This window comes from Alloyangia pacifica (assembly GCF_900116195.1).
GTDB classification, from domain to species: domain Bacteria; phylum Pseudomonadota; class Alphaproteobacteria; order Rhodobacterales; family Rhodobacteraceae; genus Salipiger; species Salipiger pacificus.
Genome location: NZ_FOZW01000025.1, coordinates 1 through 45,976 on the forward strand (window position 1 = coordinate 1; position 45,976 = coordinate 45,976).

The 45,976-nt window shown below is 61.7% G+C and carries 48 protein-coding genes and 1 pseudogene; 27 read left to right on the plus strand and 22 right to left on the minus strand.

Annotated features, from left to right (window positions below; genetic code table 11):
* A partial coding sequence (locus BM397_RS27875; protein WP_143015457.1) for an IS110 family RNA-guided transposase occupies window positions 1-424 on the minus strand: 424 nt, incomplete at its 3' end.
* An 89-nt stretch (window positions 425-513) separates the two neighbouring features.
* Here BM397_RS27875 and BM397_RS30115 point away from each other — a divergent pair.
* From BM397_RS30115 to BM397_RS27890, 5 genes are all read left to right on the plus strand, one after another.
* Entirely contained in the window at window positions 514-828 is a 315-nt protein-coding gene (locus BM397_RS30115; RefSeq protein ID WP_439895881.1) for an AAA family ATPase, read from the plus strand.
* 271 nt (window positions 829-1,099) lie between these two features.
* Window positions 1,100-1,993: a DMT family transporter gene (locus tag BM397_RS27880; RefSeq protein ID WP_092431240.1), complete on the plus strand. Its 894-nt coding sequence runs from the start codon at window positions 1,100-1,102 to the stop codon at window positions 1,991-1,993.
* An 85-nt stretch (window positions 1,994-2,078) separates the two neighbouring features.
* Window positions 2,079-2,204 carry a hypothetical protein gene (locus BM397_RS29860; protein ID WP_256218787.1) on the plus strand — a complete coding sequence of 42 codons (126 nt, stop codon included), beginning with the start codon at window positions 2,079-2,081 and terminating at the stop codon, window positions 2,202-2,204.
* On the plus strand, window positions 2,205-2,438 hold the full coding sequence (locus BM397_RS29865; protein WP_245696273.1) for a type II toxin-antitoxin system RelE/ParE family toxin: 234 nt from the start codon (window positions 2,205-2,207) through the stop codon (window positions 2,436-2,438).
* Entirely contained in the window at window positions 2,417-2,710 is a 294-nt protein-coding gene (locus BM397_RS27890; RefSeq protein ID WP_092431238.1) for a helix-turn-helix domain-containing protein, read from the plus strand. The genes BM397_RS29865 and BM397_RS27890 overlap by 22 nt, the downstream gene beginning before the upstream one ends.
* A gap of 251 nt (window positions 2,711-2,961) precedes the next feature.
* Here the strand turns inward: BM397_RS27890 and BM397_RS27895 are convergent, their stop codons facing one another.
* Window positions 2,962-3,156, minus strand: coding sequence for a hypothetical protein (locus tag BM397_RS27895; RefSeq protein WP_092431237.1), 195 nt, complete (start codon window positions 3,154-3,156; stop codon window positions 2,962-2,964).
* 282 nt (window positions 3,157-3,438) lie between these two features.
* On the opposite strand from BM397_RS27895, the gene BM397_RS27900 reads away from it, so the two are divergent.
* On the plus strand, window positions 3,439-4,044 hold the full coding sequence (locus BM397_RS27900; protein ID WP_092567480.1) for a hypothetical protein: 606 nt from the start codon (window positions 3,439-3,441) through the stop codon (window positions 4,042-4,044).
* A gap of 80 nt (window positions 4,045-4,124) precedes the next feature.
* Here BM397_RS27900 and BM397_RS27905 read toward each other — a convergent pair whose 3' ends face one another.
* Both BM397_RS27905 and BM397_RS27910 read right to left on the minus strand, forming a co-directional pair.
* Window positions 4,125-5,270 (minus strand): HPP family protein, encoded by a 1,146-nt coding sequence (locus BM397_RS27905; protein WP_092431235.1) that lies wholly within the window; start codon window positions 5,268-5,270, stop codon window positions 4,125-4,127.
* A 53-nt stretch (window positions 5,271-5,323) separates the two neighbouring features.
* On the minus strand, window positions 5,324-6,079 hold the full coding sequence (locus BM397_RS27910; protein WP_092567491.1) for a sulfite exporter TauE/SafE family protein: 756 nt from the start codon (window positions 6,077-6,079) through the stop codon (window positions 5,324-5,326).
* A gap of 90 nt (window positions 6,080-6,169) precedes the next feature.
* Here BM397_RS27910 and BM397_RS27915 point away from each other — a divergent pair, with 90 nt between their 5' ends.
* Window positions 6,170-6,874 (plus strand): FadR/GntR family transcriptional regulator, encoded by a 705-nt coding sequence (locus BM397_RS27915; protein WP_092431232.1) that lies wholly within the window; start codon window positions 6,170-6,172, stop codon window positions 6,872-6,874.
* 84 nt (window positions 6,875-6,958) lie between these two features.
* Here BM397_RS27915 and BM397_RS27920 read toward each other — a convergent pair whose 3' ends face one another.
* Window positions 6,959-7,390, minus strand: coding sequence for an RrF2 family transcriptional regulator (locus tag BM397_RS27920; protein ID WP_092431231.1), 432 nt, complete (start codon window positions 7,388-7,390; stop codon window positions 6,959-6,961).
* A 147-nt stretch (window positions 7,391-7,537) separates the two neighbouring features.
* On the opposite strand from BM397_RS27920, the gene hmpA reads away from it, so the two are divergent.
* From hmpA to BM397_RS27935, 3 genes are all read left to right on the plus strand, one after another.
* Window positions 7,538-8,719 (plus strand): NO-inducible flavohemoprotein, encoded by a 1,182-nt coding sequence (gene hmpA / locus BM397_RS27925; RefSeq protein ID WP_092431230.1) that lies wholly within the window; start codon window positions 7,538-7,540, stop codon window positions 8,717-8,719.
* Between the two features lie 399 nt (window positions 8,720-9,118).
* Window positions 9,119-10,267 (plus strand): copper-containing nitrite reductase, encoded by a 1,149-nt coding sequence (gene nirK, locus BM397_RS27930; protein WP_092431228.1) that lies wholly within the window; start codon window positions 9,119-9,121, stop codon window positions 10,265-10,267.
* A 96-nt stretch (window positions 10,268-10,363) separates the two neighbouring features.
* Window positions 10,364-11,167 (plus strand): formylglycine-generating enzyme family protein, encoded by an 804-nt coding sequence (locus BM397_RS27935; RefSeq protein WP_092567504.1) that lies wholly within the window; start codon window positions 10,364-10,366, stop codon window positions 11,165-11,167.
* Between the two features lie 69 nt (window positions 11,168-11,236).
* On the opposite strand, the gene hemN is transcribed toward BM397_RS27935, so the two are convergent.
* Genes hemN through BM397_RS27970 form a run of 8 tightly spaced genes read right to left on the minus strand, consistent with a single transcriptional unit; the run spans window position 11,237 to window position 18,231 of the window.
* A complete protein-coding gene (gene hemN / locus BM397_RS27940) occupies window positions 11,237-12,592 on the minus strand; it encodes an oxygen-independent coproporphyrinogen III oxidase (RefSeq protein WP_092431226.1) in 1,356 nt (451 codons plus the stop codon).
* A gap of 50 nt (window positions 12,593-12,642) precedes the next feature.
* Window positions 12,643-13,335: an NnrU family protein gene (locus BM397_RS27945; RefSeq protein ID WP_092431225.1), complete on the minus strand. Its 693-nt coding sequence runs from the start codon at window positions 13,333-13,335 to the stop codon at window positions 12,643-12,645.
* Window positions 13,332-13,562 (minus strand): NnrT protein, encoded by a 231-nt coding sequence (locus BM397_RS27950; protein WP_092431223.1) that lies wholly within the window; start codon window positions 13,560-13,562, stop codon window positions 13,332-13,334. The genes BM397_RS27945 and BM397_RS27950 overlap by 4 nt, the downstream gene beginning before the upstream one ends.
* The gene (locus BM397_RS29475) at window positions 13,559-13,732 is read right to left on the minus strand and encodes a hypothetical protein (RefSeq protein WP_176806976.1); all 174 of its coding nucleotides are present in this window, start codon (window positions 13,730-13,732) and stop codon (window positions 13,559-13,561) included. Before BM397_RS29475 ends, BM397_RS27950 begins: the two co-directional genes overlap by 4 nt.
* Before the next feature lies 1 nt (window position 13,733).
* Window positions 13,734-15,611, minus strand: a complete 1,878-nt coding sequence (locus BM397_RS27955) for a nitric oxide reductase activation protein NorD (RefSeq protein WP_092431222.1) — start codon at window positions 15,609-15,611, stop codon at window positions 13,734-13,736.
* A gap of 4 nt (window positions 15,612-15,615) precedes the next feature.
* On the minus strand, window positions 15,616-16,410 hold the full coding sequence (locus BM397_RS27960) for a CbbQ/NirQ/NorQ/GpvN family protein (RefSeq protein WP_092431221.1): 795 nt from the start codon (window positions 16,408-16,410) through the stop codon (window positions 15,616-15,618).
* A gap of 3 nt (window positions 16,411-16,413) precedes the next feature.
* On the minus strand, window positions 16,414-17,757 hold the full coding sequence (locus BM397_RS27965) for a cbb3-type cytochrome c oxidase subunit I (RefSeq protein WP_092431220.1): 1,344 nt from the start codon (window positions 17,755-17,757) through the stop codon (window positions 16,414-16,416).
* 21 nt (window positions 17,758-17,778) lie between these two features.
* Window positions 17,779-18,231 (minus strand): c-type cytochrome, encoded by a 453-nt coding sequence (locus BM397_RS27970; protein ID WP_092431218.1) that lies wholly within the window; start codon window positions 18,229-18,231, stop codon window positions 17,779-17,781.
* Between the two features lie 125 nt (window positions 18,232-18,356).
* Between BM397_RS27970 and BM397_RS27975 the strand changes: the two genes are divergently transcribed.
* On the plus strand, window positions 18,357-18,575 hold the full coding sequence (locus BM397_RS27975) for a DUF1858 domain-containing protein (RefSeq protein ID WP_092431217.1): 219 nt from the start codon (window positions 18,357-18,359) through the stop codon (window positions 18,573-18,575).
* Between the two features lie 28 nt (window positions 18,576-18,603).
* Here BM397_RS27975 and BM397_RS27980 read toward each other — a convergent pair whose 3' ends face one another.
* The gene (locus tag BM397_RS27980; RefSeq protein ID WP_092431243.1) at window positions 18,604-19,299 is read right to left on the minus strand and encodes a Crp/Fnr family transcriptional regulator; all 696 of its coding nucleotides are present in this window, start codon (window positions 19,297-19,299) and stop codon (window positions 18,604-18,606) included.
* A gap of 101 nt (window positions 19,300-19,400) precedes the next feature.
* Here BM397_RS27980 and BM397_RS27985 point away from each other — a divergent pair, with 101 nt between their 5' ends.
* Together BM397_RS27985 and BM397_RS27990 are read left to right on the plus strand one after the other, a co-directional pair.
* Window positions 19,401-19,829, plus strand: a complete 429-nt coding sequence (locus tag BM397_RS27985; protein WP_092431216.1) for a pseudoazurin — start codon at window positions 19,401-19,403, stop codon at window positions 19,827-19,829.
* Between the two features lie 80 nt (window positions 19,830-19,909).
* Window positions 19,910-21,145 carry an NnrS family protein gene (locus BM397_RS27990; protein ID WP_092431214.1) on the plus strand — a complete coding sequence of 412 codons (1,236 nt, stop codon included), beginning with the start codon at window positions 19,910-19,912 and terminating at the stop codon, window positions 21,143-21,145.
* 597 nt (window positions 21,146-21,742) lie between these two features.
* Here BM397_RS27990 and BM397_RS27995 read toward each other — a convergent pair.
* From BM397_RS27995 to napF, 6 genes are all read right to left on the minus strand, one after another.
* Entirely contained in the window at window positions 21,743-22,015 is a 273-nt protein-coding gene (locus BM397_RS27995; protein ID WP_235940200.1) for a hypothetical protein, read from the minus strand.
* A gap of 73 nt (window positions 22,016-22,088) precedes the next feature.
* Window positions 22,089-22,790 (minus strand): NapC/NirT family cytochrome c, encoded by a 702-nt coding sequence (locus tag BM397_RS28000; protein WP_092431212.1) that lies wholly within the window; start codon window positions 22,788-22,790, stop codon window positions 22,089-22,091.
* A gap of 26 nt (window positions 22,791-22,816) precedes the next feature.
* On the minus strand, window positions 22,817-23,260 hold the full coding sequence (locus BM397_RS28005) for a nitrate reductase cytochrome c-type subunit (RefSeq protein ID WP_092431210.1): 444 nt from the start codon (window positions 23,258-23,260) through the stop codon (window positions 22,817-22,819).
* A 330-nt stretch (window positions 23,261-23,590) separates the two neighbouring features.
* Complete coding sequence (napA, locus tag BM397_RS28010) at window positions 23,591-26,083, minus strand: nitrate reductase catalytic subunit NapA (protein WP_092431208.1); 2,493 nt, start codon at window positions 26,081-26,083, stop codon at window positions 23,591-23,593.
* Window positions 26,084-26,086: 3 nt separating this feature from the next.
* Window positions 26,087-26,359, minus strand: a complete 273-nt coding sequence (locus tag BM397_RS28015) for a chaperone NapD (RefSeq protein ID WP_092431207.1) — start codon at window positions 26,357-26,359, stop codon at window positions 26,087-26,089.
* The gene (gene napF, locus BM397_RS28020) at window positions 26,356-26,874 is read right to left on the minus strand and encodes a ferredoxin-type protein NapF (RefSeq protein WP_092431205.1); all 519 of its coding nucleotides are present in this window, start codon (window positions 26,872-26,874) and stop codon (window positions 26,356-26,358) included. Before napF ends, BM397_RS28015 begins: the two co-directional genes overlap by 4 nt.
* Before the next feature lie 526 nt (window positions 26,875-27,400).
* Here napF and BM397_RS28025 point away from each other — a divergent pair.
* From BM397_RS28025 to BM397_RS28035, 3 genes are all read left to right on the plus strand, one after another.
* On the plus strand, window positions 27,401-28,300 hold the full coding sequence (locus tag BM397_RS28025; protein WP_245696271.1) for a DMT family transporter: 900 nt from the start codon (window positions 27,401-27,403) through the stop codon (window positions 28,298-28,300).
* Window positions 28,301-29,114: 814 nt separating this feature from the next.
* Complete coding sequence (locus tag BM397_RS28030; RefSeq protein ID WP_176806974.1) at window positions 29,115-30,782, plus strand: RNA-directed DNA polymerase; 1,668 nt, start codon at window positions 29,115-29,117, stop codon at window positions 30,780-30,782.
* A gap of 592 nt (window positions 30,783-31,374) precedes the next feature.
* Window positions 31,375-33,468 (plus strand): ATP-binding protein, encoded by a 2,094-nt coding sequence (locus BM397_RS28035; RefSeq protein ID WP_143015463.1) that lies wholly within the window; start codon window positions 31,375-31,377, stop codon window positions 33,466-33,468.
* 511 nt (window positions 33,469-33,979) lie between these two features.
* Here the strand turns inward: BM397_RS28035 and BM397_RS28040 are convergent.
* A complete protein-coding gene (locus BM397_RS28040) occupies window positions 33,980-35,008 on the minus strand; it encodes a LacI family DNA-binding transcriptional regulator (RefSeq protein WP_092431197.1) in 1,029 nt (342 codons plus the stop codon).
* Between the two features lie 221 nt (window positions 35,009-35,229).
* On the opposite strand from BM397_RS28040, the gene BM397_RS28045 reads away from it, so the two are divergent.
* The 11 genes and pseudogenes from BM397_RS28045 to BM397_RS28095 all read left to right on the plus strand — a co-directional run.
* Window positions 35,230-36,144 carry a LysR family transcriptional regulator gene (locus BM397_RS28045; RefSeq protein ID WP_092431195.1) on the plus strand — a complete coding sequence of 305 codons (915 nt, stop codon included), beginning with the start codon at window positions 35,230-35,232 and terminating at the stop codon, window positions 36,142-36,144.
* A 160-nt stretch (window positions 36,145-36,304) separates the two neighbouring features.
* Entirely contained in the window at window positions 36,305-37,372 is a 1,068-nt protein-coding gene (locus BM397_RS28050) for an ABC transporter substrate-binding protein (protein ID WP_245696270.1), read from the plus strand.
* Window positions 37,373-37,431: 59 nt separating this feature from the next.
* Window positions 37,432-38,241, plus strand: coding sequence for an ATP-binding cassette domain-containing protein (locus BM397_RS28055; protein WP_245696269.1), 810 nt, complete (start codon window positions 37,432-37,434; stop codon window positions 38,239-38,241).
* Between the two features lie 27 nt (window positions 38,242-38,268).
* A complete protein-coding gene (locus tag BM397_RS28060) occupies window positions 38,269-39,474 on the plus strand; it encodes a sugar ABC transporter permease (RefSeq protein ID WP_092431191.1) in 1,206 nt (401 codons plus the stop codon).
* A 91-nt stretch (window positions 39,475-39,565) separates the two neighbouring features.
* Window positions 39,566-40,474, plus strand: a complete 909-nt coding sequence (locus BM397_RS28065; protein ID WP_092431189.1) for an intradiol ring-cleavage dioxygenase — start codon at window positions 39,566-39,568, stop codon at window positions 40,472-40,474.
* 5 nt (window positions 40,475-40,479) lie between these two features.
* Window positions 40,480-41,358: a sugar phosphate isomerase/epimerase family protein gene (locus BM397_RS28070; protein ID WP_092431187.1), complete on the plus strand. Its 879-nt coding sequence runs from the start codon at window positions 40,480-40,482 to the stop codon at window positions 41,356-41,358.
* A 23-nt stretch (window positions 41,359-41,381) separates the two neighbouring features.
* Window positions 41,382-42,377, plus strand: coding sequence for an inositol 2-dehydrogenase (gene iolG / locus BM397_RS28075; RefSeq protein ID WP_092431185.1), 996 nt, complete (start codon window positions 41,382-41,384; stop codon window positions 42,375-42,377).
* 19 nt (window positions 42,378-42,396) lie between these two features.
* Complete coding sequence (locus BM397_RS28080; RefSeq protein WP_092431183.1) at window positions 42,397-43,482, plus strand: Gfo/Idh/MocA family protein; 1,086 nt, start codon at window positions 42,397-42,399, stop codon at window positions 43,480-43,482.
* A gap of 74 nt (window positions 43,483-43,556) precedes the next feature.
* Entirely contained in the window at window positions 43,557-43,856 is a 300-nt protein-coding gene (locus BM397_RS28085) for a Dabb family protein (protein ID WP_092431181.1), read from the plus strand.
* Between the two features lie 23 nt (window positions 43,857-43,879).
* Complete coding sequence (locus BM397_RS28090; protein ID WP_092431179.1) at window positions 43,880-44,941, plus strand: maleylacetate reductase; 1,062 nt, start codon at window positions 43,880-43,882, stop codon at window positions 44,939-44,941.
* A 184-nt stretch (window positions 44,942-45,125) separates the two neighbouring features.
* Window positions 45,126-45,668, plus strand: a pseudogene (locus BM397_RS28095) (IS110 family RNA-guided transposase); the annotation flags it as partial.
* Window positions 45,669-45,747: 79 nt separating this feature from the next.
* Here the strand turns inward: BM397_RS28095 and BM397_RS28100 are convergent.
* Window positions 45,748-45,976: ATP-binding protein (locus tag BM397_RS28100; RefSeq protein WP_256218788.1), on the minus strand; the 229-nt coding region annotated here is incomplete at its 5' end.

The following is a 45,976-nucleotide window of genomic DNA, read 5'->3' on the forward strand; positions in this document are numbered from 1 at the left end:
CCCGTAGCGCATTGATGGTCTGTGTCCTCTGGCGGACAAACAGATCGCGGGTTCGAAAGACCATGGCGCGTGCTTGCTGTCGGGATGACTTCGGCTCGACGAACCTCATGGTCGGCCGGCTGGCTGCTTCAGCTATGGCCTCCGCGTCAGCCGCATCGTTCTTTTGACGCTTGACGAATGGCTTGACGTAGGCAGGCGGCACCAATCTGACGGTATGTCCCAGAGCACCGATCTCACGTGCCCAGTAGTGGGCCGTGGCGCAGGCCTCCATAGCAACCACGCAGGGCGGCAAATCTGCGAAAAATGCCAACACCTGACCCCGTGACAGCTTCTTGCGAATAGCAACGCCGCCATCGGCCGTCGCACCATGAACCTGGAAAACCCGCTTTGCCAAATCCAGCCCAACAATGGTAATTTCTGTCATGGATACTTCCTCCCTCTTGTGATGTGACCCACATCACCTTGGCACATTGCGATGCCGTCGGGAGGGGGTATCCACCCCATCAGTTCTGGGTGGAAATCAACAGGGTCTTCTTTGATCGCAGGCTGCTGGATGCGGCCATCGCGCTGGAACATGCAACCGGATTGGCGGCCATTGTCACCTTGTCGGGACACGCCCGCTTCCATCACCAGGTGTTTCTGACCCCACCTTGGCCAGAAATCCACCACAGGGACAGTGAACGCGGAAAAAGACCTCAAGGGAGGTATCGACGAATATCATCGGCTGATCGAGACTTTCGCCTGGCTCGGATACGATCCGGTTATTCTGTCAAAGCTCGACGTGAAAGCGCGAGCCGATTTCATTCTGAGCGCTCGTGCTTGGCGTGACGGGTCTTGCCAAGCAATTGGGTCAGAGATCGGCCTGCTCCCCGGATTGGACAACTCCTTCGAAGACCCCTATATGCGCGTTGCAAGGCAGCATGCGATGGCGTCGCGCGTCCGCTGCCCAGCCCCGATATTTTCAACCGATGTCCTGAACGCCCGGACTTGCTCCCGCACATATCGTGCGGAGCCTGAAGTTATGAGGTGTCCTATGACTCTTCCTTTGTTCGACAGGTCGCGGACCATGTGGACTGGTTCTTGCGCAGGAATGACCTGCATGGCCGCGGCAATGCTACTGCTGCCACTGGGCGACACTTTGTCGAAGCTTCTGACAGAGAAACTGAACCCGGTCGACGTCGCGACCGCGCGCGTTGTTGCCCAAGCAGCCTTCCTCCTGCCGGCGGCGGCGTTGTTGCCCGGCCGCCTCCGTGGCGCAATGCTCTCTCCGATCGTTGCGCTGTCCGGTCTGCTGGTGATGATCACCCTCATCGGCCTGATAGGCGCCTTCGCGGTCATGCCGATTGCCACCGCGATCGCCATATTTTTCGTTGAGCCTTTGATCCTGACGTTGCTGGCAGGCCCACTCCTGGGCGAGACAGTCGGAGCGCGGCGCCTCGCAGCAGTCGGCACAGGACTCGTCGGTGCGCTTATCGTGATCCGGCCGGGACCGGAGTTCGAGATCGCCGCGCTACTGCCGCTCCTCGCGGCCGCCTCCTATGCGCTCAACATGATCGTCCTCCGCCGTGCCACGCGCACACGCTCTGGGCTGACCATTCAGTGCGGCGCCACAATCTATGCCTGCCTCGGAATGGTAGCGCTTTCGTTCGCGCTTCACGCATCGGGGCTTTCCACCCCAGACCCTGGCGCCCTTGCGACTTCGGCCTGGGCCTTGATCTTGGGAAGCGGCCTCCTCGCCGCTGCAAGCTATGTCCTGATCGCCGAAGCCTTTCGCCACGCTGAAGCCGGTCTCCTGGCACCATTCCAGTATCTCGAGATCATCGGCGCCACTGCCGCCGGCTTTCTGGTTTTCGGAGACTTTCCTGATCGGATGACCTGGCTCGGGATAGCAGTCATCCTCGCCTCGGGCCTTTACGTCGCCTACCGGGAGAGATCGCCTGCGCCGGCCGCCATGCTGGATGACGTCCCAGGGCTGTGCTCCTCTGTAGATTGAGAACCAGGCTGGAGACTCGCTAAGGGCGGACTCCGAGAGTCCGCCGTTGACTTATATGTCAATGACGCATATGTGGTGGCAGAAGATGACACGATTGCAGACAGTGGTCGAGCTTCCCGAATTCCAGAAGCGCGCAAAGGCGATCATGTCGGACGAGGAGCGGGCGGCGGCAATCACTTTCATTGCCGCGAACCCGGAAACTGGTGTGTAGGTGGGCGGCGGTTTGCGCAAGGTTCGCATCCCGCGGGAAGGCGGCGTCAAGAGCGGTAGGTTCAGGATGATCTACGTGTTCGGAGGCAGCCACATGCCGATTTTCCTGGTCACGGTGTTCGCCAAGAACGAGAAGGCCAACCTCCCGACGTCGGAGCAAACCGCGGCCGTCGAGATGAGCAAGGCGATCATCGCCAAGTATGAGGATAACAGATGTACGCATTTGAATCTGTAGCCAAGGGGCTCGAAGAGGCTCTGGCTTTCGCGGCGGGCCAGCAGGCTGGCGCCAAGGTGCATGACATCGCGGTCGCCAGCGTCGATGTTGCAAAAGTCCGGCAGAAAACCGGGCTGTCGCAAAGCGAGTTCGCCAAGAGCATTGGCGTCGCGAAGGGCACCTTGCTGAATTGGGAGCAGGGGCGCCGGCAGCCTACCGGGCCGGCACAGGTGTTGCTGGCGCTCATCGCCAAGCAGCCCTCGGTCGTTCAGGATCTCCTGCGCGGTAGGTGAGCAGCCAGGAAAGGCGTTAACGGCCGTCTTCGGCAATTTCCCCTGCGGCACCCTGAAGATCGGCGCCACGGTGCTTCGAGACCGTAGGTGCCGGCGGCATCGATGCAGGACCGCACTCTCGGTTCCCTTGTCTGAAATATGTAGCGAATTTCGGACATGAAGGTCGCTGGTTCAGCTGAGGCCTTGCAGGGTAGGTTTCGGTCCAAGTCAAAACGCTTTGCCCCATCCCACGTATCTGACTGGCACCATGGTCAAGTCTGCTCCGCTTCCGGGTCCTTCTCAAGGTGGAAGGCAGGGTCTGTCTCGAGGCGGAGTGTGCCGTAGCGGTCGCGTCTGAAGGTGCCCAGACTTGTCACGACATGGTTCTCGGCCCGTTCTGTTACCAGGATGTGAGCACCATGCCAGACATGCCCTTTCGGGCCGCAGACAATGACAAAATCACGCATTGGGCCGTGTCCTCAAGTCGTTCCGCGAGAATCTGCAGGCTGCAAAGGGATGGCTTCACCGTCGCGGCCGCCATTCATCATGACGCTGGACTTCGCCAAAGCGATGGTGCGACAGTAATGGTCCCGCGGCAATTGGCTGGATCCTTATCGGCGCTGCTGTTGCGGTCGGTCTTTCTATAATCTTTGCGCTGCACCGCATCAATTAAACGAAAAATGCTTCTCAGATACGTATTCGATATCCTCCGAAAGGCGCTTGCCTGGTTGCGAAGATATCCAGCTTCCATGGGCGCGGAAACTTCGGAGCTCGTTGCGACGGGCCGCCTTGCGGATGCGAACTCAGCTCAATTGCGCGCCGCTCACACGCACCCGGACGTGGTTTCCGAACAGATTGCTGCGCAGGTGACTGAGCCTCAGGGCGAGGAAGGCGCCTCCCGAGTTGGTCTGGCCGTCGGCGACCCCGATCGCGCCCATCCCAGAGTGGAGTCGCCAAGTCAGGAGGCGTCCGAGTCCTCCTTGAATGACCTTGAAGCGACGCCGCAGGCTTGGCGCCGGGACCTCGCTATCGTCGATGGCATGGATGTGATGGGCTGGGAGGGAAGGGTCGCAAATCTGGAGGCCCTGCGCGCCGTGATCGATATGCTGCAGGCCCGGCGGGTCACGCCGCATATCGTTCTGGCCCATGACGCCTGCCGGACATCGTTGGGCGAAGAGGGTGATCTCCGCGGCTTCCGTCGGCTTCTGGACCGGGACGTGAATATCGACATCTGCCCGTCGGAGAAGTCGGTCGCGGCGTGGGTGATCGAGCTGGCGGGCGAATTGGAGGCGCCAATCGTGTCGAACAATCCTTACCACGCTTGGCCAAACGCTCGCAAAGTTCCACGGCTATAGGCCTTCCCTACCTCCCTGTTGGACTTCGGCCGAGCTTGTCTCGGACATTTTTGGTCTGCAGGCTTTTTCCTGCGGCGATCTCAGCGGTGCCGCAGCGCCTGGCGCGCCAGCGCGGCGATCATGTCTGTCCGCGTGACGATGCCGACGATGCGTCCGCGCTCGAGCACCGGGATGGCATCGACATCCCCATCCGCCATCATCGGCAGCAGCGCGGCGACCGGCGAGGCGCGCGTCGCGCGCGGGCCGGCGACATTCATGATGTCCGAGGCGGTCACCGGGGTTTCTCGCCCGAGATCGACGAGCCGCCGGAAGGCGGGCAGGAAGCCCCGCTCAAGCCGCTGCGCATCCTCGCGGGCGCGGGTGATCAGATGGATCTGGAAGATCACCCCGAGAAACCTCTGCTCGGGCCCGACCACTGGCAGCGAGGCGAACCGATGCCGCCGGAACAGCTCGGCGACCTCGGCAAGGGAGGTGCCGCCACCAACAGTGACCAGATCGCGTGACATGATGTCCTCGGCATTGAGCGGGCCGGCATGATGGCTCGCGGCTTGCATCTCGGCGGCGCCGATGAGCCGCGCCAGATCCTCGACCCCGAGGTTGAACGACTGCCGGTAACGCTCCAGTAGCCCGGAGAGCTCGGCTTCGGAGAGCCCGAGGCGCTCGGAGGGGGCACGGTCCTCGGTGCCGTGCTGGCCGGGGGCGTCGAACTGCCGGAACGGGTAGTGCCGCCCAGTGAGCTTTGCGTAGAGCGCGGCGAGGATGACCAGCGCAGTGGTGCCCGCGGCGATGGGGGTCAGAGCGAACCAGAAGCCGAGATGGTCGATGGCGTCGGGGCTCATGGCGGCGGTCATTGCCACCGCCCCCGCCGGTGGATGCACCGCGCGGCAGAGGATCGTCGCGGTGATCGCGAGGCCCACGGCGAGCGCGATGCGCAGCGCCGGGTCGGCGATCAGCAGGCAGGTCGCAACGCCCACGAGCGCCGCCACGGTGTTTCCGACAATGGCGGACCAGGGCTGGGCGAGAGGGCTGTTGGGGACCGCGAAAAGCAGCACCGAGGTCGCGCCGAAGGGCGCGACGAGATAGAGCCCAAGGCTCAGGTTGACCTGCGGCGAGAGCAGGACCAGCCCGGTGACGCCAAGCCCGAGCAGCGCGCCGACGCCAGCGCGGAGCGCCTCGCGGAGGGAAACGCGCGCCACGGCGGGACCGAGGGAACGGAGAATGTGCATGGAGGATTGCCTTCTTTGCCTGCCGCGCAAAAATTCAGCATTTCGTAAAAAATTCAACCATTGGCTTGAGTGAAGAAGACGATGGTGGTGACCAGCCCAACGGTGACGATGAAGGTCCGCAGCAGCGCGGTGTCCTGCACCTTGCGTGCCATATGCGCCCCGACGTATCCGCCCGCAGTGCAGCCAAGGCCGGTGACGACCAGCGCGGTCCAGTCGATCAGCCCGGCAAGGCTGTAGGTGACGACCGAGGCAGCCGACAGCACCAGCGAGGCCAGCGTCTTCAGCCCATTCATCCGATGCAGGTCGCTCATGCCGATGAGCCCGAAGGCGGCCAGCAGCAGGATCCCGAGCCCGCCGTTGAAATAGCCGCCGTAGATCGAGACGAGCAGCAGCAGCGTCAGCGAGACGGCATCGGGCAGGTGGCGCCCCGAGGCGAGCAGCCCGCGCAGCAGCGCGGGACCGGCGGCAAAAGCCAGCGTGGCCATCAGCAGCAGCCAGGGAATGACGCCGGAAAACAGGTCCTCGGGGGTGACCAGCAGCAGCAGCGCGCCAAGGATCCCGCCAAGCATGGCGGTGACGACGAGCGCGGTCAGGCTTGGCCCTTCGCCTGCCTGGATGTCGCGGCGATAGGCCCAGCTGCTTCCGGCATAGCCGGGCAGGGCGGCGAAAGTGGCGGTGGCATTGGCCATGATCGGCGACACGCCGAGCCAGACCAGCGCGGGAAAGGTCAGGAATGTGCCTCCGCCCGCGATGGCGTTGAGCGCCCCTGCGCCGAAACCGGCAAGGGCAAGGATGGTCGTGGTCAGCATATGAGTCCTCCTCGAGAGAAGCGCGGTGTTGCATAGCATGGCATTGGTCTGCAAATTGGTCTGGGTTTGGCCCGGAGCGGGAGGCGCGGCATGACTTCGAAGCGGGGGCAGGTGGTCCTGTCGGAACTCCGCAGGCTGGTGGCCGATCTGGCCACCGAGGTTGGCGCGCGGCTGCCGCCCGAGCGCGAGCTTGCCCGCCTGCTCGGCTGCAGCCGCGAGACGCTGCGCGGCGCGTTGCAGGTGCTCGAGCGCGAGGGCGAGCTCTGGCGGCATGTTGGGCAGGGCACCTTCTGCGGCCCGCGGCCGCTCGGCCATCCGATCCGCGAGCAGATCCTCGTGCAGGGTGCGTCGCCGATGCAGCTCATGCAGGCGAGGCAGACCATCGAGCCCTCGGTGGCCGCCGAGGCGGCGCGGCTCGCCACCCCGGAGCAGGCGGCCTATCTGGCGGAGCTGGCGCAGCGCGGCCGCAGGGCGCGCACGCGGCCCGAAAGCGAGCAGCTCGACGCGGCCTTTCACCGCGGCATCGCCGAGGTGACCGGCAACCCGATCCTGCTGGGGCTTCTCGACTATCTTGCAGGGGTGCGGCGTCACGCGGCCTGGCAGCGAGAGTGGGAGCTGACCTACCTCAGGCTTGGCGTCACCGAGTTCACCGAGCGCCATAGCGTCCAGCACGAGGCCATTGCGGCGGCGATCTCGGAGCGTGACCCGGACCGCGCGGCAGCCGCGATGCGGGCGCATCTCGAGACCATATCGGACGCAATGCGTGGGGCCGGGCTGCCGGGCCTCGGAGCGTAGGTCTGGGCGTGAAAGTCCCAAGAAGGCAGGAACTTTGGCGGAACGCTGGCGCCTCGGAGCGGCGCGCTTAGGGTCAAAAAGGCTTCAGGTATCGGTCGCAGTCAGCCCGAACTCGGCAGGTTCGAGGGCAATGTCGGCGACGGAATACCGCGCGAGCGCGGCAAGGAAGGCGCGGCGTGCCTCCTCAAGGGGGGAGATCAGGCGGCAGCGCCGCGTGATTGTGCACGCGTTGCCCGGGCGCATGCATTCCGCCAGGGCGAAATCGGTCTCCATATGCTCGACGAGGGCGCTCACGGGGATGTCGCCCGCGTCCCGTGCCAGCGTCAGTCCGCCTGAGCGGCCCCGCTGCGCGCTGAGAAACCCCCCCTGTGTCAGCGCATTGACCACCTTCATGACCGTGCTGCGCGGCAGGTGGTAGTGGGCGACGATCTGGTCGATCGTGATGCGCTGGCCGCCGGTCGAAGCGGCGTGGATCATGATCCGCAGCGCAATGTCGGTGCTGTCGTTGAGCCGCATGTTCCGGTCCTTTCCGTCGCGCCAGCAGCCCGCACCGGTCCGCGCGGACCGGGACGCAATGACGCAGGGCTTTAAGATACCAACGGGTGGCATGTTTTTGAAGAGCGTGTATAGATGCCGATTATCGGAATCTTTTAGGAGGGCACCATGTCGAGCCCGCTCAGCGAAGCAACCCTGCAGATCATCGAAGCGACCGCACCGGTCGTGGCACAGCATGTCGATCAGATCGTACCTGCGATGTACCGGCGCCTGCTTGCGGACGAAGAAATCCGCGCGCTCTTCAATATGTCCAATCAGGAGGGCCAGGCGCCACAGCACAAGGCCCTCGCGAATGCGCTGGTGGCCTATGCAACCCATATCCGCACGCCGAACGTATTGGCCGAGGCCGTCGAACGGATCGCACAGAAGCACGCGGGCTTGCAGATTCTCCCGGAGCATTATCCGCATGTCGCAGATGCGCTTCTGGGAGCGATCTCGGAGGTGCTGGGTGAGGCTGCAACGCCGGAGATCCTGAGTGCCTGGGGCGAGGCCTATTGGCAGCTCGCGCACATCTTGATCGGACGCGAAGAGGACATCTACCAGGGCACGGCAGAGGCGTCCGGTGGCTGGCGCGGCTGGCGCTCCTTCGAAATCGCGGAGAAGCGGCGCGAAGCGACGGATATCGTCTCCTTCGTTCTGCGTCCCGTGGACGGCGGCGCAGTCGTCCAGCACCTACCTGGCCAGTATCTCAGCTTCCGCTTCCATCTTGCCGATGGCGAGGAGCAGCGGCGGAACTATTCGATCTCCTCGGCGCCAAACGGTCAGACCTACCGCATCACCGTGAAGCGGGAGCCGCACGGGCGCGTGTCGAACTGGCTGCACGAGGTGGCCGAGGTGGGCCAGCGGATCGAAGTCGCGCCGCCGGCGGGTGACTTCTTCCTCGACCCCCGTGACAAGCGGGAAGTGGTGCTGCTCTCGGGCGGTGTCGGACTGACGCCGATGATCTCGATGCTCGAAGCCTGTGGCGGGAAAGGTCTGCGCATGATCCATGTCCACGCGGCGCAGGATCCGGAGCGCCACGCCATGACCGGGATCTCTGGTAGGCTCGCCGACGCGACCTTTGCGTTTTATGAGGATCTTGGCGGGCGGGAGCGCAAGGAGGGGGTCTTGGAGGGACGCATCGACCCTGCCTGGCTGACCGAGAACACCGACATCGAGCAGGCCGACTATTTCATCTGCGGCCCGGTTGGTTTCATGCAGGCGATGGTGCGTGGGCTTAAGGCGGCGAATGTGCCCAATGCGCGCATTCACCATGAGTTCTTCGGACCAGCAGCGGAGGTATTGGGCTGAACGCTGCGGGCACCCGCCGCAGCAGACCATCGCGAGGAGAAAGGCCAATGGACCACGACTTCGGATTGCATGCGGGCACGGTCCAGCCCTGCGCTGTCATGCTACGGTGTCCGAACGTTCATCCAGGGGGGCGGGTCTCGCGTCGTCTGTGGACCAATTCGTCCCCCTGATTCCAAAGCTACTAAGGTTGCGCGGAGTTGCGCCCGGAGCTTTTTCTACCCAAGCGAGAACGCTCCGCTCTGCATTCTTTCTTTTGGCTGCGCTTTGCTCCGCGTTGAGGCTGAAAGATGCGAGTTCTCGGCTGAATCGAACCTGAACCTTGTGCTTGCGCAAAGTGACAAGGGTCCAATCGCAGTGTCCTCCTTCCGAACAACAATCATACCGGAAAGGAGACAAGAAATGCTGACGCGAAGAGCCGCCCTGATGGGCGCCGCAGGGATCGCCGCGACCCCCGTTCTGGCGAAGGCCGCCAAGGCCGAGGAAATCATGGATACGTCGATGGCGGAGCCTGTCGACCTCTCCAGCCTTCAGCGTATCAAGCGCCGGCTGGTCCGTCCGCCGATGGTGCACGAACACGAGCAGACCGCCCCAGGAGGGCCGCGTATCGTGGAATTCGAGATGCAGATCATCGAAAAGGAGGTCGAGGTCGACAGTGGCGCCTACCTGCAGGCGATGACCTTCAATGGCTCGATCCCTGGCCCGCTCATGGTGGTGCATGAGGGCGATTACGTCGAGCTGACGCTCTACAATTCGCCCGAAAACCTGATGCAGCACAATATTGACTTCCACTCCTCCACTGGGGCTCTGGGCGGCGGGTCACTGACCCTGGTGAACCCGGGTGAGAAGACCACGCTGCGGTGGAAGGCGACGCGCCCAGGCACCTTCGTTTATCACTGTGCTCCAGGCGGTCCCATGATCCCGTGGCACGTCGTCAGCGGCATGTCCGGTGCCATCATGGTTCTGCCGCGAGCCGGTCTGACGGATCACAAGGGCGATCCGGTGAAATATGACCGTGTATTTTACATCGGCGAGAACGATTTCTACATTCCGAAGGACGAGAAGGGCGAATACAAGCGCTTCGAGGATGTGGGCGAAAGCTATCCCGATACGCTCGAAGTCATGAACGGCTTGATCCCGACCCACGTCGTGTTCAACGGCAAGGTTGGTGCGTTGACGGGCGACAACGCGCTGCATGCGCGCCAGGGCGAGAAGGTTTTGTTCGTGCACAGCCAGGCCAACCGCGACACCCGTCCGCACCTGATTGGCGGTCACGGCGACCTTGTCTGGGAGACTGGTAAGTTCAACAACCCGCCAGAGCGGGATCTTGAAACTTGGTTCATCCGCGGCGGCTCTGCCGGGGCGATGCTCTACGAATTCCTGCAGCCAGGGGTCTACGCCTACGTGAACCATAATCTGATCGAGGCGGTGAACCTGGGCGCGACGGCCCACGTGGTCGTCGAGGGCGACTGGGACAATGACCTGATGGAACAAGTGCAGGCTCCGATCGAGTACGACGCGGTCTACGAGGGCAAGACCGCTCTGCCGTAAGCTCCGGTCGCGGCCCGGCAGAGGGCTGCCCAAACCGAGAGAAAAGTGGGGCGGAGGGGTCAGGCCGGCCGCCCCTTCTGGCTCAGGAGCCTCGCCATGAAACCTTCCCGCCTTGTTGCAGGTGTCGCCGCACTGACTTTTGCAACCGTTCCCTTGTTGCTGACCAAGCGTGACACGCCGAACGCGCCGTTCGACCCGGCCGCACTTGTCGAAGTGCCGGGTGGCACGGTTGAATACCGTCCGTTCGGAAGTTTTTCCCGAGGCGGCAGGGTTGGTGCTCCCGACCCGGTCTCGCTCGAGGTCCGGGCGTTCGAGATCATGAAGTACCAGGTCAGTCGGGAACAATACGGGGCCTGCGTCTCAGCCTCAGCCTGCTCGGAGGTTCCGGCGGCCGGCACTGGGGTGCCTCAGACCCAGGTAAACTGGCAGGATGCCACGGACTTCGCGCTTTGGTATTCCGGGGTCACCGGGCAGACTTGGCGCCTGCCGACAGCGATGGAATGGCAGCACGCCGCGGCCGAACGCTATGCCGATGCAAACGTCGATCCGGGCGACCTTGATCCTGGCGAGCGGATGCTGGCCAATTACAAAGCTGGTGTCCTGCTGCGTGGAACCGCCAGCCCGACCCTTCGACCAACGGGCAGTTTCGGCGTCAATTCCCGGGGGGTGGTCGACATGGCAGGCAATGTCTGGGAATGGACGGACAGTTGCATGGAACGCGGCTCGTTGAACGACGACGGCTCGATTGCCGAAAGCGAACCCTATTGCTGGGTGCGGATCGCTGGCGGGATGCACCGGGCCGCAATCGTGGACATTGTGCGTGACGCCAGTGTCGGCGGCTGCGCTGTCGGACTGCCGCCTGACCATCTAGGCTTCCGGCTGGTACGTTCCCTGGACTAGCAGTTCGGCGCTGACAGCGCCGGAATGGCCAACCCCGGGATGTGCACCAGCTCGGCACCCGCGTATGTGTCACGATGCCTGGCTGTAGCGCGCAGCTTCGGGCACGTGGGCATCAAAATGGCTGGCGATGATGCGGGTCAGGGCCCGCGCCTCGGGCCGGATCGACATTGTCGCGCCGCGGCCCTCGACCATCTCGCCGAAGCGGTCGCGCAGCAGGGCAATTTCGGAGCGCAGCTGGTCCACCGCGTCTCCATGGGCGTCCCGCAGGGTTTCCAGGTCCAATTTGAACGTGCACATGATCATCTCGATCGCGCGGGCGCGCATGAGGTCGTCATCGCTCATCATATGGCCCCGCGCGCCGGCCAGATGGCCGGCCTCGATCCGCTGGACGTAGGCAGGCGTGACGGCGGCGTTCTGGATGTAGCCCGTGGGAAGGCGTGAGATCGACGAGGCGCCAAGGCCGATGAGCGTTGCGCAGGCGTCATCAACATAGCCTTGGAAATTGCGGCGCAGGCGGCCGCTCCTCGCGGCCAGAGCGAGCGCGTCGCCGGGGCGGGCGAAATGGTCGATGCCGATGCTTTCCAGCCCCGCTTCACCGAAGCGACGCGCTGCCAACTCGGACAACTGGTAGCGTTCCAACTCTTTCGGCAGCGCGTCCTCGTCGATCAGCTGCTGCCGCTTCGACATCCACGGCACATGGGCGTAGCCGAACAGGGCGATGCGGTCGGGCTTCAGGTCCAGCACCTTGCTCACGGTGTCATCCAGCCGCGCGAGGTCCTGATGCGGCAGGCCGTAGACGAGGTCCGCGTTTAGTGAACGGATGCCAGCGGCTCTAAGACCCTCAACGCAGGCGCGCGTGACGCCGAAGGGCTGCAGGCGGCCGATGGCCTTTTGCACGACGGGGTCGAAATCCTGGATGCCGATGCTAGCACGGTTCAAGCCTTCGTCGGCCAGAGCGGCGATCTTGTCGCGGTCCACCATGGTCGGGTCGATCTCGACCGAAAATTCCCAGTCGTCAGTATGCGGGATGACCGCCTTCACCGCCCGTGCCAGCCGGCGGATCAGTGCAGGCGGCAGGATTGTCGGTGTGCCGCCACCCCAGTGCATCCGGCCCATGCGCAGCCCCTCGGGAAGCGTGTCTGCGAGCAGGGCGAGTTCCTGTTCCAGAGTGCTGATATAGCTTTCCACAGGGCTCAGCGTTTTCGTGCCCTGGGTCCGGCATGCGCAGAACCAGCACAGCCGCTCGCAGAATGGTATGTGGATATAGACCGATACCGGTTCTGCCGGGTCCAGCGCCGCGAGGGCGCTCGCCTGCTGGGGCGCGCAGACGTCGGTCGAGAACACTGGTGCTGTCGGGTACGAGGTATAGCGGGGCACCCGGGCGTCGAAGAGGCCGAGGGTTCTGAGGCGGTCGATCTGTTTCATGTGCCCGGTATGAAGGTTTCCGGCGCGACGTTCTTTGCGCCGGAACAAGTTCAAATCGGGAAGGGCGAAACGCCGATGATCACCGAGTGAAGATACAAGAGTGCGATCCAGAGGAGCAGACCGGCGGCTACCCGGATCGCCGTCCCGCGCGCATTGGCGCGCATCCAGTCGCCGCGTATCAGGGGAGAGAGGGACAGGATCGCGGTATTTGCAAAGAATGCACCGGCGCTGCCGCCAAGCGAGTGGCGGGCCCGCGCGTCGAAGGCGGGGATTGCGGCCAGTGCCATGACAAGGAAGCTGCCAAACAGGATCACCATGGCCAAATCCCCGTTCGGCACCAGGTGCGCACCGGACCACAGCGCCAGTGCCAGAAACAGCGGATGGCGCGAGATGGCGGCGAATCCGGGCCGTGCGGGGTCGAACTCTGCGCCGCGCTTGCCGCCGAGTGTGAAGGGCTGGCGAAGCCCGGTGCCGCAGGTCACCAGGATCATGGCGATCGGCATGGCGATGTTCGGCACCCAGCGGGTCCAGGGCAGCTGCGGCCAGAGATCGACATAGGGCGCACGGATCGCAGCCGAGACCACCCAGACCAGCAGGATGGTGGACAACAGCCCGTAGACGCCGAAATACACCCGCCGGCCGACCACGCCGATCAGCCGTTCACGCAGGCCGCCGACGCGCGGCAGGAAATGGCTCGCCACGAAAAGCGTCAGCGCGAGCCCGTATTCTGTCCAACCGGTCATGCATCCTCCGCCTTTTCCATCAGCCGCACGATGTGCCCGGCGAAGGCATAGGTGGCGGGCAGGCCGATGACCAGCCCTCCGGCGGCGGCCTGCAAGGGAGTCAGCACTGGCCAGCCGAGCCAAGACCCGATCAGCGCGGCGAAGAACAGGTTCACACCCATCGCGCCCGCGCCGAACGGGTAGAGCGCGGAAAGCAGCTTCCACGAGGGGCGACGTTCAGGTCTCATCGCCGGCTTACCAGCCATTGCACCGCCGCCAAGGCGGCGATCAGCGCGAGGGAGCCGACAAGAAACCAGAACTCGGCCGCCTCGGTCTGCGGCTGCGGGATCGGCCGTTCGAAGGGCTCGGCCAGCGCCGTTGCGGGCAGGGTCAAGACGAGGGCAAGAATGCGTTTCACGTCATCTCTCCATAGTCAGGGTTTGATAGATGTTGGGGAGGGCACGGGGCAGGCGGGCGGGGTTTGGCAACAGCGTAAACCCGGCACGACCGAAGATATGGGCAAACCAGTCCTGTCCGTCCTCGTCCACGATCACACCATGCACCGCCTGTCCCAGCGCGCGGGCTTCGCGGACGGCCATGCGGCTGTCTTCGACCCCGTGCTGCCCTTCGTAGTGGTCCAGGTCGTTGGGCTTGCCATCGGTCAGCACCAGGAGCAGGCGGCGCGTCGCGCCCTCTTCGGCCAGTTGTGCCGATACGTGCCGGATCGCGGCACCGAGGCGGGTGTAGTGGCCCGGAGTGAGCCCGCCGATCCGTGCGGTTACCGCACGGCTCATCGGTTCCTTGAAGGCCTTGGCTCGGTGCACGAACACCCGATCGCGGCGCAGGGACGAGAAGCCCCAGATGCCCAACCGGTCGCCGGCAGTATCGATTCCTTCGGCGAGCGAGGACAACGCCTCGCGCGCGACCTCTATGACAGAGGTGTCGCCTATCGCCGCCTCCGTCGAGCGCGAGCAATCCATCAGGATCGCCACGGACAGATCTCGCGCCATTGGTCGGTTCGACTGCCAGATGCGGTCGCTGCCCTCGTGGCCGCAGGTTATGTCGGTGCGGGATGTCACCACCGCGTCAAGGTCCAGGTCGTCACCGTCGATCTGCCGCGGCAGGACCACGCGCCTTGGATGCAGCGGAGCGAACTGACGTTTGACCCGAGCAACGAGCTTCGGATCCGGGGAATACAGGTCGCGCGGGCTGGCTTCCGCTTCCAGCACCCGCGTGTGTCCGGGCATGTAGTCCCCCGTGCGGCGGTTCCATTCCGGGTAGGTGAACTTTCCTGCCAGGTGCTCGTGTTCGGCATCCTGCGGCGAAAGATCCAGAGACAGGCGCAGGCGCGTGGCAGCGCGTTTCAGGTTCTGGCTCAGGGACAGGTACTCCTGATCCTCGGCGGCCTTGGCGGCGTTATCTTGGTCGTCGTCGTCGACCATCCGATTGAGGTTGAGGCTTTCCGCCCAGGACATGATCGTCTCGAAGCGGTGAATGATGAAGCTGTCGTTGCGGTTGGCCTGGTCGCGGTCCTCGCGGCAGGCATCCTTGCGGGTGGGCACCGCCATCGCGGTTCCGGGGTCTTGCAACTCGTCCGACGCGGACTTGTCGACCCGGGTCGCGTTGCGCAACCGCAGCCAGACCGGGACGGGCGCATAGCTCCGGTACCTTCGGGGGGCGGGGCAGACCCGGCATTCCTCGGCATCTGAGACGCCGCTCAGCTGGTCGAGGATCAGACGTTCAACACCGGCCTCGCAGCGCGGCAGACCGCCGCGGCTACGATACTGTACTATCAGCCGGCACAGACTGTCGTATGCTTGCCGCAGGCCGGGGCAGGCGGCATAGGTCCGGTCCGACGCGGCCGCCAGCGCGGCGATCTCGGCCCGGTCTGCGGCCAATGCGTCGGCCTCTGGCGATGGGACCTCGACATGGGCCGCCAATGCCGCCAGCCACAGGTAACAGGCCCTGTTCAGCTCGTGCGTCGGGAAAGCGTCGATCACCGGTGGCAGGCGCAGACGGTCACCGTCGAAATCAGCGACATGCACCCGTTCGCGCGGCGTTCCGATGCGGCGGATGCGGCCTGTCCGGTGGTCGGAGGTCATGAGCGGGGCGTGCGCGATTTCCACGCCCGCTGCGCCACCGAGTGCTCGGAACAGCGTGGTGACGGATCGGCGCATATCCTCGAACGTCACTGCGCGGGCGGCGTCGCCGGTCGCAGCCCCCCACCGGGAGGCCATGTCGTGCCAGAGGTTGCCGACGGTCTCCTCGGGCTCCATCAGGTCGAGAACGTGTAGCATGGGCCTACCCGTAGATCACGGCGGCGAGGTCTCGCAGCGCCTGTTGCGTGTCCGCCTCGTCGCTAAGCGGTTCGATGATTGCGGCTTCGAGCGCGCGGTCTACTGGCATCCCCTTGGCAATCATGGTGGCTGCGTAGATCAGCAGGCGGGTGGAGACGCCTTCCTCGAGGTCCATGCCCGAAAGCGCTCGGATCTTACCCCCCAGCCGCACCAGGGCGGCCGCGCGCGCCTCGTCCAGACCACTTTCGCGGACCACGACGGGCACCTCCACCTCTGGCGAGGGAAACGCGAACCCGATCGAGACGAAACGCTGCCGTGTCGACGGTTTCAGTTTTTTCAGGATATTCTGGTAGCCGGGGTTGTAGCTGGCCACGAGCATGAAGGAGTCGGGCGCTGCCAGTTCCTCGCCCGTGCGGTCTATGACCAGCCGGCGGCGGTCGTCGGTCAGCGGGTGCAGCACGACTGTGACGTCCTTGCGCGCCTCGACCACCTCGTCGAGATAGCAGATCCCGCCTGCGCGCACTGCCCGTGTCAATGGCCCATCGACCCAGACGGTCTCTCCCCCCTTCAGAAGGTAGCGTCCGATAAGGTCGGCAGCGGATAAGTCGTCATGGCAGGCCACGGTGTGCAGCGGCAGGCGGAGACGCGCCGCCATGTGTTCCACAAACCGCGTCTTGCCGCAGCCGGTGGGCCCCTTCAGAAGAAGGGGCAGACCGTTTTCATGGGCCGTCTCGAACACTGCGCATTCATCGCCGGCAGGTTGGTAGAACGGCAGGTCGGGTGTGTTCATGTCTTTCATCGCTCACTCTCCCGGAACGGCCACGGGGCCGGGTTTGATCACCTCGCGGCGCACCGCGAGCATGGAGTAGATAAACAGGAGCGCGCCCAGCACCACGGCCACGCCGGACCCGAAGCGCATCAGGTAGAACAGACCCAATTGGTCCTGCACGTCCATGTAGTAGTCACCTACGATCCGCTGCATGTGCGTCTGGATCGTGCCGGCAAAAGTCAGCGTGAAGGTCATGAAGGCCATCCCACCGGTCATCAGCCAGAAAGATGCCATGTTCAGCACCTGGTTGTAGGGTGCGCGATTCCGCAGGACCGGCATCGCATAGCTGAACATCGCGAGATTGAGGGCCACGTAGGCGCCGTAGAAGGCCAGGTGTCCGTGGGCGGCGGTGATCTGCGTGCCATGGGTATAGAAGTTCACCCCGTGTAGCGTGTGCAGGAAACCCCAAACGCCCGCACCGAAGAAGGCGACGGTGGAGGAGCCGAGCGACCACAACAGCGCGGCCTTGTTTGGGTGGTTCTTGCGGCCTTTCCAGACCATCACGAAGGCAAAGGACATCATGGCGAAGAAGGGCACCACCTCGAAGGTCGAGAAGATCGAGCCAATCCACTGCCAGTAGCCCGGCGTACCGATCCAGTAGAAGTGGTGTCCGGTGCCGAGAATGCCCGAGAACAGCGCAGTCGCAACAATCACATAGAGCCATTTCTCGATCACCTCGCGGTCCACGCCGGTGAGCTTCAGCATCAGGAATCCGAGGATCGCCGCCATGACCAGTTCCCACGTCGCCTCGACCCAAAGGTGCACGACCATCCACCAGTACATCTTGTCGAGTGACAAGTTGTCGGGGTTGATGAAGGCGAAGACCCAGAGCAGGCACAGCAGCCACAGCCCCATCATCAGGATGTTGGTGATCGCCGTCTTGCGCCCGGCGAGGAAGGTCAGCGACACGTTTACAAGGAAGATCACGGCGGCAACGAGGATCCCGAACTTGACCCAGAGCGGCTGTTCCAGGAACTCGCGCCCGCCGTGGATTCCGGCGAGGTAGGAGACCACGGCGCCAAGCGTGCCGATCACCAAGATGGCAAGCTGGATGTAGGCGAGCTTGACCGAGAAGATCTCACGCTCGCTCTCCTCCGGCACGAGGTAGTAGGCGGCACCGAAGAATCCCAGCAGAAGCCAGACGATCAGCGCGTTGGTATGGATCATGCGAACCACGTTGAAGGGCAGGACCTCTGACAGCGTGTTGGGCGCGACATAGATCCACCCGGCGAGCAGTCCGCCCAGCACCTGGATTCCGAACAGCGCCATGGCCACGAGAAAATAGGCGTAAGCCACCTTTTGCGATTGGTACTTCATTGCTTGTCTCCTGTCAGAGCATCAGCCGGCGTCGTTCGGCGGCCAGCCCTGGGTGTCGGTCTGATCCGCCCAGCGAAGGAACTCGGCAAGGGCGCGCATCTCTTCGTCGGTGATCTCGAAGAAGGGCATCTGGCGGCGCCCCTCGATGCCGGAGGGTTGTGCCTTCATCCAGCCGTCGAGGATCTCGTAGGCCAGCTCGGGATCTTCGGCCGCGCCCCAGCGGGTCATCACGTTGCCGAGTTCGGGGGCGAAATAGGCACCCTCGCCGTGCAGGGTATGGCAGTTGATGCAGGAATGACGTTCCCACACATGCTTGCCGTGGCGGACCTCATCGGTCAGTTCCATCCCGGCAGTCGCGGTCTGGGTGATGTGACGGTGGCTTTGCGCCGTCAGGGCCACGAACACGAGCACGAAGAAAATGGATCCCCCGTAGAACACGTTCCTGGCCCGCGATTTTGTAAGTATCTCTGACATTTCGCGGTCCCGGCAGTTTGTTTCGGATACGCGAGGTCTACGCGGCGGCAGGCGACCGTTTGTTGTGTAAGCGCAAAGAACCCGGTGAAAGGTGCTGGCAGGGTTCCGGAGGAAAGGACTTCTCCATGCGCCGCCGCCCGAACATTGATGATGTTGATCTGACGCTGGCGGACCTATTCGCGCTCTGGCCCGAGGCGGCACGTCCGTTCCTGGACCTAGGAATTCTTTGCCCCGGCTGCCCAATCGCGCCGTTTCATACGATCATGGATTCCTGCCGGGAGTACGGTCTGGACGAAGATACCTTCCGGAACGCGATTGTCGGCCAGCTGGGAGCGGGAAGGTAGCGTTACAGCTAGACAACGGAGTACGGGTTCAGCCGGTCTCGTTGCTGAGCACGACCAATCGATGCGGATCGGTGACGACGATGTGCTTTCGCGTAGATTGAACCATGCCTGCCTTTTCCCAAGCAGAAAGCAACCGGCTCACAGTATGCAGGGTGGTACCCGTCATATCTGAAATGTTCTGGCGCGTGACCGGAAAGGCGATCTCAATCCCCTTCTCGGTCTTTCGACCGCTTTGATTAACCATGCGAAGCACCGCGGCAGCGACGCGTTTCTCCACTGCCTGAGTCGCCATCTCGGTCAGGGTTTCCTGGATCTGGCCCAGCCTCGCACCCAGCGTCTTGTAGCTTTCGGTGGCGAAACCGTCGTATTTTGCCGTGAATTCGGGCCACAGCCGCACCGGCCAAGACAGCGCGATAGATTCCGCCGCCGCGACGGATGTGGCGGGGAATGTGTCACGCTGCAGCGCCGGGGCGATGCCAAAGAGCTGACCGGGCGAGATGTGCAAGACGATGATCTGTTCGCCGCCGGGCGTGGTGCGGATTACCCGCAGATAGCCGTCCAGAAGCAGAAAAAAGCGATCGGCATCGTGGCCCTCGCGGAAAATGGCCACGCCTTCCTCGTAGCGGCGCGAGCTGGCCTGATCGAGGATTTCGCGGATCTGCGATCTGCTGAGCCGCGAGAAGGGTGGCAGGCCGCTCAGAAGGCTTTCGTCGAGCTTCAGCAAGTTTCGGTCCGCGAGTTTGATCAAGAGCAACGTTCAGGAGACTGTCTTAAACCAGAAATGTGGCAGGCGAAACAAGCGGACGAAGAAGAAAGGATGTTCCGATGTTTGCGAAAATGATGGTGGCTGCTACCCTTGCAGTGACCGCGACGATTGCCGGTGCCGAGACCATCGAGATCAAAATGCTGAACCGCGGTGAGGCCGGTGCCATGGTATTCGAACCGGCTTTCGTGAAGGCGGAAGCGGGCGACGTGATCAAGTTTGTTCCCACCGACAAAGGGCACAATGCGGAAAGTATCGATGGCATGCTTCCCGATGGCGTCGAGGCCTTCAAATCCGATATGAACAAAGAATTCGAACTCACCGCCGCGGCGGAAGGCGTTTATGGCATCAAGTGCACCCCGCATTACGCCATGGGAATGGTGGCCCTGATCCAGGTTGGTGATGCGGTGAACTTCGACGCGGCTGCAGGCGTGAAGCAGAAAGGGAAATCGAAAGACCGCATGGCGGAGCTGCTTGAACAAGTCGAATGATCACTCGTCCCTTTGACGTTCGACCGATCCGGGCGGTGCCAGACGCACCGCCCGATTGTCTTTAGGCCTGGAGGAACCCCATGCCCCTTCGTGAGCGTTACCGTGGCCCGGCGCTGTTGTCCTATGGCTTCCGGCCCTTCTTTTTGTCAGCTGTGCTCTTCGCGCTTGTCGCGATCCCCGCATGGTTGTTGATCTGGCGCGGAGAGATCGCCCGCGCAGGCCATTTTCTTCCCACCGACTGGCATGTCCACGAGATGGTCTTCGGCTATGGTGCCGCTGTACTGGCAGGGTTCCTGTTCACCGCGGTGCCGAACTGGACCGGACGACTGCCGACACGCGGCTGGCCGCTTGCGTTACTTTTGGCTGTATGGCTGGCCGGTCGCGTGGCGGTGGCCGGAGGACTAGGGCTGAGTCCGACGGCGGTGGCATTCGTCGACCAGATGTTCCTCCTGGCAGTCGCAGCAATGATCGCGCGAGAAATCGTCGCCGGAAAGAACTGGCGCAATCTCAAGGTTCTGGTGCCTGTGTCGCTTCTCTGGATCGCCAACCTGCTGTTTCATGTCGAGGCGATGGTAGAGGGCAGCGCGGATCTCGGTCGCGGGCTGGGAATTGCCCTGCTGATCTTTCTAATCCTGCTGATCGGTGGACGGGTTGTCCCCAGCTTTACGCGCAATTGGTTGGTCCATCGCGGCGCGACCCGGCTGCCTGTCGCCTTCAATCGCTTTGACGGGCTCTGCCTGGTATCCGGCGCCGCGGCGCTGATCGCCTGGGTGGTCGCTCCCTTTGGCATAGCTTGCTCGGTGTTCAACGCGGTGGCGGCCATTTTGCACATAGCCCGGCTTGTCCGCTGGCGCGGCGCGGAGACATGGCGCTCGCCGCTTTTGCTGATGCTGCACCTCGCCTACTTGATGGTTCCGCTCGGTTTCGCATCAGTGGCGGCGGCGGCGCTCGACCTTGCCGGGCCGGCTGGCGCGGCGCACATCTTCGGGATCGGCGCCGTGGGCGGAATGACCGTGGCGGTAATGATGCGAGCGACGATGGGGCACACCGGCCGGCCGCTGGTGGCTGGCCCCGTTCTGACGGCCGCCTTCGTGCTTGTCGTCGCGGCCTGCGCTGCCCGCGTGGCCGGCGCTCATTTCTGGCTGGGCGCGCTAGACGGGATCGACCTTTCTGCCGCGCTCTGGACTGTCGGTTTCGCCCTGCTTGCGTGGCGGATCGGTCCGTGGCTTGCCCGACCGCGGGTGGCGCGGAAGATGCCCAGTTCACCGCCTGACAAACAGGAAGCTGCCACATCGGACGCTCGAGCAACAACTTGACTGACTCTGTTCCATGAATGTTCGCCCTGGAGGGCGGGTGCCGAAATCACCGGCGAATGCTGGAGCGTCCTCTGACCCGCCGAACCTGCCTGTTGCGAAACATTATCAAGACTTATCAACGCTGGCGCAGTCGGGGCGACGTTCAAGGCTCCGGCTCGGTCGAGCAAACTTCTTCCCTACGCCGCAATACTTGCTGCGGGGCTGAAGATGGAGGTCACGAAGTGCCAGAAGAAGCGCCGGACGCTGATGCAGTTGCAGGGCGATCTCGTGGCTCTCGAATACTCGCGGTCTTACGGCTTTTGGGAGTGTTGATCATTTGGCCAGGGCCGCTGATTTGCTGATCCTGAATAGATTTGGTGACCACGTTTAGGCGGGGTTTAGGCGGGTTGCGGATTCCCTCCGGTCTTTGCCACTGCGCTGGACATTGACATGCCAGTCGTTGTTTCCGCCAGCCCTCGCTACCTTGACGGCTTTTCGCTTTCGCCGGCGGGCTTGAGACTCGGCTCGAACCGGACCCGATCCGTCTCCAAGCTTGGGCGAGTTCGTTTCCTTTGGTGTAGGCCGTGATCCGATCTCGTTGCCTTGACGATACTCGAGTCAAAGCATGGCGCCTTTGCGCCGGATGGCGCATCCCACAAGCCCGGCGATGATGCCAATGACCGTCGAGACGCTGTATTCGAGTGTGGTGATCGGCACGTGCGCAGAATGATGTCCCCCGAGAATAATTGGGGTAAGGACCCCGATCACCCCGCCCAGGATCATCGCGATGATCCAGTTCCGGGTCGTCATGCCGAGCGCGACGCCGAGGATGCCGGGCAGGCCGAGGATGCTACCCCCGATGGTGCCGAGTAGATCAAGCAGGCTCAGCATGGTCTGGTCTCCGTGAGTTGCTGGCGTGGGGCCGGCCGGACATCGCCCCGGCGCCGTTTGGCCCGGTAGGTGGTCAGTCCGCCGAGATGCCGAGGTATGAGCGGATCGAGGCGACATCGACGCGCCCCGACGCCTCGGGCATGCGGCTCTGCGCCAGGGTTTCGACCACGTGCTGGTATTCCTCAAGGTAGCCCGGGGCGAGGTCATGCGCGATGCCCTGGTGGCAGTCGATGCAGGTCATGTTCTCGTCGACCGCGCGCTGATGATTTTGTGCCGCCCGCGTCTCCTGGATGGTGAAATCCATGTACTCGAAGGCGTGGCAGTTGCGGCACTCTCGGCTGTCGGTCGCCTTCATCTTCTTCCACACCGCCGCGGCCATCTCGAGCCGTCGATTCTCGTATTTCTCCGTGGTGTTTATGGTGCCCAGCACCTCGTGATAGACATCCTTTACCGCCATGATTTTCGCCTTCATCTTGTATTGCCACTCGTGCGGCACATGGCAGTCCGAGCAGATCGCCCGCACGCCGGAGTGGTTGTTATAGTGGACAGTCTGGCGGTACTCGCCGAGGTTCGTCTCCATCGAGTGGCAGGATGTGCAGAACTCCTCGGTGTTGGTCATCTCCAGCGACCAGTGAAAACCACCCCAGAAGAGGATGCCGCCCAAAAAACCCGCGATCAGGAGGAAGCCGGTGCTGAACAGCCCGGTGGGGCTCCAGAACTTGTCCCAGATCCGAAGCAGGATATTGCGGCGACCGAGCTCGTTTTTATCCGGCATCTCGTCTCTCCCATTGGGCCGTTGCTTCAGCGCATTTCGCTGGAGGCTTCGAAGTCATTGCCGACCAGCGCCGGCGCATCCGCCTGCGGGACGTGGCACTGATTGCAGAACCAGCGGGTGCCGGCCACCGTGTCGAGCTGGTTCCCGCTGCGGTCGAGGTAGTGTGTCATCGACAGCGTCGGAGCGCCGCGGTCACCGGCATTGCTCCAGTCATGGCAACTGAGGCATTGGTTGGTGCGCAGGTCGATCTGATATTGCGTCATGGAATGCGGGATCACTGGCGGCTGCTGCCGGTAGTTGCGCACCTCGCGGCCCTCCTGCTGCTGGTAGATCTCGGGCGGCTGGAGTTCCTGATCGACCGAGGCGCCGCGCAGCGACTGGATGCCTCCGGATGTCTGCGCCACGACCAGCCCCGCGACGAGCAGGGGCGTTGCGAAGGCGGCGATCCTCGCGATGACCGGCAGTTTCATGGGCGCTCTCCGTAGTTGATTGCTGTCACGCAGGGTGGGTCACTCAGGCGGTGGAGTGTCAGGATCGTTCGGGCGGGGAGGAGGGGGCCTCGACATGGGTGTCGAAGTGACAAGTGAAGGCAAAAACGTCGACCGAGCAGGCCTCGACGCAGCGCCCGTGACTGGCGCAATCGAGCGAAAGGACAAGCGGTGTATCGCCATCCTTGACGCGCGCCGCCGCCGGCCATCCGCACGGTATCCTTCAGGAACCTGCGGCGTTGGGGTGAAAACGGCGTGGCGGTGGGCATGGTCGGCCTCCTCTAACCTCTCCTCGGGCGTGGACGGCCCAGCTCATACCCGCTCGACCTTGCAGGCACATTTCTTGAAGTCGGTCTGCTTGGACAGCGGACAGGTGGCATCCAGTGTGAGCTTGTTGATCAGTTGCCCCTCGTCAAACCAGGGCACGAACACCACGCCCTTCGGCGGCTTGTTGCGGCCGCGGGTCTCGACCCTGCTGAGCATCTCGCCGCGGCGGGTCGAGATGGCGATCTCCTGCCCGCGGCGCAGGCCGCGCGCCTCGGCATCCTCTGGGTGCATGAATACTACGGCGGCGGGGAAAGCGCGGTGCAGCTCGGGCACCCGGCGGGTCATCGAGCCGGAGTGCCAATGTTCCAGAACGCGCCCGGTCGAGAGCCACAGATCGTACTCCTCGTCGGGCACCTCAGGCGGGGCTTCGTAGGGGGCAAATATGATCTTCGCCTTGCCGTCCGGGTAGCCGTAAAAGGTGACCTCGGATCCTTCGGGGACATATGGATCGTAACCCTCGCGGAAGCGGTAGAGCGTCTCCTGCCCGTCGACCACCGGCCAGCGCAACCCGCGCGCCTGATGGTACTGCTCGAAGGGCGCGAGGTCGTGGCCGTGGCCGCGCCCGAAGGTGGCATATTCCTCGAAGAGCCCCTTCTGCACGTAGAAGCCAAAATGCTGCGCCTCGACGTTGTCAAAGCCCTCGGCGGTCTCCTCGAGTGGGAACTTGTCCACGTTGCCGTTCTGGTAGAGCACTTCGTAGAGTGTCTTTCCGGCGAGCTCGGGCATCTTGGCCACAAGCTCGTCGCCCCAGGCCTCCTCGACGGTGAAGCGCTTGGCGAACTCCATCAGCTGCCAGAGGTCAGACTTGGCCTCGCCCGGGGCCATGACCTGCTGGCGCCAGAACTGCGTGCGGCGCTCGGCATTGCCATAGGCGCCTTCCTTTTCAACCCACATGGCGGCGGGGAGAATGAGGTCGGCGGACATGGCGGTTACCGTGGGGTAGGCATCCGACACCGTGATGAAGTTGTCAGAGTTCCGGTACCCGGGCCAACCCTCTTGGTTGATGTTTGGGGCCGCCTGCATATTGTTGTTGCACTGCACCCAATAGGCGTTGAGGTTTCCATCCCGCAGCGCGCGGTTCTGTTCCACCGCATGCAAGCCCGGCTTATCGGGGATGGTGCCCTCGGGCAGCTTCCAGATTTCCTCGGCATGCGCACGGTGTTCGGGGTTGGTCACCACCATGTCGGCGGGAAGCCGGTGCGAAAAGGTGCCCACCTCGCGGGCGGTACCGCAGGCCGAGGGCTGGCCGGTCAGCGAGAAGGGCGAGTTGCCCGGCTCGGAGATCTTCCCGGTCAGCAGGTGGATGTTGTAGCACAGCCCATTCACCCATCCGCCGCGCGTGTGCTGGTTGAAGCCCATGGTCCAGAGCGACATGACCTTGCGGTTCGGATCGGCGTATTGCTCGGCCAGCCGTTCGAGCTGATGTGCCGGCACACCGGACATCTCGGAGACTTTTTCCAGCGTGTACTCCGAAACGGCGGCGGCATATTCGTCGAAGTCGATCGGGGTCAGCTCGCCCGAGTTGGGGTTGGCGGCGGCCTGCTGCAGCGGGTCGGTGTCGCGCAAGCCATAGCCGATGTCGGTGGCGGTCTTCGTGAGGTTGACGTGCTTTTCCAGGAAGTCCCAGTTCACCGCATCGTTCTGGATGATGTAATTGGCGATGTAGTTGAGGATCGCGAGATCGGTCTGCGGCGTGAATACCATGCCGTTGTCTGCCAGCTCGAAGCTGCGGTGTTCGAAGGTCGACAAAACATGCACCTGCGCCCCGGGCTTGGTCAGCCGCGTGTCGGTCAGCCGCGACCAGAGGATCGGGTGCATCTCGGCCATGTTCGAGCCCCAGAGCACGAAGGTGTCGGCGTGCTCGAAGTCGTCGTAACAGCCCATCGGCTCGTCGATGCCGAAGGCGCGCATGAAGCCGACCACCGCCGAGGCCATGCAGTGCCGGGCGTTGGGGTCGATATTGTTCGACCGGAAGCCCGCCTTCATCAGCTTGGAGGCGGCGTAGCCCTCCCAGACCGTCCATTGCCCCGAGCCGAACATGCCCACCGAGGTCGGCCCCTTGGCGGCCAGAGCCGCCTTCCATTTCTCGGCCATGACGTCGAAGGCCTCGTCCCAGCTCACCGGCTCGAATTCGCCGTTCTTGTCGTAGACGCCGCCCGACTTGCGCAGCATCGGCGTGGTGAGCCGGTCGGCGCCATACATGATCTTCGACAGGAAGTAGCCCTTGATGCAGTTCAGGCCGCGGTTCACCGGGGCCTCGGGGTCACCCTGCGTGGCGACGACCCGGCCCGCCTTGGTGCCCACGAGCACCGAGCAGCCGGTGCCGCAGAAGCGGCAGGGAGCCTTGTCCCAGCGGATGTCCGAATTTCCCGGGGTCTGCGCCAGCGCGCCGGGGGCGAGCGAGATGCCCGCTGCGGCGGCGGTACTGGCGGCGGCGGTGGCCTTGAGGAAAGTCCTGCGCGAGTCCGAGATGGTCATGGGTCAGGTCTCCGGATGGGGGGCGGCGGTGGATGGGCGTTGGGCGAGGTCTTCGAAATGGTGGTAGTTGATGGTCAGCGAGATCACGCCGCGGATCTGGTGAAGCGTCATGATGATGTCCGAGGCGAAGGCGGTGTCGGTGTCCTCGACCACCACCACCAGCCTTCCGTCGTCGCTCTGCGCATGCACCTCGACGCCGTCGAGCGCTTCCATCTGCGCGCGGGCATCAAGCAGCGCGTTCTGCGCAACGTGGACGAGGCAGCCGCAGATGTTCATCGCACGACCTCCGTTGCCGGTGCGCGCTGCTCAAAGGACACGGCGCCGGCGGGGCAGGTGAAAGCGCATTCGCCGCAGCCGGTGCATTGCTCAGGGTCGAGTGTGGGTGCGGCGCGGCCGCCGGTCATCAGGCGAAAGCGGATGGCGCGGGGCTCGCAGGCATCTTCGCAGGCCCGGCAGGCGATGCCGCCCAGAGACAGGCAGGTGTCGGTGATGGTGGCGGTCCACGGCCACTCGGGCACGGCCTCGGGACATAGTGCGCCGGTCTCGCAGGCCTCGGCGCAGGCGCCGCAGAATGTGCAGGCGCCTTTCGAGAAGTCTACCAGCGGCAGGGCGGGGCCAGACGGGCCGGGCTGGCGGATGAGGATCGCTTCGGGGCAGGCGCGCAGGCAGTCGCCGCAACCTGTACAGAGCTGCGAGAAGCGGGCCTGAGCCCCCGGGGGCCTCATGAGAGGTGCCTCGGGGCGCGACAATTGCCCGCGAAGGAAGTTGCGTCTGCTGTGCTGGGTCGTCATTGACGTCCTGGCCTTTCGCTGACTCTATAAAATTTAGCAAAATTAAACTGTGAGTTGCAGACTGCCACAGGTTGAGCGTCCTGAAAAGAGCTGCGCCTGACCTAGCATAAAGTGGTGTTGAACGTTGTCCAATTGTGAGAGACCTAGCTGTGAAATCTCGTAAGGTTGTTCAATCACAAATCACGCGTTTCGATCTGACGCCGTGTCTGGCCCGGCCGTTCGCGCAGTAGGACGTGGCGGTCGCCTGCCGCGAGACCGACGGGGTGAGCGACTAGCCCACTCAAGCCCCGAGGGACAGTTAAGCGTTCCAAAGCGGTATACTGGCCCTCCGGTCGGCGGCGTGCCTTGGGTTCTGCGGGACGCGCGATGTGACCGAAAGACCTCGAAGCCAAACATGTTCGGCTTCGCTACAGCATGAAATTTTGAATGTGTTCTAAGCATTCGATGTGGATTTTCTGCTGAGAGCATGGCGCCAACTCGAGCAGTCCTGCTAAGAGTGCGAGCAACCATGCAGGGAGGGCGCGAGGTGCGGCAGTCGAAAGTCTCGATCGGGATGCTCATGATGTGCGTCGGGGTCGCGTGCCTGAGCGTCAATGACGCCTTTGCCAAGCACCTGACGTCTGACTATTCCCCTTTTCAGGTGCTCTTCCTGAGAAATCTCATTGCGCTGCCTTTCGCAATTGCGATCGTGCTATTCAGCGGTGGAACTGGTGCCTTGCGATCATACCGACCCGCCGCCCATCTCGTCCGCGGTGTTGTCTGGGTGGGCGCCGCCTTCATGTTCTTCTCAAGTTTGAAGCAGATGCCCATCGCTGAAGCGACAGCGTTGGTGTTCGTGGCGCCACTCTTCATCACTGCGATCTCGGCCATGTTCCTTGGCGAGCACGTCGGGTGGAAAAGGTGGCTCGCAGTCATGGCGGGATTTCTCGGCGTCGTCATATCGATACGCCCAGGGGCAGCCAGCTTTCAGCTGGTATCACTGCTGCCCATCGGAACTGCCCTTTTCTACGCTCTCCTCATGGTCAGTGCCAGATGGGTCGACGAGCGTGAGAGCGTGTGGACGCTCCTTCTATATCTCACTGGGGCAGGGGCTCTACTGAGCGCTTTCATTGCACCATTCGTATGGCATCCCGTGCCGCTCAGTGACCTGTGGAAGTTCGTTGCTATCGCATTTTTTGGGACAGCTGGGATGACGCTGATCACCCAAGCCTTCCGAATGGCGCCCGCGGTTGTCGTTGCGCCTCTCGACTATACGGCTCTGATCTGGGCAACGTTGGCAGGATGGCTCGTTTGGAGCGAAATCCCGGAAATGTCCGTATTCGCCGGCGCCGCCATCATCATTGGTAGCGGTATCTTTACAGTGTGGAGAGAGCACAACCGGGAACGACAGTTAGTCCAAGCTGCGCACGCAAACACGGCGGCGTAGGGGTTTGACCTTGCCCCTTGTCGGCACGAAGCCAATACATGTGGCGGTTCAGCGCCAAGTCGAAGGCTAACCTATTGGCGTTTATGCGACTCCGGGGCGGGGTAGGGCGGCCGCAAGGAGTACCCAGAAGCCTGTGGCGTAGTCTGCCCATGCGTCTTCTCAGCGCAGTGAGCGGACATAGCGGTGAAGCGATCAATGATCGCCCCATGATGACGCGACCGGCCCAGAGCCGACTTTTGTGCCAGCCGCAGCAGATGGCCGGTCCCAGTTCTGAGCGGCCATTTCGCTTGAGCGCGGCGTTGCCCAGAACAGCCCAAAAGTGCCGGTCGTGCTGGGCGCGAAGTTCTGCGGAAATTGTTCTTGGGGGGCCGTCTTGCATGGGCGTCGAAGCGAGCAAGGACTATGTCTTACGATAGTCCGCTCCAGAAGAGAGTTCCGCAGGCTCATGCAGGAAGGTGCTGACTGGAATTTTGGTTCTACGCAGATCCCGAAGCTCAAACATTGGTCCAGGGGATGCTTGAATGTACTGTGGCTTGAAGTCTACTGGATACAACTAACGCAGCGAGCCCCTTGATGATCGTCGGAAAGGCTGTCCAATGTTCAAGGCTTGAGGCTTGCTGTGGCGCTTAGGCAAAGACCAAAAATGTCGACGTCAAATGGTTCTTCTCTGCCATAACAGTCCAAAGTATATAGGGATTGAGCGATATAACAGATGGTACTAACAGTTTCTGATCGCCTTAAGAGGCTCCTTGCTGTTGGCTATTTCCCCAAAGAGCTGCCCCCTTCATTCACGACAAGGACATTTTCCAGCCAAGTGGATGATATCGAAGAATCTTGGGCCGCGCACGAAGGATCACTGGGTCAGCAGCAACGAAGAAAATATCCGCCTATTACCAATTACTCCAGATTTGACATGGCTAGGAAAGGCCATTCGCGAAGAATTCTTGCCATCCCAAATCCAATAAGTCAATTCTTCTTATCCAAGGCAATCTGCGAGCATCAAGGTGAGTTTGAGGAAACTTTCAAGGGGTCTGAAATAAGCCTCACACCTGCGAATATATCTGCCAGTAGTTCTCGTGCAGTGCCGTTAGAGGCAATATCTAAGCTTTCTGAGAAGCGTATCCAATCCTATGCAACCGCGAAGGTAATACTCCAGACTGATGTGCTGAGCTTCTATCATTCGATTTACACTCACTCAATTCCATGGGCGTTGCATGGTAAAAGGGTCGCTAAGAAGAATAGGAGCACCAGCGACCCTCTAATGTTCGGGAATTTGATCGATGCGCTAATGCGTTCGTGCCAAGATGGGCAAACGATTGGCGTCCCGGTGGGGCCTGATACATCGAGGATTATTTCGGAAATAATACTGTGTGCGGCAGAGCGGCAAGTGGGCGCCGAGAATTTTGCAAAGTTATCCGCCGGCTACCGCTACATGGATGACTTCTTTCTGTGCTTCTCATCGCATGTTGATGCAGAGACCTTTTTGGCGGCGCTTCGAGAAGCAATGCTCAGCTTTGATTTACAGCTGAATGCTGCTAAGACTCAAATATTCGACGCAATTGAATACAATGAAGAGGCGTGGCCAGGCGACATCTCCCAGCTTAAAATTCGATCAGGTTCTCAGAATCAGCGTCGCGATCTCATGAGATACTTTACAGAGTCAATAAGGCTTGGGAAGTTGTGGCCGGACGAAAGCATCGCCTCCTTCTCGATTCGAAAATCATCTAGAATTCTGGTGGAGCGCGAAAACTGGGATATATACGAACCTTTCCTTCTACGCATGGCGCGAGAGAATTCCAATTCCCTTGATTCGGTTGTAAAGATAATCTGTACCTATGCTGCGGCGGGATATCCTATGAGCGGTAGAGTTCAGACATTTGCCGAGGGTATGATCGAAGAGCATGCTCCTTACAATCATCACTATGAGGTCGCTTGGACGCTTTGGCTGTGTCGCTCCTTAGGAATTCGCCTTGGTGAAAGAGCAACGCAGCTGGCATCTCGTGTCGAAAACAGCGCCTGCGCTTGCCTTTTTCTGATGCTGCGCAGCAGGTCACTGCTCACCGGCCGGGGAAGCATCACAGAATGGACAGGGACTGTGACATCCGAAGACTTACACGGGGAACATTGGATGCTAATCTACGAGGCAGGTGTGCGAAAAACTTGGAAGATTCCAGGTGCCGAAGCCGCCGTCACGGGCGAACCACATTTTCGCGCGCTAAAGGAGAAAGATGTCTCCTTTTTTGACACTTCAGCTCGCAACGTACCTCTAGAGCTTCCGCAGATTAACCGTTTGCTTGAAAGGGCGCTAGAGGGGCGGCGAACCGCTGTCCTCAATGGGAACATACTGTTTGAATCGAGGATTCCGAGGTCCCGCCGTGAGTACCAAACGCTGGGTGAGGACTACGGCGAGGATAGCGGAAATTGGGATGAAGAGTTTCATGTATTCGGTAACGAACTTGATGATCTAGACGAGCTCTTCTGATGCCAGCGGCAACAAAGAATTTGTACGAATCGGTGTGCTGGTGGCTCGCCCAGGGATAGGTCCGCAGATACCTGCTGTTGTACTTCGGTCGCCAATAATGAGCGATTCTTTCTACCTAAGCGATGAATGGTCAATGACTATTCTCCTCTCAATTCGAATAGGTCTTCGGCGACCACTGCCACGTGCAGGGTTTGGAGATGTGATGCGAGCGGCAACTACCTGCGAGTCGGATATCTATGGACAGACTAAATTTCTAGAGTACTAGGATTTGGACTTCAGCCAAGACTGCTTTACCGCGCGATGTTGCTTGACCAAGGCAGGGAGTTAACGGTCTGCATCCTGGCGCTTTAGTGCAGGCCCAGCTAGGTATAATTCACATTCGATCGCGTTCAGCCTATTGCAGATGGTTTCTTCTCGGTACATCAAGAGCGTCGGGATGAGGGTATAGGTAGGGAAGCGGACTTGCGGCGACGCAGCGCAAGAGGCACAGAAACGTCAGGTAAGCAGCCAGCAAAGCGGGCGTTCGTGAAGTGATGATTCCCAAAAGGCCCGTGCAATAAAAATTTTCTTAGTGAGGAAAGAAATGCCGTCATTGAAGACAAATCTCGTCAAAAGAATTGATCGGCTTCCAAAGCCGACGAACACAGCTGACGCGATGCAACCACTCTTCGAGGCGGTTAGTAACTCGATCCACAGCACCCAAGATCGGTTCAAGGACAAAGTTGGCAAGCTAGGGGAAATTGTTGTCACTCTCACGATGGCGAGCAGAAAGGCTCCCTCAAAGATCGTGGTCGAAGACAACGGCATCGGGCTCGACGGCACGAATTACGAGGCATTTACCACCACCGACACCGACAACAAGATAGCGCGTGGAGGCAAAGGTGTAGGACGATTATTGTGGTTGGATTGCTTCGAAACTATCCTCGTGTCCAGCACGTCAGTCGAAGCTGGCCATACGAAGCATAGGAAGTTTCGCTTTGTTCTATCACAGTCTAATCAAATAGAAGGTTATGAAGAAAGCGAGTCCGAGGGCGCTGCATCCGACACTGGTATGTTGATCGAGTTTAATAGACTCCGGGACAATGGTTATAAGGCGAAATTCCCTGGGCGTCCAGCATACGTCTTCCAGCATTTTACATCTCACTTCTTGCCGACCTTTATCGGATCACGCTCACCTAAAATCACGGTGCACTGTGGCGATGAAACAAGGCACTATCCTGATGAAATAAACTCGATCATCCATCGCAAAAAAACTATAGAAAAAATATCTACTGCAGATTACGGCCTTCTGACGCTTACGTTGATGGAGTGCGACAAAGTTGCGAGCGCGGATTTACAAGGATCGCACTTCGTCCATTTCATAGCGCACGATCGAACGGTTCATTCTCAGAAGATCGACGGCAAGCTAGGTCTTAAGTATTTTGGCGCAAATGAGGATCGGGTGTTTCACGCTGTGCTCACCGGCGATTTCCTCGACGAGAACGTTAATCAGGAACGGACAAAGTTCCAGTTCGAGGACGCGGTCCTTGATCGAATCGTGAGCGAGGTCTGCACACAGCATATCGAGGACTTTCTGTGGGAACCTTTGCGCGCGCTGCGTCAAAATCAACGAACCAGGGTCAAGGCGATAACGGAATCCTACCCATCGGTAGCTTTCGGCGACGTAGACGAACTCCAAGACAAGCTTCCTTCGGGTGAGCTAAATGATGATGCGATCTTTGGGCATCTCTCGCGCGAGCGCTATCGTCGAGATCAACGTCAAGCTGAGAAAATTCGCGCAGTTCTCGAGCGATTGAAGGAGCCAACTGTTGACGTCCATTCTTTCGCATCTGCAATCGAATCCGCCGGTAAGGCAATTGAAGAAGCTGAGCAGAAAAGCCTCACCGAGTATATCGTCCGACGAAAGGTTGTGCTCGATTTCATAGAAATTCTTCTTGAGAAGGTTCGTGACGACACACGTGACAGTAGTTATCAGCGCGAAGACATTCTGCACTCTTTCATCTGCCCATTGCGGATCAACACTCTGTCCGATGGTGCCAAGAAGGTCGTGCCGGCTGCGTCGCATGATCTTTGGATAATTGATGAGCGGCTAACCTTTGCCCAGTATTTCAGTTCGGACGAAGAGTTTCAGAATCTCACGGAAGCAGTCGCCAGCGAAGAGCGACCAGACATCTTGATATTTGATCACGTCCACGGGCTGCGCCAAACCGACGATCCTTCGCGCGTGCTACTCGTCGAATTTAAGCGTCCTGGACGAACTAGTTATAATGCCGATGAGAACCCTCAACATCAGGTCGAGCGATATGTTAGGCGGTTGCTCGAGGGCGGGAAGTTGGACGTCAAGGGACGCCCCATTAAGTTGAGGGAAGACACGGTCTTCTACTGCTTTATAGTCGCCGATATTATAGGGAAGATGGACGACTGGACCTATTCGTGGGACCGTACGGCTGACGGTCGAGGGAGATTTTACCAGCCGCGTTCCGGGTTCAAAGGCTCGATCGAGCTCATTGCGTGGGACACCCTGCTGAGTGATGCCCGCGAGCGAAATCAGGCCTTCTTCGACCGAGCCGGAATTTCGGGTAAGAGTTTCTTTGTTGAGGCGCAAGAAACCTCCCATCAGCGCCTGCAGGCTGAGGACAGTTCGTCGATTGAGGCATTGTCTCCGGCTGGCTCGGATAAAGTCTGATTACGGCTGGGGAGGAGCAAAGCGTCCAACAACTGTCTACCGGCAGGTGAGGGCTCAGAAGGGCGGTCTGCAGAGTTCAAATGCACAACTTTGTAGACACCGCATTCGGTTCTCGGCGGCCGTTCCGGCACGAGCGGTATCATATTTCCGCAGAGGTTTCCGTCATCCCAATCTGGTTACAGCGCCACGGAACGATTGGCCGCCTTGGGCTGACCCTCGCCTGTCGCTACCTGCACACTCTCATTATGAAGGAGGGACCGGCAGGGGGGGGCAGGTCACTCACGATCGTCCTCATCGCGCCGCGCCGCATGCCGACGAACCGCCAACTCCGCGTACCACTCGGGCGTTCTCGTAATATTCAGGTTCCTGCGCATCGCTGCCGTTCGTCCTGAGTGCAGCGAACTTCCGGTTTCCGCCCTTCGCGCCCACGCCATTTTGGATGACACACGTGGCCGAAGGGTGGTGTCAGGCTACCCTTCGAAGGCAATGCCATGGTGTCAGCGCGTTGCGCTTAACAATTTTCGGAAAGCAGGATCCTGAAAGGAAACTCCCGCTTCTTCGCCAGGGCCTCGCCCGCGCCGGTGGCCCACTCCGCGATGGCCATTATGGCCCCGTCCATGATCTCGAGACCGGGGTGTTCAAGGATTACGTGGACCTGTCCTGCCTTCAGCATCGCCCGGGTCGCAGACGTCAGCTCATTCCCCACGACAAGGATATCCGGGCGTCGCGCATCGCGAAGGGCGTTGACTGCGCCTTCCAGTCCTCCTCCAATGACAAATACGCCATGAAGTCGGCTGCCAGCCTTGCCCAACAAAGTGCTGACTGCCCGCGCGGCTCCGATGTCGCACTCCCCGCTAGACAAGGCAGGCAGGACGGACAATCGGCTGCCTTTTTCCTTGAGGAAGGTACGGAAGCCTTCTTCCTCGGCCCACTGATTGCGAAAGAGGGTCCCGCCGTTGACCAACCCGATGCTGCCCTCGGGACCCCCAAGCCGGGACATGAACCAAGCCGCAGTCCGACCCAGTTCTATTTCGTTGCTTCCAACCAGGCCGGGCGCCGCAGGGCAACCGAGGCCCGAGATCACTGGCAGCACCGGGACACCCTTGCGGTTGAGATCCTCTATCGCGGCATGAACCTGCGGATGGTCGATGCAGTGACAGGCGATCACATCACATCGCTGCGCCAGATCCACGAGGGCCGCCACTGTGGCCTCGGGTTCAGGGTGGGTGAGGTGATGCGTGATGACCCGGGCCTGAACGTCGTGGCTGCTTTCCGCAGTGGCCTGCGCACGATCAGCCATGTCGAGAAAGGTGCGTCGAGTCCTTGCGTTTAGCAAGAGGCCGATCCGGCAATGGGGTGCCTCGGTGCGCAGCCGGCTGCGGATTACACCGACCCCATGAAAGGAGACCTCTTCTGCGATTTCCAGGACGTGTTCGACCGTCGCTCGCTTGACGGGCAACCGCCCTGTCATGATGCGGTCGACGGTCGAAACGCTGACACCTGCGGCCTCGGCCAGCGCCTTATTCGTGATGCGTTGCAATCCTACTCCTCGAGCCGTTCGACGCACGTGATGGCGGCTGACGCCTGACCCCAATCCGGTACATCTTAGCACAGGACATCATATTCATTCATTTTGACGCTTTGTGAAAGCCGCCTGCGGGCTTTGCTTGGCAGGTTGAACGGGCATTGATCTAACGATCCACCAACATGCAACGCCCTTCTCCGCCTGATGCGAGCGGGCGACCGCGGGAGGGGAAGGAATTGGATCGCTGGGCCGAGTTTCAGGTCTTCGTCAAGATCGCCGAGGAGCGCAGCATGACCCGCGCCGCTGAGGTCCTGAACAGCTCGACCTCGGGCGTGAGCCGTCAACTGACCAACCTTGAATCCCGGCTTGGCGTCAGGCTGATCCAGCGTTCCACCCGGCAGTTGAGCCTCACTGACGAAGGGGAACGCCTCTATGGCCAGGCGCGTGACCTGCTGTCCACTTGGGAAGAAGCCGAAGCCAATGTCAGCCTCGGATCACATGTGCCGACAGGGAGGCTAAGGGTTGGCGCGTCGCTGTCGTTCTCCCTGCTGCACCTGATCCCGGCGGTCAAACATTTCCGCACACTCTATCCGCAGATGGCGGTCGAGATCGTGTCTTCGAACCGCTACTACGACATCATCGAAAACGGGCTCGATCTGGCGATCCGCCTGCGCCGGGTCGAGGCGGACAGCTCCATCACCATCCGGCGCATTGCCGAAACACGTCGCCTGCTGGCAGCATCACCCGAGTATCTGGAACGCCGCGGCGTGCCCGGACACCCCGAGGATCTGCTGTCGCATGACCTGATCCTCTATTCGCTGGCCGACAACTGGAACGACCTTCACTTCACCAAAGGCTCGGACAGCGCGAAAGTTCAAGTCGATGGCGCGCTGATCATGAACGACGGGCAACTGATCTGCGAGGCGGCGCGCAACGGGCTCGGGATCCTCGCCCAACCCACCTACATCCTGCAGGCTGATCTGGACGCCGGGCGGCTCGTGAGGGTGCTGGACGACTGGGACCTGCCGCGACTGACCATGAACATCGCCTATCCCAGCAAGTACTTTGTGCCTCTGCGCACGCGCCTGTTCATCGACTTCCTTGTCGAGGACTTCCGCCGCAACGGGTTCGAAGAACGGTGGACGGCATGACCACCGCTTTTTGCAAATCTTGCAAGAATGTTTCCCGGACTGGCTTGTTAATCCCGGTTCTGGAAATTGTTAGACCTTCGGACAGGCTGAAGCCGCGGCGCCTTGGAGGGGTCCGCGACACGGAACACAGCCCCGAAAACTCTCTGGGAGGAGAATGGATATGAAGAAAACACTGGCTCTGGCCATCCTGTCGTCGACCGCACTTGCCAGCGCAGCGATTGCTGCCGACACCAGCAAGGTGTTCTTCCTGTTGCCGAACACGACGACCATCCGCTTTGAAAGTCGCGATGCGCCGTTCTTTGTCGAGGCGATGAAGGAGCGCGTGCCGGGCGCGACCGTGACAGTGCAAAACGCCCAGGGCGACCCCCAGCAGCAGCAGCGCCAGATCGAGGACGCGATCGCGCAAGGCGCGGACCTGATCCTCTTGACCTCGGCCGATGCAAACCTTGTCGCTGGTGGTCTGGCTGCCGCCGAAGCCGACAACATCCCGGTCATCCTATACGATCATGACGCAATTGGCGGCAAAGCCGAGGCGCATGTGGTGTTCGACTCCCTCTCCGTGGGTCAGGCGCAGGGCCGCCGTGCGGCAGAGTTGATCGAAACGATGGACAAGAGCCCGGTCAAGGTTGCGCGGGTCAAGGGGAACCAGGGCGAATACGGCACCGGCCAGTACGAAAAAGGTCAGGACGAGTTTTTGATGCCCCTCGTCGAGGCGGGCAAGGTCGAGATCGTCTGCGACCAATACACCCAGAACTGGGACCCGACGCTGGCGCAGGCCTTCGCCGAAGACTGCCTGACGCGCAATGGCGGGGACGTGGACGTCTTCCTGGGCATGAACGACGGCACCACCGGCGGATCTGTTGCAGCGCTGATCAGCCAGGGCTACGCGCCCGGCGAAAAGATCGTCACCGGTGGTCAGGACGCGACCGTCGAGGCGCTGCGTTACATCGCGCAGGGCTGGCAGGACAATTCGGTGCTGAAGGACCTGAGGCTGGAAGCCAATGCCGCAGCCGATGTGGCGGCCTCGATCCTTGCCGGGAACGGCGTGCCTGCGGAACTGGTGAACGGTGCCGTCGACAACGAATACATGGAAGTTCCGGCGGTCTTCCTGCCGGTCAGCAACATAACGCGCGACACCTTGGGTGATGTCGTGTCAGCCGGTGTCTGGACCTGGGCAGAGATCTGCCAAGGCGCCGAAGACACCGAGGTCTGCAAGCAGAACCAGTAAGCCATACCGCAGGCGGCGCATCCCGCCGCCTGCACAATCCACACATGGGAGGAACCACCATGACGGACATGAGTGCCGGTCGGGAAAGGCATGTCCACACTTCGGGCACAGTGCCCCTGATCTCGATGCGCAACATCCACAAGAAGTTCGGATCGCTGCACGCGCTCAAGGGGGCGTCGATCGATGTCCACGCGGGCGAGGTCGTGGCGCTGGTGGGGGACAATGGTGCCGGCAAGTCAACGATGGTCAAGGTCATGGCGGGTGTCCACATGGCGACCTCGGGCGACTACGAATTCGAAGGCAAACCGGTCAAGATCACCTCGCCGACGGACGCCAACGAGCTTGGGATACAGACCGTCTATCAGGACCTTGCCCTGTGTTCGAACCTCGACGCCGTGCAGAATCTGTTCCTCGGGCGTGAGCTGACCGGATCGAGCTTTTTCGGTCGTCGCATCCAGCGCGCAGAATGCGAGGTCCGCGCCCGTGAGGTGTTGCAGCGGATGCGCCTCGGCAACCTGTCCCTGACGCGTCCAGTGGGGGCGATGTCGGGCGGTCAACGCCAGAACATCGCCATTGCGCGGTCGATCCTTTGGACACCCAAGGTGGTGATCCTCGATGAACCGACCGCCGCGCTCAGCCATTCCGCCGCCGAACAGGTGGGCAACCTGATCCGCACGCTGGCCGATCAGGGCCTGGGCATCGTCGTGGTCAGTCACGACATCCACAACTTCGTAGTCAACGCCACCGACCGGATCGAGGTCATGCGCCTTGGCGCCAATGCCGCCAGCTTCCGCACCGGCGACGTGACTGGTGAACAGGTCGTCAACGCCATGGTCGGCGGCAATGAAGGCGTCAATCTCGCGGGGTGACCGCGGCACATTTCGGAGGACTCCCCCATGGCTGAAGCCATCAAATCCGCGCCGCCCCAGGTGCATCGCCGCAGCTTCGGCGATCTTCTGACCCGCGACCTGCGCGCGCTTCCCATAGTCATCGGCCTTGTTGCGCTCTGGGTCTTTTTCGCCACGCAAAGCGACGTGTTTCTGACCGCGCGCAATCTGTCGAACCTGCTCGTGCAGAGCACCGTGGTCGGCATCATGGCGCTTGGCATCATGTTTGTGCTGCTGGTCAAGGAAATCGACCTGTCGATCGCCGCGATTAACGGCGTGACCTCGGTCTTGATGGCGAAGCTTATCGTCGAAGCGGGCCTTTCCCCCTGGTTTGCCGTTCCCATCGCCATCCTTTTGGGTGCGCTCATCGGCAGCCTGTCGGCCCGTTGGGTGACCTTCGTCGGCGTGCCCTCTTTTGTCGTCACGCTGGGCCTTGGTCTTGCCCTGAACGGACTGCAACTGATCCTGCTGCCGGCCACGGCGCGTTACAGCCTCAACGGCACGGGACTTGAAAAGATCGCTCTGATCAATATCGGCGGCATCTGGTCCTGGGTCGTGCTGGCCATCGGCATCCTCAGCTTTGCCGGGCTGGTCTTTTCCGAGGCGGCGAGCCGCAATAAGGCCGGTCTGGAAACCCCAATGATGCGCGCAGTTGTCCTGCCCATCGCCGCGGCAACGCTCTTTGGCGTGATCGTCGTGTCGATCCTGTCGGCACACAAGGGCATCCCGCTGATCGTGCTGATCTTTGGCATCTTACTGGGTCTCGGTGGCTACATCCTGAAGCAGACTCAGTTCGGGCTCTACCTCTATGCTGTGGGTAACAATGACGAAGCGGCGCGTCGTGCGGGCGTCAAGGTCCACCGCATCAAGATGGCGGCCTTTGCCATCGCCGGCGGCGTAGCGGCCCTGGCCGGTGTGATCGCGGCCTCGCGGACCCTCGGTGTGGGCGTTTTCTCCGGCGGTGGCGTCGGTGGTGGCACGCTGCTGCTGGAATCCATCGCGGCGGCGGTGATCGGTGGGGTCAGCCTCTTCGGCGGGCGCGGATCGATCCATGCGGCGCTGCTCGGCGCACTGGTCATCGGCACCGTCAGCAACGGCCTGAACTTGATGGGTGTCGAAAACGAGATCCGCCTCATCGTCACCGGCCTTTTGCTCGTCCTCGCTGTCTCCATCGACAAGCTGATCGAGAAGGCCACGGGTCAGCAGAGCTTCTGACCCATCCGGACCCGCGCCGATGCTCCCTCCGGGCGCGGGTCCGACACGTCCACGGGTGGCACACGAACACCCTGATCAAAGGATAGAAGTCATGTTGCAGACAACAGACGACACGTTCGACGGTGGGTACTTCGACGAGGAAAAGTCGGCCGAGGTGGTCAATTCCCGCATCGGTGAAGGGGCCGATCCTCGCTTGAAGGAAGTGATCAGCATCCTGACCAAACACCTGCACAACGCCGTCAAGGAGATCGAGCCGACCCACGAGGAATGGTTCGCCGCGATCCGTTTCCTGACCGAGACCGGGCACATGTGCACCGATTGGCGGCAGGAATACATCCTGCTCTCTGATGTGCTGGGCGTCACGATGCTGGTGGATGCGATCAACCACCGTCGCCCCTCGGGGGCCACGCCCAACACAATTCTCGGGCCGTTCTACATCGAGGGCGCGCCGCACTACCCGAATGGGGCGAATATCTGCCTCGACCACAAGGGGACGCCCACACTGGTGCGCGGACGCATCATGGACGTGGACGGCAACCCGGTCGAGGGGGCGCGGATCGACGTCTGGCAGACGAACGACGACGGGTTCTACGACGTGCAGCAAAAGGGCGAACAGCCCGAATACAACCTGCGCGGCGTCTTCGCGTCGGAAGCGGACGGGCGCTACTGGTTCCAGACCGTCAAACCGCGCTTCTACCCAATCCCGGACGATGGCCCGGTGGGCAAGTTGCTGGGCGACCTGCACCGCCACCCCAACCGCGCCGCTCACATGCATTTCATCGTCACGGCCGACGGCTATGACGAGATCATCACCCATATCTTCACGCCCGACTGCCCGTATCTGAAAGAAGACACGGTGTTCGGTGTGAAGAAGGACCTCGTGGCCGATTTCCAGCCCATCGACGATCCCGACATGGCCGCCGAATTCGGCATGCCCAACCCGTTTGTGATGGTGGACTGGGATTTCGTTCTGGCGCGCAAAGCCAAGGCAAACGGGTAACGCACATGAATATCAACGATATCAGCCTCTGCGCGTCCTATTGGACGGTTGCGGGCAACACTTATCCCGGCGCGCCGTCCGAGATTAGCCCCTTTTCATTGGTCGAGCGTGCCGCGGTCTGCGGCCGCACTGGCTGGCAGGGTATGGGCTTTGTCATGGACGACATCGAGGCGTCCATCGATCGCCATGGCATGGCCGGCGTTCGGCACATCTTCGACGACAACAACATCGGCCACGTCGAGTTGGAATTCCTCGTCGACTGGCACCTAACGGGCGAGCGCCGGGCGCTGTCGGACAAGATGTATGCCCGGATGCTGGAGATCAGTGACGCGCTCGGCGTGGAAAAGATCAAGCTTGGTGGCGGCGTTTTCGAAACTGAGGCGCCAGACACCGGGGCGATGCGCGCGGCACTGTTCGAAATCTGCGAAATGGCAAGACCTCTGGGCATCGACATCGCGATCGAGTTCCTGCCTTTTGCCAGCATCAATACAATTGACCGGGGACTGGACCTGTTCCGTGACCTCGGCGTGACCAACGGTGGCCTCCTGGTCGACACGTGGCACGTCGAACGCGGCGGCATGACCGCGGAGGACATCCGTAAAATACCACCCGAATTCCTGCGCGCTGCGGAACTGGATGATGCGGGCCCCGAGGTGATGGGTGACCTGTTCAACGACTCCACCCACTACCGCAGGCTCTGCGGCGAAGGCGCTATCGATATCGCGAGCCAGATCCAGGCGATGCTCGACCAGGGCTATCGCGGCTACTGGGGGGTGGAACTGATCTCGGCCTACCACCGTCACCTGCCGCTGGAGATGGCTGCCGCCCGCGCCTTTGACACCACCATGCAACAGTTCGCAGCCGTGACCTTCCCGGCCGACTGACACGCTTCCCAAGGAAAATAAACATGATCGGAATAGCAGTTCTGGGCGCCGGCCGTATCGGCAAGATCCATGCCGGCAACGTCGCCGCCAATCCTCGCGCACGGTTGATCGCCGTGGCCGACCCCTTTGCCGAGGCCTGTGAGCCGCTGGCCGCAAAACATGGCGCCGAGGCGATGACCGACCCGATGGCCGCCATTGTCCGTGACGACGTTGACGCGGTGGTGATCGGCACCCCCACCGACACCCATATTGGCCTTCTGATGAAGGCAGTCGAACTCGGCAAGGCTGTGCTGTGCGAAAAGCCCATCGACCTCGACATGGGCAAGAGTGCCGAGGCCGCCGCACAGGTCGAGAAACTGAACGGCCGGGTCATGCTGGCCTTCAACCGTCGGTTCGATCCGACCTTTGCCGAGGTGCGCCGCGCCATCGACGCGGGCCAGATTGGAGCCGTGCGGCAGGTGGTCATCTCCAGCCGCGATCCGGGCATGCCGCCCGAAGGCTACGTTAAGTCCTCGGGTGGACTGTTCCGCGACATGACGATCCATGATCTCGACATGGCACGCTGGCTGCTCGGGGAGGAACCGGTCACCGTCACTGCCATGGCATCCAGGATCGTCGATGAAGCGATGGTCGAGAAATACGACGATTACGACACCGCCATGGTGATCCTGCAGACCGCAAGCGGCAAGCAGGCGCATATCAACAACTGCCGCGAGGCGGTCTACGGCTACGACCAACGGATCGAGGTGCTGGGCGAAACTGGCATGCTGACCCATGACAACCTGCGCCCGACGACGATGCGCCTGACCACGGCCGAGATGACAGATGCGCAGCAGCCGCTGCTGAACTTCTTCCTCGAACGCTACACGGCGGCCTACCGCGCGGAAATGGACGCTTTCGTGACCGCGCTGGCCGATGGCACCGCGCTGCCGACCACCGCACAGGACGGCGTTCAGGCGCTGCGCCTGGCCGAAGCCGCACTTCAGTCCGTACGAACCGGTCAGACCGTTTCCCTGTAACCCCAGAGAGGTACATGACATGACCTATGCGATCGGAGCAGACACCCCCCTCGGCATCGCCTGCCTCGGGATCACGCACCCGCACACATCGGGCCGGGTGAAAGCCTTCAAGCGAATGACCAACGCCCGTGTGCTGGGTGCATACGACGACAGCCCGCTGCTGGCGCCTTTTGTCGATGCAATGGAGATTGAGGCGCGGAGCAAAGACGAGATCCTGTCGGACCCGGCGGTTCACGCGGTCATGATCCACCCCAAGAGCTACCGCATGGCCGATTGGGCCATCGAGGCGATGGAGGCTGGCAAGGCCGTGCTCTGTGAAAAGCCCGCCGGGCGCGGATCGGAAGACACCGAACGGCTGGTTGCCGCTGCCGAACGCACCGGTCAGCTCTTTCAGGTGGGTTATTGCTGGCGCTATGCGCCTTCGGTCGACAAGATGCAGGAGGTCTTGCAGAAGGGACAGCTCGGCAAAATCCTGCAGGTCCGAGCCCATGCGGGCTGTTCCCATGGGGAGGCCGACACCGACCACATGCGCCAGCCCGGCGACATCGGCGGTGCCTTCTACGTCATTGGCTGCCACACCATCGACCGGCTGCTCCTGCACTTCGGAATGCCGAAATCGGTCAACGCGCGGATTTCGAAGTTCCCCGGCATCATGCCGGACGCCGCGCGTGAAGACGCCGCCGGGGCGATCCTGAACTACGACGACAAGATGATCACCGTCGATTTCATGTCATGGGACCCGATGCCTTGGACTGAAAGCTGGGACATCACCGCTTACGGCACCGACGGAGTCATGTCTTCGCGTCCGATGCCCGCGACCTACAGGATCTACAGCACCGGCAAACACGGGCTGCCGATGGGGTGGACCGAGTACAACGAGAACTCGTTCCCCGAGATCTGGGCGGTGCGCAAGACCGTCTATTCGCCCGAGATCGCCGAGATCGGGAATCCGGTCTATTTCGACCGCGAAGCCGCAGCGTTCGAGCATTCGCTGCGCACCGGGGCGCCGTCCAACGTGCCCGCGACACAGGCCCATAACATCAATCTGATCCTCGAGGCGCTGTTCGCCTCGTCGCAACAAGGCGGGACCGAGGTCACGCTCTGACCCGGACTGATGACAGGCAGGCCACCGCTCCCCCAGGGCAAAGGGGGAGCGGACATCACCTTCGGGAGGACATAATGATCAAGCATATCGTCATGTGGAACATGGCCGGAGACACGGCCGAGGAACGCACCCGCGCTGCGGAACATCTGCGGGCACGGTTCGAAGAGATCCGGGGAGAGATCCCGGGGCTCCTGCATCTCGAGGTCGGGTTCGATCACAGCCGCGTGGATTATGCCTGCGACGTGGTGCTCTATACCGAATTCGATAGCCAGGAGGCGCTCGACGCCTACGCCAGCCACCCGGCGCACCTACGAGTCAAGGATGCGCTCGGCGCGTCGCGTATTGCCCGGCACCAGGTCGACTATCGCGCCTGACCCGCGCCATCAAAGGACATGTCATGAAGGAATTCACCTATACCGCACTGCCTTCCCGCGTGATCTTTGGCCCGGGCAAGCTCGCCTCCGTTGCGAATGAGGTCGCGACCATTGGGGCGAACCGCGCGCTTGTCTTATGTACGCCGCAACAGCGGGCGCAGGCCGAACAGGTCGGCGCGCTTCTCGGCGACAAGCTCGCGGGCATCCACGACGGGGCCGAGATGCATGTGCCCATCGAAAGCGCCCGCGCAGCTCGCGCCATAGCCACTGACCTGGACGCCGATTGCGCGGTTGCGGTGGGCGGAGGATCGACCATTGGCCTCGGCAAGGCGATCGCCTTGGACTCCGCGCTGCCGATCATCGCCATCCCGACGACCTACGCAGGCTCCGAGATGACACCGGTCTATGGCATCACCGAAAACGGCATCAAGACGACGGGCAAGGACGTGCGCGTCCTACCGAAATCGGTGATCTACGACCCGGAACTGACCTATTCTCTGCCGGTTGGGATGTCCTTGGTCAGCGGTATGAACGCCATCGCTCATGCGGCAGAAGGGCTCTACGCCAAGGACGGCAACCCGGTGATGTCCCTGATCGCCGAAGAAGGGATCCGCGCCCTGGCGGCGGGGATGCCGGTACTGCTCGAGACCCCAAACGATGTCGACGCCCGATCGCAATGCCTATACGGCGCTTGGCTCTGCGGCTCCGTTCTCGGACATGTCGGCATGGCGTTGCATCACAAGCTCTGCCACACGCTGGGCGGGAGCTTCAACCTGCCACACGCGGAAACCCACACCATCATCCTTCCGCATGCAATGGCCTACAACAGCCTCGCCGCTCCCGCAGCCATGGCACGCATCGCCCATGCCATCGGGGCCGAAGACGGTCCGACCGGACTTTACGCGCTCGCGCGGCAACTGGGGGTGCCGACAGCACTACGCAATCTGGGCATCGCAGAAACGGACCTGGATCGTGCCTGTGAGATTGCCTTGTCGAACCCTTATTGGAACCCGCGCCAAATCGAAGCAGCTCCTCTGAGGGCGCTCTTGCAGCGAGCGTGGGAAGGCTCCGAGCCTCGGCCCTGATGTGAGGGGGAGGGCGCTGCACTTCCGCCTTGCACGAGGGTTCGGCCCAATGCGGACTTTGAGTAAAGCTTCGGGTCGCTGCAACGCGCCTCCTCGAAGGAGATGGGGTGGATGGCTCCCGCTCCCGGCGTCGCAACGCGCCATACTGCAGGTGTCAGAATCTGCGATCGAGAGGAGCCACCCCATGCAAGTTACTACCGTCGGCCTCGACCTGGCCAAGAACATCTTTCAAGTCCACGGAGTGACCGAGACCGGAGAGGTTGCCTTCAACCGACCGTTGAGACGGGCGCAGGTGCTGGCGTTCTTCGAGCGACTGTCGCCCTACCTCATCGGCATCGAGGCCTGCGCATCGAGCCACCATTGGGCGCGGGAGCTTTCGCAACTCGGCCATACCGTCCGACTGATGCCGCCAATGTACGTCAAACCCTACGTGAAGCGTGGCAAGTCCGATGCAGTCGACGCCGAAGCGATCTGCGAAGCCGTGACAAGGCCCACGATGCGCTTCGTCGAGATCAAGTCCGAGGAGCAGCAGGCACTCTTGTCCTTGCACCGCGCGCGTGACTTCATCGTGCGCCAGAGGACGCAGCTGATCAACATGGTCCGGAGCCTTGCAGCGGAGTTCGGGATCACCATCGCTCGGGGCGTCGCGCGCGCCATCGAGTTCGCCAGGTCCATCATCGACGGCAAGCAGCCGGAACTGCCCGATCTGGCCCAGGATGTGGCGCGACATCGCAGTTGAGTGCTGAGCGACATCGCAGGTGGATGACGGTGACGTTTTTTGACGGTGCCGGTTTGCGGCCGTCAGATCAAGTTTCGATGTCGCTGCTCAATGTCGCTGGCTGCGAGTTGTCCTTCGCTGTGGCGATCTCCTTTTCGGGCTGTTGTTTGTCGCGGTCATCTTCGATGTCGCTTAGCGATGTCGCGGCGGCATAGGCGGCACGGCGTCGGTAGCTTTCGACGTTCATCTCGAAGATTGTTGCATGGTGAACGAGCCGATCGATGGCGGCGATGGTCATCGCCCTGTCGGGGAAGATG

Excerpts from the sequence above, each read along its gene's own strand:
- BM397_RS27880 (WP_092431240.1), top strand. The coding sequence starts at position 1,100 with ATGGCCGCGGCAATGCTACTGCTGCCACTGGGCGACACTTTGTCGAAG.
- BM397_RS29860 (WP_256218787.1), top strand. The coding sequence starts at position 2,079 with ATGACACGATTGCAGACAGTGGTCGAGCTTCCCGAATTCCAGAAGCGC.
- BM397_RS27890 (WP_092431238.1), top strand. The coding sequence starts at position 2,417 with ATGTACGCATTTGAATCTGTAGCCAAGGGGCTCGAAGAGGCTCTGGCT.
- BM397_RS27895 (WP_092431237.1), bottom strand. The coding sequence starts at position 3,156 with ATGCGTGATTTTGTCATTGTCTGCGGCCCGAAAGGGCATGTCTGGCAT.
- BM397_RS27900 (WP_092567480.1), top strand. The coding sequence starts at position 3,439 with ATGGGCGCGGAAACTTCGGAGCTCGTTGCGACGGGCCGCCTTGCGGAT.
- BM397_RS27905 (WP_092431235.1), bottom strand. The coding sequence starts at position 5,270 with ATGCACATTCTCCGTTCCCTCGGTCCCGCCGTGGCGCGCGTTTCCCTC.
- BM397_RS27910 (WP_092567491.1), bottom strand. The coding sequence starts at position 6,079 with ATGCTGACCACGACCATCCTTGCCCTTGCCGGTTTCGGCGCAGGGGCG.
- BM397_RS27915 (WP_092431232.1), top strand. The coding sequence starts at position 6,170 with ATGACTTCGAAGCGGGGGCAGGTGGTCCTGTCGGAACTCCGCAGGCTG.
- BM397_RS27920 (WP_092431231.1), bottom strand. The coding sequence starts at position 7,390 with ATGCGGCTCAACGACAGCACCGACATTGCGCTGCGGATCATGATCCAC.
- hmpA (WP_092431230.1), top strand. The coding sequence starts at position 7,538 with ATGTCGAGCCCGCTCAGCGAAGCAACCCTGCAGATCATCGAAGCGACC.
- nirK (WP_092431228.1), top strand. The coding sequence starts at position 9,119 with ATGCTGACGCGAAGAGCCGCCCTGATGGGCGCCGCAGGGATCGCCGCG.
- BM397_RS27935 (WP_092567504.1), top strand. The coding sequence starts at position 10,364 with ATGAAACCTTCCCGCCTTGTTGCAGGTGTCGCCGCACTGACTTTTGCA.
- hemN (WP_092431226.1), bottom strand. The coding sequence starts at position 12,592 with ATGAAACAGATCGACCGCCTCAGAACCCTCGGCCTCTTCGACGCCCGG.
- BM397_RS27945 (WP_092431225.1), bottom strand. The coding sequence starts at position 13,335 with ATGACCGGTTGGACAGAATACGGGCTCGCGCTGACGCTTTTCGTGGCG.
- BM397_RS27950 (WP_092431223.1), bottom strand. The coding sequence starts at position 13,562 with ATGAGACCTGAACGTCGCCCCTCGTGGAAGCTGCTTTCCGCGCTCTAC.
- BM397_RS27955 (WP_092431222.1), bottom strand. The coding sequence starts at position 15,611 with ATGCTACACGTTCTCGACCTGATGGAGCCCGAGGAGACCGTCGGCAAC.
- BM397_RS27960 (WP_092431221.1), bottom strand. The coding sequence starts at position 16,410 with ATGAAAGACATGAACACACCCGACCTGCCGTTCTACCAACCTGCCGGC.
- BM397_RS27965 (WP_092431220.1), bottom strand. The coding sequence starts at position 17,757 with ATGAAGTACCAATCGCAAAAGGTGGCTTACGCCTATTTTCTCGTGGCC.
- BM397_RS27970 (WP_092431218.1), bottom strand. The coding sequence starts at position 18,231 with ATGTCAGAGATACTTACAAAATCGCGGGCCAGGAACGTGTTCTACGGG.
- BM397_RS27975 (WP_092431217.1), top strand. The coding sequence starts at position 18,357 with ATGCGCCGCCGCCCGAACATTGATGATGTTGATCTGACGCTGGCGGAC.
- BM397_RS27985 (WP_092431216.1), top strand. The coding sequence starts at position 19,401 with ATGTTTGCGAAAATGATGGTGGCTGCTACCCTTGCAGTGACCGCGACG.
- BM397_RS27990 (WP_092431214.1), top strand. The coding sequence starts at position 19,910 with ATGCCCCTTCGTGAGCGTTACCGTGGCCCGGCGCTGTTGTCCTATGGC.
- BM397_RS27995 (WP_235940200.1), bottom strand. The coding sequence starts at position 22,015 with ATGCTGAGCCTGCTTGATCTACTCGGCACCATCGGGGGTAGCATCCTC.
- BM397_RS28000 (WP_092431212.1), bottom strand. The coding sequence starts at position 22,790 with ATGCCGGATAAAAACGAGCTCGGTCGCCGCAATATCCTGCTTCGGATC.
- BM397_RS28005 (WP_092431210.1), bottom strand. The coding sequence starts at position 23,260 with ATGAAACTGCCGGTCATCGCGAGGATCGCCGCCTTCGCAACGCCCCTG.
- napA (WP_092431208.1), bottom strand. The coding sequence starts at position 26,083 with ATGACCATCTCGGACTCGCGCAGGACTTTCCTCAAGGCCACCGCCGCC.
- BM397_RS28015 (WP_092431207.1), bottom strand. The coding sequence starts at position 26,359 with ATGAACATCTGCGGCTGCCTCGTCCACGTTGCGCAGAACGCGCTGCTT.
- napF (WP_092431205.1), bottom strand. The coding sequence starts at position 26,874 with ATGACGACCCAGCACAGCAGACGCAACTTCCTTCGCGGGCAATTGTCG.
- BM397_RS28050 (WP_245696270.1), top strand. The coding sequence starts at position 36,305 with ATGAAGAAAACACTGGCTCTGGCCATCCTGTCGTCGACCGCACTTGCC.
- BM397_RS28055 (WP_245696269.1), top strand. The coding sequence starts at position 37,432 with ATGACGGACATGAGTGCCGGTCGGGAAAGGCATGTCCACACTTCGGGC.
- BM397_RS28060 (WP_092431191.1), top strand. The coding sequence starts at position 38,269 with ATGGCTGAAGCCATCAAATCCGCGCCGCCCCAGGTGCATCGCCGCAGC.
- BM397_RS28065 (WP_092431189.1), top strand. The coding sequence starts at position 39,566 with ATGTTGCAGACAACAGACGACACGTTCGACGGTGGGTACTTCGACGAG.
- BM397_RS28070 (WP_092431187.1), top strand. The coding sequence starts at position 40,480 with ATGAATATCAACGATATCAGCCTCTGCGCGTCCTATTGGACGGTTGCG.
- iolG (WP_092431185.1), top strand. The coding sequence starts at position 41,382 with ATGATCGGAATAGCAGTTCTGGGCGCCGGCCGTATCGGCAAGATCCAT.
- BM397_RS28080 (WP_092431183.1), top strand. The coding sequence starts at position 42,397 with ATGACCTATGCGATCGGAGCAGACACCCCCCTCGGCATCGCCTGCCTC.
- BM397_RS28085 (WP_092431181.1), top strand. The coding sequence starts at position 43,557 with ATGATCAAGCATATCGTCATGTGGAACATGGCCGGAGACACGGCCGAG.
- BM397_RS28090 (WP_092431179.1), top strand. The coding sequence starts at position 43,880 with ATGAAGGAATTCACCTATACCGCACTGCCTTCCCGCGTGATCTTTGGC.